Genomic DNA, 54,879 nt, shown 5'->3' with positions numbered 1-54,879 from the left:
CCCCGATCGTGGTGCGCATCCCTTTCAGCGACGGGGAGTGGCAGACACGGGCACAATTGTCCACGTGCGGCGAACCGACGACGTGACGGGTGAAATGCTGGAAAAGGTATGAGCTCTCGCAGCTCGTCCGCGCCCCTCCGATCGCTGCGAACGCGTGCGAACCGTACTGATCGGTAATGGCCCGCAGTTTCCGAGCGGCCAGCTCATAGGCGCTGTTGTAGCTGATTTCGTACCATTCTGTCCCGACGGGCTCGAGGTAATCCATATCCAGATCGGCAAACAGCGCGGCGTTTTTGGCGAGGAATGATTTGCGCACGCGTGCGTTCCGCAGCCGCTTTGAATGGGTCATGAAATCCCAGCCCTGTTTCCCTTTGATGCAAAGTCTTCCCTGGGAAACCGTCCCCTCTTCCTTGGCAAAAATCTTTTGGACCTTGTTGTCTTCGACTTCAGCGGAAATATCGCATCCCACACCGCAATAGGTACATACGCTGTCTATGACCATCGGATTCTTCTCCGCTTTAGCAGGCTTAAGCGCCCTTTTTAAAATTTGTGAAGTGTACTATTTTGTCTCTTAAGGGTTGCGGAAGCATCGAGACAATTCGTATCATTAAGTAAAACCTAAAAGGGAACGCGTATCGGTGTTTTTGTCGCCCGATCGCACGTACGATCCGCCTCACCCCTTCCTCGGTTGACATGAAAAACGGCATTTTAAACCGATTTTTCTGCGTCATCTCCGAATCGATGAATCCGGGCATGATCGTCATGACCTTTATCCCATGCGGCGAAAGCTGATAATGCAGCCCTTCGGCATAGGCGTTGAGGGCCCGTTTGGAACTGCTGTAAGCGATCGAGGTAGGCATACTCAGCAGCGATGCGAGCGAAGAGATGAAAACGATTTCCCCCTTTTTTTGCTCCGTCAATTTGGGAATTGTCGGTTCGAGCAGGGCATGGACGCTCAGAAAGTTCGTCGCAAACAGCCGCTCGAAATCCTCAAACGGTGTTACTCCGCCGCCGTGTCCGAGCGACATCCCGGCATTGAGAATGATCCGATCGATACGATCGTTTGCCAACATTTCGCCGATCTGGCGCATCCGCCCGAAATCGGTCACATCGGCTTCGATCGTCTCAACCTCCGCTCCTGCTCTGCGGCATTGTTCCGCAACCGCTTCGAGCCGATCGGCGCGACGGGCGATGAGTACCAGCGAATGCCCCTCTTTCGCATAATGGAGCGCAAGGGCTTCCCCCAATCCGCTGCTGGCTCCCGTAATCACTATCCGCATCGCTACTCCCGCAAGGTAATTGTCGATATAATTATACCCATGAATGAAACACTGCACATGGGGGAAATCAATACCCTCGTTATCGACCGTTCAACCGTTCCGGGCCTTTTTTTAAAAGCCCTCGACGGCAATGACGTCCTCTTGCCCAACCAGTACGTCACCGACGCCATGCACGTCGGCGACACCATCGACGTTTTCGTCTATACCGACAGCGAAGACCGCCCCGTCGCTACGACGCTCTCTCCCAAAGCGATGCTCGGCGAAATCGCCTTTTTGGAAGTCGTCGACACGACCCCTATCGGCGCCTTCGTCGACTGGGGGCTCATGAAAGACCTTTTTGTCCCCAAAGCGCTTCAGAAACGTCCGTTCTCCGTCGGCGAAAAACGGCTGGTGAGAGTCATCCGCGACGAACAGACCGGACGGCTGGTGGGAACCGAAAAAATCACCGGCGGCCTTGAGGCCCCGCCGAGGGATTTTTACCCCAACACTCCCGTCACTTTCATGATTATCGCCAAAACGCCCCTGGGATACAAGGCAATCGTCGATCACCGCTTTGAGGGGATGATCTACGCCAACGAAATTTTTGAGGAAGTGCGGATCGGACAGATCAAGGAAGGGTATGTCAAACAGCTGCGCCCCGACGGCAAGCTCGACCTATCGCTCCAGATGACCGGCAAAGCCAAAGCTTCGGGTGCTGCCGACAAGGTGTATGCGATGCTGCAAGCCAACGGCGGCATGCTCCCCTACAATTCCAAAACCGATCCCGAACTGATTCAAAAAACATTCGGCCTGAGCAAGAAAAATTTCAAAGCGGCCCTGACGCAGCTCGTCGGCGATCAAAAAATCATTGTCAAGGAGAACGGCATCTATGGGATTTAAACCGCGCCGACGCAATCCGATCGTTCAGCTCAGACCCCGCCAGATCAGCTACGAAGAAGGTGGACGCCACATCACGCTTCTCTCGCTCAACCGTGACACGATGGAGATCGAAGTCGAAATCAAAGAGGGGAACGTGAGCACTGTCGTCTCCGACTTCCCTTTCGCCCATCTTCCCAAAAAGATCAAGAAAGAGATCAACCCGCTATAATTCGCTTACGCAATTCAGAAAGGAACTTCATGTCACAATTCGCCAATGTCACCATCGACAAAAATGCCAACGTCTATTTCGACGGCAAAGTCACCAGCCGTACCGTCCGTTTCGACGACGGAAGCGTCAAAACGCTCGGCATCATGCTCCCGGGAGAGTACACGTTCAACACCGGCGATAAAGAGATCATGGAGATCATGACCGGAGAGATGGAGGTTCAGCTTCCCGGTTCGGACGCTTGGATTTCAGTCAAAGGACCGCAAAGCTTCGAAGTCCCCGCCAACAGCGCATTCCACCTCAAAGTGGCAACCATCAGCGACTACTGCTGCAGTTTCGTCAAATAATCATAAGCCCCCGTTCGGGCGGCTTATCCCTCCGGTTTAGCGTTTTAGAATCCCTTCGAGCGCCTGATGAAGCGCGTGCGTCGTCGTACGGGTCTCCAGCAGGTGATTGATATGGATTTTTTCGGCCTGTTCTTTCATCGACGCCGAAACCGTATCGACCAGCAGCACGATATCGACTTCATCGGCGTTCCCCATCATCCGCAAGACCTTGATCACCGATTTGAAATCGGCTTTCTGATCGATAAAAATATAGTCCGGAAGCTCTTTTTTGATTCGTGCCACCGCTTTTTCCGCCTCCAGCGTCATCGTCACATCCGAATGTTTGTCGGAGGAGAGAATCGCTTTTTTAATCCGATGCGCATGATGTTCCTCGCATCCCAGATAGACGATGCTGCGCCGCTGCAGCGATTCAAGATGCGGAATCAAATCGAACAGTGCCCGGTTTTCGTCTGAAAGCTTGTCGGTATTCAGCGAGTTGAGATAATATCTCAGATACGTGAGGCTCGAGAGCTGCCCGGTAATATTGGAACGCCGGAAATACTCACGGATCGCTTTTGAGGCGCGGGCTTTTTTCCAGAGGGTGAGGTCGAATGAATAAGCCAGCTTGTCAAGCAAACGGGTAATCTTTTCTTCGAAACGCCTCGCCTGAACGACGTATTTGGAACGGAAGCTCTCTTCGTTTTCGGTGATAATCATGTCGATGAACTGCGCCAGACGGAAATTCTCCTCTTCCAGCTCGCGCTTAAGATGGATGGCATCGACCGCTTTTGAACGTACACTTGTCATTTTGGCAACCGCCAGAGGGTATTTCTCGGAGGTTTCAGGAAGCTTTTTGAGGATATTTTCGAGTTTCGCCATCGCCCCCTCGGCGACGGCGATGTTGATGTCGTGTTTGGCGATCGATTCCTTGTTGGATTCAAGTTTATGCTGCGCTTTTTGAAACTCGTCGTTACGGTTCAAAAAGAGTTCGTAAAACGCTTTTTTGATGTGTCTGGAGCGCTGCGTGAACCCGTCATAGATCTCGCTCAGCCGCATCAAATCCCGCGTAATTCCCGCAATTTCGGTATGTTTGAGCTCCAAATCCATATCGACAAGGTTGTTGTACGTGGTCATTAAAAATCGGCGCAGCTTTAAAAAATCGATGCCGTGCGGAACTTTTTCGTACGACGCGTACTGCGATATCTCATGATGGATCCCGCTGAAATACTCGTGTATAACGCTTTCGGTGGTCACCGCTTCTTCAAACTCATCTCCCGGGGCGACGGCCTCTTTGCGTATTTGCACCTGCCCGCTCTCGTTACGGACGGCCCGTATAACCGTCGCGTCGCCGCCGCTTTCTTCGAACGTTACGGCAATATCGGCTTCGGGGAGAACGTCGATCTCTTCCCAGCCCGCAATCCGGAAAGGATAGACCTCTCCCGTATTCGTTACAACCGAACCTTCCCCTTTGCTTTCATCGTAACGGAGCACTTTTCCCCTGTATTTCACTGCCATTCGTACCGTAAGGCTCCCGCTTCCCGTTATAAAATCTTATTATATCTTTTTGTAAGAACTTTGTGATGGCTTTTAAGGGCGGACGTCCACATGCGCTTCGTCAATCCATCCCTCCAGGCCATAGGCTTTCCACCCTTTCTTGGTCGCGATACCGCTGATTTTATACGTATTTCCCCGCTTTGCGGTCGAGGTAAAAACCGTTTTGCTCCGATAAATCCGACATTCCCCGCTTGATGAACACACCTCTGCCCCCTCTTTGGTGACGATCGTCACCGGCCGGATCGTTTCGATCTCCCCTTCGGATACTTCCGTAACGGCTCCGGTCGATTCACCGGCTTTTTGCGGGCCGGGATCGTCGTGTTTTCCGTCAATGATCTCAAGCAGCAACTTTCGCGCTTCGCGATCCCCCTGTTTGGCCGCCTTGGAGAGCCACAGCATCGAATGATCGAGATTTTTGGGAACGCCCCGACCCGATGCGTACATCAGGGCCAGATTGTACTGCGCGTCGACATATCCCTGCAATGCCGCTTTTTCATACCAGGAAGCCGCGCGCGTCTCATTCTTGTCCACCGCGATTCCCCGTTCGTACATCACTCCCACCTGAAACTGGGCCGTTTTCTCTTCGCGCAGCGCATTGGTATAGATTTGCCAAAACGATTCGCGCACCTTTGCGTTCTCGGTGACGTTTTCGGCCGCCGACAATGTGATGAATAGGGCCATAACGATCATCGCCCCGATATTTCTATGCATCCGATTCCTTGTTAAAGTGTATTGTAAGCCCGGTCGCCCGCATCTCCGAGCCCGGGCACGATAAATTTATTCTCATCCAGTCCCCGGTCGATTTGGGCAATAAACATCTCGACATCGCCGTGTGCGGATTCTACCCGCGCTATCCCCTCGGGCGATCCGATGACGTGCAGGGTGATGATTTTTTCAGCCCCTTTTGCTTTTGCCATGGCGATCGCATCGCAAAGCGATCCACCGGTTGCGACCATCGTATCGACCAGAATCACCGTTTTCCCGCTGCACTCTCTCAAACGGTCGTAATACAGCCGGCTTTCGTGCGTCTCTTCATCGCGCTTGATCCCTAAAAAGCCCGATTCGGCACTCGTCAGCGTTTCGATAATCGCCTCGTGCATCGGGAGCGCGGCCCGTAATACCGAGACAATGACCAGCGACGATTCGTCGATAAACTCCATTTCCTCATCCCCTCTCCAGCTGTGAAGCGTTTTCCTCACCGTCGGGGTACTCCTAAGCGCTTCGTTCAAAAGGATTTTCGTAATCTCCTTGACCGTATGGCGGAAAACGAACGGTGTCAGGCTGACATCGCGCAGCGTATTGACCAGGGTGGTTAGTAGGGGGGTTTGAGGGTTGGTGCACATCGGTTCTCTTTTGGTTCGATATGCGTAATTATAGTGAAATCGGGAGAGTTACGCACCTGCGATGCAGGGCGTATTATTTGTAGCGGTAAGTGATGCGCCCTTTATCAAGACTGTAAGGGGTCAATTCGATTTTTACCGTGTCTCCCGGAAGAATCTTGATGTAGTGCATCCGCATTTTTCCGGCAATATGGCACAAAATCACATGCCCGTTCGCCAGTTCTACCCGAAACGTTGCGTTCGGTAGCGCCTCAATGATCTTTCCGTCTACTTCAATGACATCATCTTTTGCCATCTTATTTCCTTTACGCGATTGATAATATTTCAGCTCTACCGTTGATAATCGCAACCGTATGCTCATAATGGGAGCCTCTCAGCCCGTCCGTACTGACTACATCCCATCCGTTGGAAAGAATCTTGGAAGTCCCTTCCCTGTGACAGATCATCGGTTCGATGCAAAACACCATTCCGTTTTTGATCTTTGGGCCCGACTTTGGGTTGGGTCCGTCCAGGTAATTGGGGATTTCCGGTTCTTCATGGGGTTTTTTTCCGATCCCGTGTCCGCAAAATCCGCGCAAAGGGACGAATCCCCGCCCGAGAATGAATTTTTCGATCTCATGCGAGAGTTCTTTAAATCGCATCCCCTCACGGATAATGTCGATGGCGTGGTAGAGAGAATCTTTCGCGCACGCAATCAACGCTTCGTCTTCTTTGCTGATGGTTCCGACACCGACCGAAACGGCACCGTCTCCAAAGTATCCCTCTTTTTGGGTCCCCACGTCAAATCCTACGATATCCCCTTCTTTGAGGGTATAGTCGCTGGGAATTCCGTGGATAATCACTTCGTTGACAGAGATGCAGACGGCATTGGGGAAACCGTAAAGGCCCTTGAAAGAGGGGGTGGCACCCTGGCTGCGGATATACTCCTCCGCCATGGCATCCAGTTCTTTAAGGGTGACTCCGGGTTTGGTATGTTGGGCCAAAAGTTCCAAAGTCGCGCCGACGATTTGGTTCGCCGCACGCAATTTTATGAGTTCGTCGTTTTTTCGCAGCGCAATCGCCATGCTTAGAGGCCAACCGCGCTGAGTGTCTGATAACGGCTCATGTAGATCTGCGCTTCGATGCGACGCATCGTATCAAGTGCGACCTGAACAACGATGAGAACCGCCGTACCGCCGAAAAAGAACGGTACGCCCGCCCCCTTGAGGATGACCCACGGCAGTGTTGCCACGAGACCGAGATAGATCGCTCCCGTAAAGGTAAGACGGCTCGCCGTTTCGTTCAGAAATTCTTTGGTCGATTCACCCGGACGAACACCCGGAATGAACCCTCCCTGCCGTTTCAAGTTCTCGGAAATGTCTTTGGCGTTGAACACGATCGATGCGTAGAAAAACGCAAAGAAAACGACAAACAAGAACTGCAGGAAGTTAAAGAAATAATGGTTCGGATTCAGCAAATCCGCGATCCCCTGAACGGTCGGGTTGGTGCTGCTGGAGAGCACCGTCATCGGGAACATCAGAATCGCCGAAGCGAAAATGACCGGGATGACGCCCGAAAGGTTGACTTTGACCGGAATGTAGTTCATTACCCGTTTGTTCTGGTGGGCCAGCATCGTCTTTTTCGCATACGTCACCGGAATACGGCGTTCGCCAAGTTCGACATAGATAATGACGAGAACCGTCGCGAAAATCAGCGCGATGATCAACAGCAGCGTCAGGAAGCTCATCGCTCCCGTATTCACCATTGTCACCGCCTGGCCGATCCCGCTGGGAATGGCCGAAACGATACCCGCGAAAATAATCAGCGAAACACCGTTTCCGATCCCGTTTTGGGTAATCTGCTCACCGATCCACATCAAGAGCATGGTCCCCGCCAGCATCGAAACCGTAGCGAGGATCATAAAGGTCGTATGATCGACGAGAATGGCGCTGCTGCCGTCTTTGCCGGTCATGCTTTGCAGTCCGATGCTCACTCCGATCGCCTGAACGATCGTAATCGCGATAGTAGCATAACGGATGATCTGCATATACTTTACCATACCGTCACGCTCTTTTTTCATTTGAGCAAGGTTCGGGAAAGTCGCGGCAAGCAATTCCATAATGATCGATGCGGTAATGTAGGGCATAATGCCAAGGGAGATGATAGAGAGGCGTTCGACGGCATTTCCGCTGAACATGTTAAAGAGACCCAACGCGTCAGCCTGATGCTCGTCGAAAAACGATGCAATGACCGCTGTGTCAACACCCGGAACCGGCACATAGGCCAGTAACCGGAAAATGAAGAGAAAACCGATCGTTATCAAGATCTTGTTTACAAGCTGTTGGTTCATTATTTACCAGTTGTTGTAACGTTTTCGTCTTTGATTTTAGATGCCAGGTCTTTCGCGCTTGCACCGACAAGTTTTACGCTCGTGACCGATTTTTTCATGCGGTGTACGCCGCGGATCGTTTCCATCGTGATCTCTGCGAGTTCGGCTACTTCTTTCACTTTCTCGACATTGATGACGTATGGTTTGACGATTTTAGACGTAAACCCGATTTTTGGCAAACGGCGTGCAAGAGGCTGCTGTCCACCCTCGAAGTTACGTTTTTCATTGTAACCTTTACGCGCTTTTTGACCTTTGTGACCTTTACCGGCCGTTTTACCGTTTCCGCTGCCCTGGCCGCGTCCGATACGTTTTTTGCTGTGGGTAGACCCCGCAGCAGGTGTAAGATTTTCGAGTGCCATTACTTACCCTTTGATACGTGAAAGCGCATCAATCGTTGCGCGTACCACGGTGTTTGGATTGTTGGAGCCCAAAGACTTCGTAAGAATGTCCTGGATCCCTGCAAGCTCGAGTACCGGACGGGTCGCGCCACCGGCGATGACCCCAGTACCTTCAGATGCCGGTTTGAGCAAAATGCGGCTTGCATTGTATTTTACTTCGATATCGTGAGCGATAGTCGTCCCTTTGATCTTGACTTCCGTCAGATTTTTGAACGCTTCGTCTACCGCTTTACGGATCGCATCGGGAACCTCTTTGGCTTTACCGACTCCGTAGCCGACGGTACCTTTTTTGTTACCGACAACAACAAGAGCGGTAAAACGGAAACGACGTCCACCTTTTACAACTTTTGTTACACGACCGATGTTTACGATCGATTCTTCAAATTCTTCTCTGTTAATCGCTTGCATCATCAGCCCTTAAAACTTGATTTCGTTTGCGCGAAGCGATTCGGCAAACGCTTTAACCACACCGTGGTACAAGAAACCGTTACGATCGAACGTAATCTCGTTGATTCCGGCGTCTTTGAGGGTTTTAGCAAACGCTGCGGCCGCTTTTTCAGCCCCTTCTTTGTTTGCACGAAGACCCAAAGTTTTTGAATGTACGCTAGCCAGCGTTACACCCTGCTCATCATTGATCGCTTGCGCGCTGATGTAGCGGTTTGAGCGGAATACGGAAACACGTGGAAGTGTCGCGCATCCTGCGATTTTAGAGCGGATGCGGCGTTTGCGCTGTACGCGTTTTGCCGCTTTGATTTTAAGTATTTTACCTGTCATTTCATCGCCCCTTATTTCTTAGATGTCTTACCGGCTTTACGCAGGATAGTCTCATCAGCATATTTAACACCTTTACCTTTGTAAGGCTCAGGCGGACGGAATGAACGGATCTCAGCAGCGATCTGACCTACTTGCTGTTTATCGGCACCTTTGATGCTGATAACGTTTTTATCCACTGCGATCGTGATGCCCGCAGGAATTTCGTAGTTGATATCGTGGCTGAAGCCCAGTTGCAGGTTCAGGACGCTTCCGTTTACCGCAGCACGGTAACCGACACCGTTGATCTCGAGTTTTTTCTCGAAGCCGGCAGTCAAACCGGTAACGATGTTCGCAGCAAGCGCGCGGTAGGTTCCCCAGTACGCACGATCCTGACGATGGTCGGAGTTGGTGCTGAAAGAGAGCGCATTGTCTTCAAGTGCGACACCGCAGTTACCGCGAGTATCAAGAACTTGCGTAACGTTCCCTTTTGCAAAAGTGATAACAGTACCGTCGATACTTACTTTGACATCATTTGGGATAGAAATAGGATTTTTACCAATACGTGACATCTTATCTCCTTACCAAATTGTACAAAGGACTTCGCCGCCGACGCCAAGCTCATACGCTTTATCGTTAGGAAGTACCCCTTTTGAACTGCTGACGATGATCGTACCGTAACCGTTTTTGAAACGTTTCAACTCGTCTTTGCCTTTGTAAATACGGCGTCCCGGTTTAGAGACACGTTTTACTTCATTGATAACCGTGCGACCTTTTTCATCGTATTTGAGTACGACGTTGATCGTCTTTTTCACGCCGTCTTCGACAACGTTGAAGCTCTCGATGTAGCCTTTGTCTGCCAGAATGGCAACTACCGCTTCTACAACTTTAGAATGAACCAATGTTGTAGAATCCAAACGACGCATCGCCGCATTACGGATACGAGTCAACGAATCCGCGATCAAATCATTAATCATTTTTTTTCCTTATCTAATCATTAGGAGTATCAAGCCGGAATTACCAGCTTGACTTTCTAACGCCTGGGATCAACCCTTCGTTTGCCATTTTACGGAAGCAAACGCGACAAATTCCGAAATCGCTGATTACAGAGTGCGGACGACCGCAGATCTGGCAGCGAGTGTAAGCGCGAACCGCAAATTTAGGTGTGCGTTTCGCTTTAGCGATCATTGACTTTTTAGCCATTATTCTCTCCCTTTAGCAAACGGCATACCGAGCATTTCAAGAAGTTTGAAAGCGTCTTTGTCGTTTGTCGCAGTTGTCACGACGGTGATGTTCATCCCGTGGATCTGCATGATATCATCGTAATTTACTTCCGGGAAAATCAACTGCTCGTTAATACCGAAGTTGTAGTTTCCGCGACCGTCAAAGCCGTTGCGCGGGATACCGCGGAAGTCTTTAACACGGGGAAGAGATACAGAGATCAGTTTGTCCATGAAATCGTACATCTGGGCACCGCGGAGCGTTACTTTGACACCGACCGGCATCCCTTCACGTACTTTGAAACCCGCAACCGATTTGCGCGCATTGACGACCATCGCACGCTGACCGGCGATGTTGCTGATCGTGTCCTGGATGTTCTGGATCAGTTTGTTGTCTTTCATGGCGAAACCACAACCGACAGAAATGACCACTTTTTCCAGAGCAGGAACCTGCATTACGTTCGCAATCCCGAGATTGCTTTGAAGCTCAGGCTTAAGAGCCAGATATTTATCTTTCAAACGTGCCATGATTACGCCTCTACTTTGCGGACATTCGATGCATCGATCGGCATCTCTTTGCTGATAAATCCGCCTTGTGGATTTTGTTCGCTGGGTTTAACCGTTTTCTTAGCGACACGGACACCCTTGACGATCACTTTGTTTTTCTTAGGCATTACCTGAAGCACTTCGGCTTTCGTACCTTTGTCGTCACCGGCGATCACTTCAACAGTGTCGCCTTTTTTGAATTTAAATTTTGCCATCATACAACCTCCGGAGCCAAAGAAACGATTTTCATGAAACCGGCATAACGTACTTCACGGCTTACCGGTCCGAAAATACGTGTTCCGACCGGCTCACGTTTTTTATCCAGGATAACTGCGGCATTTTCGTCGAAACGGATCAGAGAACCGTTTTCACGGTGAACCTCTTTTTTCGTACGGACGACAACCGCGGTTACGACCTGACCTCTTTTGATCTTACCGGTCGGTGCCGCTTTTTTGACCGACGCGATGATAACATCGCCGACAGTCGCGTAACGGCGTTTTGAACCGCCAAGAACCTTGATACACATGAGCTCTTTAGCCCCTGTGTTGTCCGCTACAACGAGACGGGTAAAACTCTGGATCATGCTTCTACCCCTTTAACAAGAGATTTGAAACGGAATGATTTGCTTTTAGAGAGCGGACGGCACTCGATCGCGATCACTTCGTCACCAACGTTGAGCTGGTTGCTTTCATCGTGGATCATGTACTTTTTGAAACGTTTTACCGTTTTGTGGTAACGCGGGTGCATAACGCGGCGCTCAACAACGATAGTCGCTGTTTTATCGCCGGCTTTTTTCACTACGATACCTTGAATTTCACGTTTATGTGTCATAGCTTGGCCCTTACTTCACCGCGCTGAGCGCAGTGTTGATGCGTGCAATGTCTTTTTTCGCAGCACGAAGTTCGCTCGTGTTGGTCAATTGCATCATTTTTTGCTTGATTTTCAAAGTAAAGAGCTCAATTTTTTTCTCTTTGAGCATCCCTTGAAGTTCAACAGCTGTTTTACCGTTCAAATCAGTATACTTCATTGCTCATCTCCGCTGTAACAATTTTTGTTTTGAATGGGAGTTTCTGCATTGCAAGTGCCAACGCTTCACGCGCCAAGCCCTCTTCAACGCCGCCCATTTCAAAAATGATACGACCCGGTTCGATGTTCATGACCCACTGATCGACGCCACCTTTACCTTTACCCATCCGCACTTCGAGTGGTTTAGCAGTAAGAGGTTTCGCAGGGAAAACGCGAATCCAGATTTTACCGTTACGTTTAATGTGACGGGTAGCCGCGATACGAGCCGCTTCAATTTGGCGAGAGTTGATACGTCCCGCTTCCGTTGCTTTGAAACCGATGGTTCCGAAGTCAAGTTTGTTTCCGCGAGTAGCGTAACCGCGGTTACGCCCTTTCATTTGCTTACGATATTTCGTACGTTTAGGCATCAACATGATTATTTAGCCTTTCTGCGGGGACGGCGCTGTTCACCTTCGCCACGCTCTTCTTTAGATTCTTTTGCTTCTGGCTGAATCCCTTTGGTGAGAACCTCACCTTTGAAGATCCATACTTTGATACCGATTACACCGTATGTGGTGTGGGCTTCTGCGAAACCGTAATCGATTTTTGCACGGAGAGTATGAAGAGGTACGCGACCTTCAAGATACCACTCTGTACGTGCGATTTCAGCACCGCCCAAACGACCGGCAACTGAAACTTTGATCCCTTTTGCGCCTGAACGTTGTGCATTCTGCATAACTTTTTTCATCGCACGGCGGAACGCAACCCGTTTTTCAAGCTGAGTAGCGACGTTTTCCGCAACGAGCTGTGCGGAAGCCTGCGCTTTTTTCTCTTCTTTGATGTTGACGGCGACAGGTTTACCGATCAGGTTCTGGAGAGATTCTTTGATCTTTTCGATGTCAGAACCTTTTTTCCCGATGATGATACCCGGACGTGCCGCGATGATCGTAACGCGAAGGCGTTTCGCGGTACGCTCGATGACGATGTTGCTCACACCGGCATAGTAGAGTTCTTTTTTCAAGAATGTACGGATTTTATGGTCTTCGCCGAGGGAAACCGGAGCCGTTTTGAAGTTCGGGAACCAGCGAGATTCCCAGTTACGGTTGATACCCAGACGAAGTCCGATAGGATTAACTTTCTGACCCATAATTATTTACCTTCTACTTCTACCAAAATGTGCGACGTCGGTTTGCGGATACCAGAGGCGCTACCGCGAGCACGCTGCATAAAGCGTTTCAAAACCGGGCCTGCATCGACGCGGCATGATTTGATAACGCAATCTTCCGCTTCCTGTCCGCTGTTGGCAACCGCGGAAGCGATTACTTTGGCGATGATTTTAGCCGCTTTGTTCGGAGTAAACTCCAGCGCAGCCATTGCTTGTTCAGCATTCATTCCTTGAACTTCGCGAGCGATCAAACGAGATTTAGTCGGAGATACGCGAACGAATTTTAATAGTGCTCTTGCCATATCTCTTCCTTATTTCCCGATTTTCTTCTGTACAGAACCTTTGTGGCCCTTGAACGTACGTGTTGGTGCGAATTCACCAAGTTTGTAACCGATGTGGTTTTCCGTTACGAAAACCGGTACAAACTGACGGCCATTGTGGACGTTGAACGTCAAACCGATCATTTCCGGGAGGATCACGCTGCGGCGTGACCAGGTTTTGATAGGTTTAGTGTTTTTCGTCTCTTTGGCAGAAATCACTTTTTTCATAAGGTGTCCGTCGACAAACGGTCCTTTTTTTACCGATCTAGCCATTGATTAACCCTTTTTACGACGAGAGATAATAAGTCTATCGCTCGATTTTTTACGACGTGTTTTAGCACCTTTGGTCGGTTTACCCCAAGGAGTAACCGGGTGACGTCCTGAGTTTGTTTTACCTTCACCACCACCGTGCGGGTGGTCGATTGGGTTCATCGCAGAACCACGCGTTTGAGGGCGGATACCCATGTGGCGTGTACGTCCCGCTTTACCGAGAACGATATTGATGTATTCTTCGTTACCGACGATACCGATGGTTGCCATACATTCACCCAGAACGTAGCGCATTTCACCCGATGGAAGACGAAGAGATACATACTTGCCGTCACGTCCCATGATCTGGGCCGATGTTCCCGCTGAACGAACGATCTGTCCGCCTTTACCGGGTTTGAGCTCGACGTTGTGGACGGTCGTACCGACGGGAATGTTCATCAATTTCATGGCGTTGCCCGATTTGATGTCCAGTCCGCTTTCGGCTGCCATGATGACGTCACCGACATTCAAACCTTTCGGCTGGAGAATGTAGCGTTTTTCACCGTCGACGTAGTTGACAAGCGCGATGCGGCAGTTACGGTACGGATCGTACTCGATCGCGGCAACAGTACCGGCGATGCCGAATTTGTTACGCTTGAAATCGATGATACGGTAAAGCTTTTTCGCTCCCGCTTCTTTGTGGCGTGACGTGATACGACCGTTGTTGTTACGACCCGCAGCGGCAGGAAGTTTTTTCAACAATGAGCGAACCGACGCTTTTGCCGTGATGTCCGAGTTGTCGACGTTTGTATAGAAACGACGGCTCGGGGTGGTTGGTTTATACGTTTTGATCGCCATATTACACCGCCAGACTATCGATTTGTGCGCCTTCCGGCAGTTTTACATAGAACTTTTTAAAGTCGTTCTGTTTACCGGTAAGACCGCGGAAACGTTTTACTTTTCCGCTTTGGTTCAAAGAGTTAACACGAGCCGGAACGATTCCGAAGTACTCTCTGAACACCTCTTTAAGAGCGTTTTTAGTCATACGTGGAGACGTCTGAACTACGATTACGCCCTCTTCTTGAAGACCAAGAGTCTTCTCTGTATACAGGATCGATTTGATATCAGTAATATCTGCCATCTTAGCTCTCTTTAGTCAGATTTTCCCATACCGCTTTTTCGATTACTACCGAACGGTATGTCGCAGCCAAAAAGGCGTTGAGTTCATTCTCTTCCACGATGTACGTTTTAGAGAGGTTACGGAATGCCAAATAGGTTTTCTCGTCGAGAATCTTTTTAACCAGAAGAGCGTCACGAACGTTCAGGTTATTGAACAGCGTTACGGCGTCTTTTGTTTTCCCGCTTGGAACTTCGATGCTGTCAACGATGAACAGTTTCCCTTCGTTCGCCAATGCATCCAAAGCAAATTTCAACGCAAGTTTCTTTTGCTTTTTGTTTACTTTCTGATCGTAGTTACGACCGGTGTTCGGTCCGTGTACGACCGCACCGCCAACCCATACAGGTGAACGGCGTGAACCGGCACGCGCACCGCCACGGCCTTTCTGGGCCCATGGTTTTTTACCGCCGCCGCGAACTTCCGCACGCGTTTTGGCAGACGCAGTGTCCGCACGGAGGCTTGCTTGATACGATTTAACGTACAAGTAGAGATTGTGCGGGTTGATGCCGCTAAAGCTCTCAGGCAATGCCAGTTCAGAGGCTTTTTCGAATTTTTCGTTCAGTACAATCGCGCTCATTATTTCACTACCTTTACACGACCTAGTGCACCGTTAGCGCCCGGGATAGAACCCACGACAACCAATACACCGTTTTGTGCGTCATACGACATCACTTCATTTTTGACGGTTACTTGCTCGTTACCGTACTGACCTGACATTTTGCGCCCTTTCTGGACTTTACCAGGCCATTCGCGGTTACCGATCGAACCGCTGGTGCGGTGGAAACGGTGACCGTGCGCTGCAGGTCCGCCTCCGAAGTTCCAGCGTTTCATAACACCGGTGAAACCGCGACCTTTAGTATTGAATACGCTTTTGACGGTTTTCGCATCCGCCAAAGGAGCCATATCCAGATCGCCCGCTTCCGTGTTAGCCACAGCCAGCGTAGCGAATTTGTTGAACTCTGCAGAGAGGTTGTACTTCTTCTGCTGACCTTCAACCGATTTGTTTGATGATTTCCCTTCGCTGTACGCGACCAGGGCTTTACCGTCTTTCACTTCGCAAACTTTCGCCTCTTTTACTTTCAAAAGAGTGACAACTTTGCTCTGAGCACCGACGGTACGGCTCATGCCGATTTTTTCTACGATGTATTCCACGACCTACTCCTTACTTGTCCATAGAGCGAACTTCAACGTCCACTTCCGGAGCCAAGTCAAGCTTCATCAGCGAATCAACGGTATCCGGCGTAGCCGATACGATGTCGATAAGACGAGCGTGCATGCGGATCTCGAACTGCTCACGAGAACTCTTGTTAACGTGCGGTGAACGGAGAACCGTATACTTACGAATCTTGGTTGGCAAAGGGATTGGGCCGCGAATTTCCGCACCCGTTCGCTTTACAGCTTCAACAATAGAGGCAACAGAACGATCAAGTACGCGATGATCGTACGCTCTAAGTTTCAAACGAATCTTTTCCATAATGTTTTCCTTAATAAAGAACTCGTCAGGCAACCCCTGACTATAATAAGGCTCGAAATTATACCGACATACCCCCCTTGGGTCAAGGATTTCAGGGGTAAAAAACCGATATCTTTATAATTTCGTTTCCTTTTAAAAAGGAAGATGTTATAATACGGCAACCGTTTTTTCGATCCGAAAGGCTTCCCATGACGACTCTGCTCGAGGAATATTACCGCTACGACCTCAACAATTCCGGTTTCATCGAACGCAAAATCTCAATCGGCGAGGAGAGCGTCCTTCTCGTCGGTATCGCCCAGTCGGGCAAAACGTCGCTGCTCAAAAATCATCTTCTGGGTATGAAGAAATCTCACTATCTCTATCTCGACTGTCGTGATCTCCGATTGGATGTCGAAGAACTCAACGAGGTACTCGAGCCGTTCTGCCGCGAACACAAGATTTCAGTTCTCGCCCTCGACAATTACCGTGAAGGGATCAGAGTGTTCGATGTCGCACAGCTTATCCTCACTTCAGAGCGTCCCCTTGACGTTCCGGTCATGATGCTGGAGCTCAACCTGCTCGATTTCGAGGAGTTTCTCGCGTTCGAACCGAAATTCGATTCGACGGCGCTGAACCATTTTTTCCAGCTCGGTGGATTTCCCGCGATGCACCGCATCCATCCCTCAGAGCGGCTTTTATACCTGCAAAAGACGCTCACCCGTGCGCTGGAGCCCATCGAACTCGACATCCTGACCCAGGCGTCTAGAATGGTAACGCAGAAAGTTTCGGCCTATAATCTCTACGAACGGCTCAAAGGGGAGCGTAAAATCTCAAAAGACAAGCTCTATCTTCACGTCCAGTCGCTGATCGACAAACGCTATCTGCTGATGCTCTCCAAATACGACCATCCAAGCGCCGTCAAAAAACTCTATCTGTGCGATACGGCCATCAAACAGGCCCTCAACCTCCAAAAGCACTTCGGGCGGGTTTTTGAAAATCTGATTTACCTCGAACTGCTCAAACACAAGATCGAATGTTATTACGACGAGGGGATCGATTTTTATCTCCCCGAACGCTCCCAGATCGTCCTGGCCCTGCCGTTTGCGAACGAGCACGCCCTGTTCAAAAAAGTCGAAACGCTCGAAGGGTTCATCATCACCCACGGCGTCAGGGAAATCATCGCGGTGACGATGAACCTCGAAAGCACCCTCTCCCATCCCATCGCCCGGATCGAGATGGTCCCCTTCCCGCAATGGACTCTGGCGGAAGAGTGAGAAGCCTTAACCCTTTTTTACCCGATAATGTCCTACAATGCCACAAAACGAAAAGCGGAGCAACGTATGTATTTTTGCGGTATCGACGAAGCGGGTAGGGGTCCACTGGCGGGTCCTCTGTACATAGCGGGAGTCATCTTGAAGGCCCCGATAGAGGGGTTGGGGGATTCGAAAAAACTGAGTGAAAAAAAACGCGAGACGCTGTTTGAGGCGATTTGTGCCTCATCGACCTATCACATTGCCCGTTTCGATGCCACCCGAATCGACGAACTTGGGATTTCGGCCTGTCTGGCGCAGGGGCTGCGCGAAATCATGGCGGCATTAGGCGAAGCCGAATACCTTTACGACGGAAACTCGACGTTCGGGGTAGCAGGGCTGCGTACGATGGTCAAAGCCGATGCCGCGGTCCCGGAAGTGAGCGCGGCGTCGATCCTGGCGAAAGTCTCGCGGGACCGTGAAATGGTCGAACTCTCCTCCCATTATCCCGAATACGGGTTCGAGGGGCATAAAGGATACGGTAGCGCAGCGCACATCGAAGCGATTCGACAACACGGATACTGCGGAATCCACCGTAAAAGTTTCAAGTTAAAAGCGCTTCAGCCGACCCTTTTTTGACTGCGGCAGATAATGAGCATCAGAACGTAATATTTACCGTCGGGAAGTTGACGTAAATAACGTCCTGACCACCCGGATTATCGTATTTGAAAACTCCCCCGCCCAAATCAAAATCGACTCCTACGCTAAACGACGTCGTGTCCTGATTGACCACCAGCGGAGTGGGATGGGAATACACTACTTGCACCCCTCCCGTCGTCGCGATAGCGTTGGCGCCGGCCAAAACCCCGCTCAAACTTGCATCGCTGAAATCGATCGTGATGGCCGTATCAGCCCGCGCCGCGGAGGCAACGTTGGCAAGCGCCAGCAAAGCATTCTGAAATGCGCTACCAAGCGTAAACCGCGCTCCGCTGGTGCAACGTGCCCCGTCTATACAGGCGTTGATCGTGAAGGTATTGGAAATCGTCACCCGTGTCTGAGTGTAAGTACCGTAAGGAATCGTCGCATTGGCAACCATCGCCGCAATATCCGATCCGGCGGTCGCACTCGCGATATTCACCGTCGTCGGAGTTTCGGAGAGGGTAACATACATCCCTTTCTCACTATTATACGATTCGAGCTTTGTAATCGTCACGTTGTACTTGGTGATACTGGCTCCGCCTACGCCGTCGACCAACGAAGCCGGAGCGGCGTTTGCCAACCCAAACCCCAGCACCAACAATCCGACCGCTCTAAACAAAACTTTTTTCATCACGAACCCCTTCCGATTTTAATGTTTGCGTTAACCGATTTCTCGATGATCAGGTCATGTTCCCGTTTGACTGGGATCAAGAGCCGATCGTGCAGATCGCTTGATTGTTCCATATTCTTGCTTCCGGGTGTTTTCGAACCCAGTGAAATCGTCATTTCCCCCATCAGGCGATTTTGATCCATTGAACCTTGCTTGTTGTTATCATGGGTATATTTCATTCCGAGCGTCACGACGTCGTTTAAAAAATACTCCATCCGAAACGCTTTTTGCTTCAAATCCTCGGTTTGTTTCGCGTCCCACACGGTATACGAAGCGAATACTTTCAGCGGAACACCCGGAATGATCGTTCCGCCCAGTTCGGCATCCCATCCATCCAGTACCTCTTCGAAAACGCCGGTTGAAACCTCTTTTTTGTTCGTAATGGCCATGTAACGGTTGGCGCGGAATTCCGCGAGCTTCCCGATCGCTTCGAAACCGACGCTCCATCGTTCATGATTGTTTTTATTTTGATAATCGTAAAAGCTGTTAATCCCAAGCATCACTTCGGGATGGATAATATTGCGATAACCAAGCCCGATGTTATAGGTATCCACGTTACCGCGCAGTGAGGTATGAAACTGCCAAAAGAGCATATCATCCTCGTAAAACTGTGTCACCGGCTGAACAGTCTCCAGATTCCACGTCGGCTTGTAATTTTCTTCGACACCGATGTCGAACGTCGTCCTTTTCAACCAGTCGGGCGCGTTTTGAGGCATTTTTACCATTTGTAAAACGCTGTTGAGAGCCTGAGTCGTGTCTGAACTGCTTTCCGCCTGCGCGGATACGACAGACAAACAGGCAACCGCTACTACAGAGATTGTCATTCGTTTCATATCCATCTTTGCGATCCTCCTTTTTCCTTGCATACCCATACGATACATCTTTTCGAACAAAAATGTCAATATAAGTTTTTCTAAACATCACCGAAGCATTCGCTGCATCGGGCAAACGGTCTTTATAACTGACATCATTTGGGTCGGCTCTTGCTATAATTCTCGGAAAAAAAGGGATGCACATGGTTTCACTCACCCATCTCGAGGCCGCGATGGATGCCGTCGACAAAGAGGTCAAGGCGCTGCTGTACAACCAGTCGCTTTCACTGAATGAAAAAGACGAAAAAATGCTCCCGCTGCTGAGGGAAAGCAAAGTGCTCAAGCAGGCGTATGAAGATCTGTGCTACCTGCGGGACAATCCTCCAAGCGCTCCGGGCGGATGCAAAGCGGGGCAATACCGTAACGACGATGAAAAAAAAGGATCGGAAAATAACTGAAACCAAAAGATGTAGAAGGAAGAGGCTCTCCCAGATACCTGCGGCACAAAGCACGCACAGGTGTGCTGCTGTATTCCTACCCTGACACAGTGCCTTTACGCACCCTTGCACAGGTCTAGAAGAGTTGGCGAATTATAGCCGTTTGCACCTGTAATTGCAAGACATGCTGCTATAATATCCGTATGATTTACCTCATCGCCGCACTCGACGCCGAAGCCAGACCCCTCATCGAACATTACCGTCTCCGGCGCGACCGAAGCTTTCCCTACACCGCATATCGGGGAGAGCATGCGATGCTTCTCGTCACCCAGCCCGGAAAAAGCAATGCGATGATGGCGACCAGCGCATTACTGGGATGGCGCATCCCTTCAGATGACGATATTCTGATCAATGTAGGGGTGTGCGGGGCACCCGAATCGTATCCGATTGCTCAGACACTGCTCGCCCATCAGATCATCGACGGCTCGCGGCGCTACTATCCCGATATTCTCTATCCGCATACGTTTACCGAGACGCCGCTGGAATGTGTCGATCTCCCCGCAGACACCCCCGGGAATTTTCCCGTCGACATGGAAAGCGCGGGCGTGTTCGTCGCGGCATCGAAATTTTTCAAACTCCACCGGATGGCGTTTTTGAAAATCGTTTCAGACCACTTCCGTCCCGAAAACGTCACCAAAGAGGGGGTCATCGAGCTTGTAGGTTCGCGTCTCGGGGAACTCGATGCCCTTGCTGCCGCCATGTACGGCACCCTTGTCCCGGCCAGACTCTTCACCATCGACGAAGAACGGCGTATCGAAGAGTGGAAGGAGCTTTTTACCGCGGCGCAGGGGGGACGGCTCGACGATGCGCTCCGTTATTTCCGTCTACGCCGGCCAGAGTCTCCCATCCCATTTCCGCAGGTGGAAATCCCCGCGTCCAAACGCGAAAGGAGCGCATTGCTTGAAACATTCCTCGCCGTCTTGCACGCCTAGGCTCTTTTCGCATCTTTACATCGAAAAAGCGGTTCTCGACCACCCTCAGACGCGCCGTATCATCGAGAAATTCGATCGTTCGAACATTATCGTGATCGGACACTACAAAGAGGTTTTCAACCGTCCTTCGCAAAGCTTTGCGACCCAAAGCGGCGCCAAAAAACTGATCCTCGCCCGCCGAGAGGGGAAGTTTCTGCACGAAGGGAGCCGTTACAGCGACGGCTTCGGCCACCGCCGCTTTTTCTACGCTTCGAGTCTGATGGGGTGTCTTTACGATTGCGACTACTGTTATCTTCAGGGGCTCTATCCGAGCGCCAATACGGTCTTGTTCGTCAATCTCGAAGAGGCGTTTGAGCAACTTTTGCCCCATCTAAGCGAAGAGACCCTGGTCGCCACATCGTACGATACCGATACCCTGGCTGTCGAAGCGCTCAGCGGCCAAACGTCCCAGTGGCTAAATTTTGCATCCGCCCAACCGAACCTCCACCTGGAAATACGGACCAAAAGTGCCAATTTCAGGGCAATCGACGATCACCTTCCCAATCCGCGCGTGACGCTGGCCTGGACCCTCTCGCCGCAAGAAATCGTTGATCGTTACGAACACGGCACCCCGTCGCTTTCCCATCGGCTCAAAGCCGCAAATGAAGCGATCCGCGCCGGCTGGAAGGTGCGGCTGTGCATCGACCCCGTCATCTACACCGACGGATTCGAAACGCTCTACCCCGCCCTGATCGAAACGGTTTTTCAAACCGTCGATGCCGAGAAAATCGAGCACCTCACCCTCGGCAGTTTCCGGATGAGCCAAAGCCATCTGCGCGCCCTCAAAAAACTGGGCCGTAGCGATGTCGCGTTTTATCCTTACGACGTCCGCAGCGACACGGCGACCTATCCTGAAGCGATCGAGCGGCATATTCTCGAAACCCTCCGGCCCGAAGCGCTCCGCTATCTCCCTGAAGCAAAACTTCGGACGTGGGAACGCCTTTCGCTTGAACCGATTTCGTAACCGTTTCGAACGTGAAAAGAGGATTTCATCCCCTCTCGCCCACAGCGGGAGACAATCTGTGCTAATATACGGCATACCGATATCGGGCGACGCAGAGGCGGTTTTCGCCTCGCCCTCGCGCTACCAAAGGCTATCCCATGAACTTTACGTCGTTTATCGATGAGTACCTTGAACATTTGAACCGCGTTCTACGGGCACTGGACAAAAACGAACTCGAAAAACTCGAACACCTTCTCGGAAGCCTCGGAGAGGATCAACGCGTCTACATCATCGGAAACGGCGGAAGCGCGGCGACGGCATCCCATATGGTCAACGACTTCGGAGTCGGACTTAAACGGCGCGGGAAACTGAACATCACAGCCGTCGCGTTAGCCGACAATCTGGCCTCGTGCAGCGCCATTGCCAACGACACCGGCTACGACAACATCTTTTACCTGCAGCTCAAAAACGTCCTCCGTGCCCACGATGTTTTGATTGCCATATCGTGCAGCGGGACCTCCCCCAACATCATCAAAGCGGTTCGCTATGCCAAGGAAAAAGGTGCTACGGTCGTAGGTTTCAGCGGGTTTGACGGCGGAGAGCTCAACACTCTCAGCGACATCGTGTTGCATGCCAAAACCGAACCCGGGGAATACGGCATCGTCGAAGATGTCCACATGGTGATCAACCATCTCCTCTACTCCTGGTTTATTCAAAAGGGGCCCGTTCTATGAGCGCTGATTCCAACAACATCTACTTCTTCGACGCCGCTGCCGCCCTGAACGAAGCTAAAAAACGCAACCGCATCAAAACGTCCAATCCCCACATCGACGCTCTTCAGATTTGCTACTACGACGGGGCACCGATCGCTGATGCCCCCGAAAACTGTATCTGCGTTCCTTTGGAAAAGGTATACGACTATTTTCTGACGACGCGCAACCGCTTCCCCGAAGAGATCAGTTTCGGGGGGAAAGAATTTCCCGACACCGTCAAGCAGCAGCTCATCAGCGGCATGCAGCAGGTAATGCAAGCAGTTAATCAGGAGCGGAAAAAGCAATACGATGCGCTGGTCAGAGAAACGCGTGCACTCCGCCCCGATTTTTCCGAAGGGTTGCGTGTCTTTTTTCTCACGTCGCGCGAAACCGCCGTCATGCAGCACGTCTCCAAAAACATCGCCGATGCCCTCTCGAAACTGGGATGCCAGGTGTGCGTGTCGATCGAAGCGAACGAGATGGAATACCTGCACGGCGTTCACCATCTCGTCGAATACCTGAACTTCCGGCCCAACGTCACGTTCAACATCAACCATCTTAACAACGGCCATCTCCACGATGAAGTTTTTAACTTTATCTGGTTTCAGGATCCGATGGCGTCCATCAAGGACCCCAGTCCCGTGAACCTCCGCAAGCGCGATACCGTCTATTCCCTCGTCGGTATGATCGATGCCCTGCTCGAAGCCAAAGGAATCCCTTTCAGCCGGCAGTCGTTTTGCATCAACCAATCATTATTCCATACGGACGATACCGTTCACCGCGAGCGGAAAATCGTCTTTATCGGAAGTTCTTACGCCCATTTCATCAATGCAAACGTCATGAACAGCGGCATCGTTCAAGAAGCGGTCAAATTGCTCGACCGCGGTGAAGCGTTCACTCCGAAAACAATTGCCAAATTTGCCAAAAAATATGCCCTGGACACCCAATACCTTCACAATACTTTCATCCCGTTCATCGTCCGTGACGTCACGGTTCTATGGCTGCACAACGTTCACGAACAAACCGGAATCCCCGTCGAAATCTACGGCCAGGGGTGGGAACAGTACGAATCGCTCCGACCGTATTGCAAAGGCCCGCTCCCTTATGACCGGGTCGCGGACGCCTACAACCGGGCCGAGTACACACTCGTTCCCCACAGCCTCTACGTATTGCAGCAAAGGACGCTGGAAGCCGCCGCGTGCGGATGCCACCCCATCGTCTACGACTGCCGATATAACGATACTCCTCCTTATTACGAAGAAGCGCTGGAGTATTTTCGAACCGTTGGCGATATCGTCCGCATCATCCGACAAAACCAACCCAAAGAGCTCAATCGCCTGGTAGACGAAAACAGCTACGAGCATCTCGCCCGTCGGATCGTCCAAAGCGTCGAATCGGCCCTGGCCGAACCGACGGACGCAAGGGACTGATGCAGGGAAGCACAATGGACGGGTACGCTAAAAACACCTATTTTTTCGATGCACGAAAGGCTCTGGACGAAGCGCTCAAACGTAAGCGGGTGCGAACGTCGCACCCTGACATCGATGCTTTGCAGGTTTGCTATTACGACGGTGAGGTCCTGCCCGATGCTCCCGAGAACTGCATTAACGTCCCGGTCGGAAATCTCTACACCTATCTGCTCACGACACGAAACCGCCTGCCCGAAGACCTCAATTTCGAGGGAAAAGAGTTTTCCGACGATGTCAAAGTTCAGCTGGCACGGGCAATCGTAGAGGTTCTCGAAGCGGTTTATCGCGACCGTGCGGTCCTTCAGCAGCAATTGAGCGACGAAGCGCGGAATCTCAAACCCGATTTCGGGCGGGGATTGCGTTTTTTCCTCTCCGCTTCACGTCAGACCGCGGTAATGCGGCACGTTTCCAAAAACATTGCCGATACTCTCGCCAAACTGGGTTACGACGTATGTTTTTCGATCGAAGAAAACGAGATGGAACAGCTTTCGGCGCTTCATCATTTGCAGCGTTACCTCGATTTCAAACCCAACGTTACCATCAACATCAACCATATGAATAATGCCCATCTCCATGAGAACGTCTATAATTTCGTCTGGTTCCAGGACCCGATGCCCGTCCTCCTTGGAACCGAACCGATCTCGTTGCGGAAACGCGACTATGTCTATCACCTCGTCGAACATATCAAAGTGCTGCTGGACAATAAACATATTCCCTCGCATTATCAGCCTTTTTGCATCAACACCGATCTGTACCACCCGCGCCCCGAGATCGTACGCGAAAACAAAATCGTTTTCATAGGGTCCTCTTACCGCGATCGGCTCAGCGGAGATCCCCGTGACGAAGCCGTTTTACATGATCTGAAGCGTCTTTTGGAGGATGGAAACATCACCGATGAGGAAGTAGCAATGATCGCCTCGCGTCACGGCAGTACGACGGAGTTTGTCCATCTTCTGATCGGCTATCTTTTGCGCGATTACCTCGTACTGGAGCTCTGTCGGTGCAACACCCCCTATGCGATCGAACTTTACGGATGGGGCTGGGACGCGTACCCTGAATTCAAACCGTTCTACAAAGGGATGCTCTCCTATGGCGAGGAGATTTCAAAAATCTACAACAGCGCCGCGTTGGCCTTCGTCCCCGCACAGCACGTTATTCAGCAACGGACCCTCGAAGCGGCGGCCAGCGGGGCGATACCCCTCGTATACGACTATCGAAACGCCTCGGAATCCGAACCTGAAGAGGTCGCCGAAGGGGTAATCTATTTTCGGACGCTCGGCGAACTGCGGCAAATCCTCAACCGACCCGTACCGAACGATAAACATCCCGAAAAGCTGGTTTATCGCCACACCTACGAAGGGTTTGTCGAAACCATAATCCGGACCGTCCAACAAGGCCTCGCGCACTCATGAGATTCCATGCAGCCGTTGGTACCTTGAGCACCGAAGAGTTTTGACGATGCCCACAAGAGTTCTTTTGTACCTCCCCTTCGAAAGCCCTTTTTACAACGGCCTTTACCCTCAGATCAAAAAAGGGTTTGAACAAGCCGGATGCATCGTCGAGGGGGGATGCGGATATCTTGACGGGGACGACTTCCTCCGAAAAATAGATTCTTTCCGGCCCGATTTTGTTTTCGAGATGAACCGTTCCCGATCGGAAATCAAAGGGTTCCCCAAAGGGCTCAGGCATGTATGCTGGCTGGTCGATTACTGGGGACGTCGCTTCGAAACACTTGACGATGCCGATTTTCTTTATCTGTTTTCGCGAACGTGGCTCAAACTTCATCAAAAATTTCGGGGAAACCACCTCGACGTTCTCCATCCGGGCACCGATCCTGATCTTTATTGCCCTGTATCAAAAACAGCAGTAGATCCATCGGTTATTTTTTTAGGTCACATGACCAAACCCTGGCTGGAAACGGAACTCGACCGCATCGTCCCCACCTTAAACGGCGGGACGGTACGGTTCAAAGAGATCAGGCCGTGGATACATGAATACATTTCAAATCCCGGTGTCCTCCATGACGGGACGGAGCTGTGGAAAACTCTGAATATCGACGTCGAATCAATTGACGATCCGGCACTGTATTACGACGTTACGACACGCCTTTTTCGCGAAGGACGACGGTTAAGTGCAATCGACAGAGTACTGGAATCGGGTTTTGCCATCCATTTTTACGGCAATGAAAACTGGCTCCTCAGGGAACGGTACCAGACCCGCTACCGCGGGATGCTCTCATCTCCGCATGAAATGAACGATGCTTTCAACCAAAACACTATTCTGTTACACGACGGGGACATGCCTCATTTCAGGGTTTTTGACGGCATGGCCGCAGGTCTTTTAATTTTAAGGCCGGATATCGGCAGCGACGATTGGGCCGGACTGGATTTTGAAGAGGAGCAAGAATACTTGACTTATCGGCTCGATGCGAAAAATCTTTCATGTGCAGAACAGATGCACAACCTTGTGCAACGCGATCTTAGAATGCAGCGACGAGCACGAATTCTCGCGACCCACACCTGGGCCCACCGTGCAACAAAAGTATTAAACGATTTGAAAACTTCTTCAAAACGAAAGGATGTCGTTTGAAATCAGAAACAGCCCCGACGGGCGAAAACATCTTTTCGGCCGAGACACTCCCTTTTTGCAACCAGCCATGGTCCAATCTCTTTGTCCGTGCTACGGGAAGGATACAGGCTTGCTGTATGAACAGCACCTCTTTGGGCAACATCACGACCGACGCACCGGACGAAGTGTGGAACAGTATTGCCCTGCAACAAATGCGCAGCCGTATTCTGGCAAACGACTACAAAACAGCAGGCTGTTCACCCGACTGCAGCTACATCCGCCACATCACTCAGCACGGCGGAATTGATCGCACTCCGCCGGAATGGCGCGAAGCCGCAAAGCGGAGTACATCATTCCGGAATAACCTGGCCCGTTACGAAGAGAGCGTCGCCAATCGCGAGACGGTGGCGCGCAATACCCCGATCACTCTCGATATCCAGCCCAACGAATCGTGCAATATGGCATGTATCATGTGTCATCAAAAGCACGACAGCACCTACCGCGTATCCCCGCCTTCCCTGCGCAAACTGTTCGAATACGCTCCCCATTTCCATTCGGTCCGCTTTCAGGGGGGAGAAGTCTTTATCTACACCGATTTTACGGACTACCTCATCGAACTCAAAGAGAGTCTGTCGGAGTATCAGAAACTTAATGTCATCACCAACGCTTCAAAACTCGCCCCTGAACTTCTTGAGCGCCTTACGGAGGGAAACAATCCGGTCTTTTTCACCGTCTCGCTCGACACCGTGCACGAAGAGACGTACCGATACATCCGACAATCGAAATTTTTCGGCCGGGTGATCGAAACGATCCGTTATCTCGGACGCATACAACAAGAGAAAAAGGTCCCGCTGCTCAGCTGGAATTTCGTCGTCATGAAAAGTAATTTTTACCATATCCAAGAAGCGATAGAACTTGCCGCCGAACTCGACGTCGAAATTGCGTTTCAGCCCATCGTCGGAACGTATGCGGAGGAAAATATTTTTGCATACCGTGATCTCAGGGATCCTGAGTACGTTTCTTATCTGGGTCAATGCATCGAAACCGCCCGGGCACTGAACGCCAAAGCGGTCAATCTCGATACCATCAAAACAATGCTGGACTCATGAATACATTTTCTTCTCCGATACGCATTTTGGGTCTTGGACGCTGCGTCATCGGACATATGGCAAAATACCTGAACACCCACGAACCAGACCTCGTTTCATTCGACCACCGCTATTTGCTCAACTACGACGCATACCTGGAATCTGCCTCCCCGGTCGGCAGCATCGATGCCCTTGAAGCCGTCACGTGCATGCCGCCTCTTGCGGATCAATTTCGAGCTCTCGATGGTATTGAAACATACGATGTATGCGCGATCGAAATCTTTCCTCCCTCGGGCCTCTATCGCCACCGGAGCGAACCGCTGTTCGCCTGCTTCGAATCGTTTACCGACGAACTCGAAGCGGTGGGATTCGACCCGCTTCCCACACCGCCCCTCTCCCCGTCCGATGCTGCCGAACGCTTCGCGCGAACGCTGCAACGGCTCGTCGAAACGCTCCGCAAGCACAATCAAGCCCTCAAAATCATCCTTGTCAACGGTGAATTGACGCGCGACAGCGACCGGCCCGAAGTGGGTTCTGCGGCTATGGACGCGATTTTACGAAAACTCAGAACCCTTCCGTTGCTGCACGAAGAGGGGATTGCCCTGCTCGACATGAACCGCCTGATCAACCAACTTCAGCGGTGCAATGCGGCGTTTTTCGAAACCGCGTTTCCGTATCTGTACCTCAGCCATACCCCCGATCTTGAAATACGGGGCGTATTCCGCGACTGCAAACATACCACCGCTTCGATTCGTCTCCGATTCCTCGGCGAATTCTGCGCACTGATGGGGGGATTCGGTCTAAACGCGCCGAGGATTGCGCTCACAGAACCGGAAATCGCCGAAACGGCACCCGATTTTCTTGAAAGGGCCCGCCGTTTTTTTGCGGCGCCGACGGCTCTTGTACAGCCGGCACACGATTTTGAAGATCCCCGCAAATTCTCCGTGTTCGTCTCGTACGCCTTCTCAACCGCTCATCAGGAGGCTTACCGCATAATACGCGAATACCTTGCCGATTTTGCGAAATGCCACCCAGCAAACGGCGCGGATCTCAAAAACCGTTTTTACCATCTCCGTACGTTGTGCGCTTTTGTGTACTCGGTCCGTCCGCGGGCATTGGCCGATATGTGCCGAATCGGTTTGTCGATTCTGGCTTTACCCGAAAAGGAGCGGCAGCCCTATACCAATTTCGCATTGCTCTGGCTCACCGATCTCTACCTGGCATCCCGGGCCCTGCTTCCCGATGCCGATCACGAAGAGATGAATATTTACCACAAATGGATCGATGCGTTGCGCAGTGACAAGAACCTCCAAAATCACACCCCGGTACAAAAAATAGTCGTAGACGCTTTTGGGCGGGAGGAGCGATGAATATGAAAGTATTGCTTTATCTTCCGTTTGAAAGCCATTTCTATCACGGGCTGTATCTCCAGATGAAAAAAGGGTTTGAGCAAGCCGGCTGTACAGTCAGGGGGGGATGCGGATTCCTGGATGGAGAGGATCTTCTCCGTGTTATCGACGAATTCCGCCCCGATTTCGTATTGGAAATGAACCGGGTGAAAACGGATATCGAGAACTTCCCTTCCGATCTTCTTCATATATGCTGGCTCGTCGATTATTGGGAACGCACACCCGCCGAGTTGTGCGGCAGTGATTTTCTCTATCTTTTCAGCCATGTATGGCTCAAAGACCATCCGATGTTTACAGGAAAGCACATGGATGTTCTCCATCCGGGTACCGATCCGGACCTGTACCGTCCCCTGCACCCGAACAACAGCGGCAAAGCAACGATTTTCCTGGGACACATGCCCAAGCCCTGGCTCGAAACGGAACTCGAACGCAGGGTAACAGGCTCCGGCGGAGCCGTGTTTCGTTTCGAACAACTGAAGAAACTGGTTCACGAATTCACACTCAATCCACAGGATTTCAACGACGGAACGATTGCCACCGGAAAATATCTCCTGCACCGCCTGGGGGTTGATTTTCTAGACACTCTCAGCGACACCGTGCTTCATTATGACGTTTATGCCCGCTCTTTCCGCGAAGGCCGTCGGCAGGGAGTCGTTGAGAAAGTCCTAAACTCGCATCTTGACCTTCACCTCTACGGCAATGACAGCTGGGCCCTCCGTGAACGTTTCCGCCCCCATTACCGGGGCATGTTGGAAACCCCCGAAGAGATCAACCGCGCGTTCAACCAGAGCGCTTTTTTGCTACACGATGGGAACATGCCTCACTTCAGAGTCTTTGATGCTATGGCCGCAGGACTCCCCGTGCTCAAACCCGATACGAGCGGGTACGGAATCGAAGACGAATGGGACTTTCTCGATTTCGAGGAGGGGAGCGAAATCCTTACCTATTCTCTCGACAGCGAAGAACTCACCTCCATCAAACATCTCGATGCCCGCCGGATCGGCGACATGCATGCCCGCATCCGGGAAAAAATTGTGAAGGCACATACCTGGGCTCACCGGGCCGAAAAAATTCTCGGCGACATTGCCGCATACGCAAAAAGGGGTGACTGATGCGACTTGCCCTTTTCATGCCTTCGGACACCCCGTTTTACCGGGGGCTCTTCGGGTCCCTCCAAAAAGCGTTCGAACGACACGGATTCACGGTCAGGGGAAGATGCGGCTTTCTGGAAGGAAAACGGCTGAACGATTTCATTGCCGAATATTCTCCGAACGTTTTTTTCGAGATGAACCGCTGCAAAGCGGAAATCGACGGTTTCCCCGAAAAGATAACGCACGTCAGCTGGCTGGTCGACCTTTCGGGCAGAAAACTCGAAGCGATTCGCGGAAGTGAGCTCGTCTGCTTTTTCAGCAGCGAATGGATGGCCGATTATCTCCCGGAGAAAGGGTGTAAATCATTATGGCTCCCTCCAGCGTCCGACCCGGACAACTACTTTCCCGTTTCTATCCCCAAAACGTTTGAAAGCGTTTTTGTCGGCCACATCCCAAAACCATGGGATCAGAAGCTGCTGGAGAGGCCGATTTGCTTCCGAAACAGCGCGGCTGCGACATTCCGCGACGTCGTCGAAACATTCGAAACGCGCTGGGGAGAGCAAGATACGATCGTCAACAACGACCGTTATCTCCAAGAGGTGGAACTTTGGCTCGAATCCCGCGGAAGGGGGGAAACATTGCACGACGACGCAACGCTTCGCTATGATATCGGGTGCCGAATCATCCGTACCGCCCGGCGAAAATATTTTCTCGACTGGCTGCTGAGGAACGAATCGGTTGAGCCGATGGCTATTTTCGGCGGAGAGAACTGGAAACTCTGGGATGACTATGCACGTTTATACGGCGGGGAACTGGGAACCCCAACGGAACTCAACGAGGCTTTCAACCGTTCCAAAACGGTGATTCACGAAGGCGTCGGCCCTCATTTCAGAGTATTTGACGCCATGCTCTCGGGGGTTCCCGTCGTTGTACGGAAATCGGTACAGGATCGGGAATTCGGAGGACTTGGAACGATGGCCGCCGAAGGAGAAGAATACATCGCTCTCGACGTCGGCCAAGATCGTGGGCTTTTAAGCGAACTGTTGCGCCATCCGGAAACGTTACGCCGAATCGGGGAGAACGGACGGAATAAGGCACTCGCTCAGCACACCTGGTACCATAGACTCTCTGAAACTTCCGAGGAGATCAAAAAACGTGGATAACAAAGAGTTTTTCGCCGAGCACGTACACCGATACATCGTCTACCGCGACATTGAAAGCGCACTCCAAAAATACGAACGCCGTATTCTGAACGAACTCCGGTTCAGAGGGTTGGAAAACGATTTTTTCAAGGATAAAACAGTCATCGACATCGGTACCGGTTTTCAGGCACTCACCGTGGCGAAAATGGGGGCACGGCAGGTATACCATCTCGACCAAAGCGCTGCGCAGATAGCGTGGATGCATGCGTACTGCGCCGAGTCGGGAATCTCCAATGTCGTTTCAGTGGAATGCGATATCACCCGTGAAATACCTATCGACGCGAAAGCCGATACGGTCCTCGTATTCGGCATCTGGCATCATCTTGAAAACGGCAATGCTTTCATGCGCAACCTTTGTCCGCTTCTGAATGAAAAGGAAGCACAAATATGGATGAGGGTCTACCGCTCCGGGAGTTGGAGCCGATGGCTCGTGGGCCATTTGCGAAAACTCACCGGACACCTCGATCCCCGAACGGTTCGCCAAACGCTCGAAGCGCGATTTGCCGGCCACGGTATCGGCCAATGGATCGGCGACTTGCTGGATGATTTTTTCGCTCCCGTATGGAAAGCGTTCCATCCCGACCAGTTCGCCATCGAAGGAGTTTCACGGTTTGTTGACTACGAAGGATGGGACTACAATTTCAACGAGAAAGATGAGAACTTTCGGGTCGACTTCCATATCACGCCCCAAAACCGTGCCGATTTTGAAAACTTTGTCTTTCCCGCAACGGGAGTCGATCAGTACACCCTTCCGGTCGGGCAGAACGAATTTCCCGCCTCCGAAGCGCTAAAACGGTTTACGCGCGACTTCGGAAACGGCAGTGCGTACCTGCTGGGCGAGCGGCTCATCACTCTGTACGAACTTGTCAGAGCCAAACCGCCGTTCGACCCCTACACGCGGAAACACGCCCCGGCAGAACGCTGCGGCACTGCTTCCAAACGCCTTGAGGGGTTGACCGAAATACTCGAATCATTTGAAAAGGACGCTTGAATGCATATTCTTGGAATCAGTTGCGGAGGTGAAAGCGGCGTTGCCCTTTTCCATGACGAACGCTTGCTCTGCGCCGCGAACGAAGAGCGTTTCAGCCGAATCAAGCTGGACACCAATTTTCCCGAAAACGCGCTGAAGTGGTGCCTGGAGGACGCGCGCATCACCCCAGAAGACATTGACCTGATCGTTTACGGTTTTTCGAACGGATGTGAAACCGACAGTCAAAAAGCCGCATTCATGCAAACCCTGATCGACGTCGATCCAAAAAGCGAAGCGGGGGAAATCATCCGTTCGAGGATTACGACCGAAACGGAAGTGGATACCGAAAAATACGGTGAATTCATGGAGCGCGTCCGCATGTTTTTCGGCCGGGAAGTTCCGATCGAGCGGATTCATCACCATATGTCGCATGTCGCTTCGGCCTATGTCCCTTCGGGGATGGAAAAAGCCCTCGTCATCACCGCAGACGGACGGGGAGACTACCGTTCCCTGACAATCGGAATCGCAACTCCCGCGGGATTTCAAGAACTGTATACCTCACCCAGCTGGAACAGCTTGGGCTATTTTTACGGCAGGATGACGAAACTGTGCGGTTTCACCCCGAACCGACACGAAGGTAAAGTTACGGGCCTTGCGGCATACGGGAATGCGGACAAGGCTACGGCGTTCGTCGAAAAAATGGTGCAGGTCCAAGAAGACAGAATAGTCGCTAATCTGGGGGCTTATTACCGCCCTTTCTTTTCCAATTATTCCGATACACTCCTCGCCGAAGCCTCCGGATTTACCCCAGAAGATCTGGCCGCGGCGACCCAAAAACATTTTGAACGCATGGTCACCGAGCTCGTACACTATTATCTGCATCAAACCGATATCCGCAATATCGCCGTCGCCGGAGGGGTATTTTCAAACATCAGCCTTAATCAGGCACTGTACGAAATTGACGAAGCGATCGACCTTTTCGTCTATCCGAATATGGGAGATGCGGGCATCTGTGCCGGAGGCTGCTACGCATGGCTCTGGAAAAACGGTAAGACCCGACCCGGAAAACTGGAGTCGGTCTATCTCGGATACAAAATCGATCCTTCCGGCGCTGTTGAAACACTTCGTCGAAACGGTATCGTTGCCGAGTCTCCCGACAACCTGATCGATGCGGCCGTAGAGATGCTCGAAAGCGGGAACACACTGGGACTGATACAGGGACGGGCCGAATTCGGCCCCCGCGCGCTGGGCAACCGGAGTATTCTCGCTTCGCCGATGCAACGGCGCATTATCGCAAAGATCAATGCGCAGCTGGGCCGCGACACCTTTATGCCCCTCGCACCGATGATACCGCTTGAACTCGCCGGAGAGTGTGTCGTTTTTAAAAACGATCGCAGTGTCGAAAAAGGGTTTTTTATGACAATGACGTACGATGCCAAACCGTTGCTCAGGGAAAAAGCCGAAGCAGTGGTCCACATCGACGGAACCGTGCGCCCCCAGTTCGTCACGAAAGACAGCAACCCGTTCGTCCACGCGCTGCTGATGCGCTGGTACGCTAAAACGGGATGTCCCGCATTGATCAATACTTCTTTCAATGCCCACGAAGAACCGATCGTCAATACTGAGTACGACGCCCTTCGCGCATTCCGAAACAACGTGGTGGATGGATTACTCATCCCCCCTTACCTCTGTCGGTGACTCCCATGCACGAAACTTCCTGCGAACACTCGTTTCTCGAATCGCTCCAAACACCGGGCAAACCCTGCATCCACCCCTGGTTTTACTTATGGATCAACGCCGCCGGAGATGCCACCGTCTGCCCCCAGAACCGTATTCGGCTGGGCTCTTTGGAGCAGTTCTCGCTGCCGGAGCTATGGAACAATGAAACCATCCGTAACATCCGCCAATCTTTTCTCGAAGGCGATTACGAAAAGGGAGGATGCGAGAGGGAATGTCCCTATCTGCGAGGGGTTTACACTCACGCTGCCCAGCCCATCCCGCCCCGCGAGCTGATCTTTCCCGATATCGATCCCCGCCGTCTCGATCCTTCCGGAAAGGCTTCGTCCAACTTGCGGCAAGGGATTGAGGACTACCGTTCGCAACGCCTTTATGCCGAAGCGCTCCCCGCGGTTCTGGACTGCCAAAGCATCCTTGCGTGCAATGCGGGCTGCATCATGTGCGGACAGCCTCACGCGAGCAAACTGAAACATTCACCGAAAATCAAAGACGAAATCGAAAAAGCCGGGCAATATCTCAGTGCAATCCGCTGGCAGGGCGGCGAAGTGTTCCTCGATAAAAACTTTACGCACGATGTCCAAGTAATCGGAGAAGCCGGGGATGAGGCGATGCGGAAAATTATCATTACCAACGGTTCGCTGCTGGACGCCCAAAAAATCGATGCCATTCTGAACCTTCGCGGCGATACCCGCTTCATCGTCTCGATGGACGGCGCCGTTCCCGAAACGGTCAATACGATCCGCTACCATCTCGACCACGCCAAAATCTTCGGCACCATCACGGTGCTCGCCGACCGGCAAAAACAGGTCGGCCGAAACGATCTTGTTTTGTGGAACTATACGGTCATGCGCTCCAATATCGACGAAGTCACTCTTGCGATCACGATTGCGGACAGCCTAGGAGTCGATATTAATCTTGCCGCCATCCAGGGCAATTATCCGAATGAAAACTTTTTTGAATTTCCGCTCGTCGAACCGGAACAGTGGGAACGGTACCTGGTATCATGGGAAGCTTCCGCCGCACGTGCATCAATTACGGTAAGCGGTATTGAAGGGCTCCGCCACCGTTACCGTTGTTAACCCAAAGCTGCGTTGATCTTCTCTAAAACACGGCGGTGGGGCAACGTGAGCTTCTCAAGTACGCCATATTCCAGACTCATCGGATAGGGCGTTACCACTACGCTTCGACTTTGCGGATTAAGTTCACAGGCAAGATACGCCAGTTCCAAAAGGGAAAGTGCGTAATCGCCGTCCCAAACATGGATCAGTTCCGTTTGCGGCACCGGTGCAAGGGTCATACGACACACCTCCGCATAAATACGTTCCGCTACCTCGTTGACTTCGGTCAAATGAAGTTTCAGCTCGGGTGCGTCCACATAAATATCTTCGTTGGACTTCGCTTTGCGCAAAAACGTTTGCATCGCCTTGGAGGGATGATCCCCGGGTCCGAACAGATCGGATAGCCGAAAAATGGCGACCGGAATTCGCCAATGACTCTGAAACGATTCCGCAATCAGTTCGGTTCCCAGCTTCAATGCGGGGTAGATAAGCCGTTTTCCGCTAAGCCCCTCCTTGCCGTTAAGGAGCAAATCCACTTCGCGCGTGCTGGTCAGTGCCATCCATTCGGGAGGGGTTTCGTCGAGCATTTCCAGCAGCTTAAGATACGAAGTGATCGTGTCGTGCGATGACTGTGACGCATTTTGTGCCGCGATACCGCTGCGGGACACACCTCCGGCATTGATCAGGCCATATGAGCCCAAGGACGCGACAAAAGAGAGGTCTTCCGGGGTAAGATCGTGTATGTTTTTATGAATAAACCGGCGATACGTTCCCGCGTCGTCGCTGGCTTTGATATCGATCCCGATGACATCGTACCCGTGAAATTCAAGCAGCTTTTTCAGCGTCTTTCCCAAAAAACCTTCAGAACCGATGAGAAGAACGGAATGGGGAAGGTTACGCATAAAATTCGATAACTTTGTCGACCACGTAACGGGTCTGCGATTCATCGAGATAAGGATGGATCGGAAGCGAAAGGATTTCGGCCGAATAGCGTTCGGTCGTCTCCAGACCGAAACCATCGAGCCCCAGCTGCGCCTGGCGGTGGTTGGGAATCTTCCAGTGAATAGCGACTTCAACCCCGTTCTCCATCAGATAATCGAAGAGTCCGTCACGGTTCTCGGCCCGGATCACGTAACTTGAGAAAACGTCCCGACGGCCGTTCTCATGAAATGCCGGCAACCGAACATGCGGTATGCCGCCAAGGCCGTTCTGATAGTATCGTGCCACCCGCTCACGCTCCAGAAGTTCCTCTTCGAGATAAGGAAGTTTTTTGATGAGTACGGCGGCCTGAAGGTTATCCAGCCGGCTGTTGTATCCGAAAAGAACCAATTCGGATTTGCTCAACTGCCCATGGTTACGTAGCAACAATAGCTGCCGGTAGACCGCCTCGTCATCGGTCGTCACCAGCCCTCCGTCTCCCATGCAGCCGAGCACTTTCATCGGGTGGAAACTAAACGCCCCGCACACCCCGAAACTGCCGGCAAATCGTTCCTTGTAACGTGCCCCGAAAGCCTGTGCCGCGTCTTCAAGGATCAACAACCCGTGCCGCAGCGCTATGGGTTCGATCGTCTCCATGTCGCATACCTTCCCATTCATATGGACGACGACAATCGCTTTCGTACGGGGGGTGATCGCCCCTTCTATTTTTTCGGGATCGATATTGCCGTCCTCCGCGATATCGACCAGTACGGGTTTCGCACCGACATGAACAATTGCGGCGATCGTAGCGACAAACGTATGGGAAACGGTGATCACTTCATCTCCCTCGGCGATTCCCATCGCCCTCAGGCTCAGCCACAGCGCATCCGTACCACTGTTAACCCCGACAGCATACCGTACGCCGAGGTATCGTGCCGCTTCGGATTCGAACCGGGAAACTTCCTCCCGGAGGATAAATTGCCCCGATGAGGCGATCGTCTGGAGCGTTTCGAGAAGTTCGGTCCCGTATCGACGGTATTGCGAGGGGAGATCGACATAGGGGACGCGGAAAGAATTGGCCATACACTACACTTTATTCATAAAATTTCATTACTTTTAAGAAGGCTTGCGCCTTACGCACCATGCTTTGTTATAAGACTTTACAGATTGTCCGCTTCTTGAATATCGACATCGTCCGCATGCAACAGCATTATTTGTGATGTTATTGTATTATAATTTTGCATTAATGCCGAAATGGTCCCCGTTTTTCGCATACGCACCCTAAAACCCCGGCGAAACCGCCGACCCGAAAAAGATTGCCCTTAATGAACAAACAAAAAATTTTATTGGTAGCCCCGACATACGTGGATGAACCCAATACGATGTATTTTCCGATCGGAATGGCGTATCTGGCCTCTTACATCCGATCGCGGGGGCACACCGTACACGGTTTCAATATGAACAACGTCGGACGGGTCGAAGGGGAAAAATACCTCCGCGATCTCCTGTCGCGGGAACGTTACGACGTCATCGGGCTTGGCGCGCTCACGATCGCGTTCGAACAGCTCGAAAAGCTGATCCGCTTCCTGCGTCCGCTGAGCGATGCCGCGATTGTTCTCGGCGGCGGCATCACCGCATGCGAGAGCGAAATCGTCCTCACCGAGCTCCAGCCCGATTACATGGTGATCAGCGAAGGGGAGGTAATTTTCGAACAACTGCTCGATTACATCGCGAACCCCTCAGACACCCCTCTTCCCAAGGGGGTATGGACCCGCACACCTCAAGGTATTGTGTCAGGCAACGAAGGTGACACGATACCTCGCCTCGACGATCTCCCTTTTCCCGATTACGAACTGATGGGTATCGGGGAGTTCATTGAACTCCAAACCGGCCAGACATGGTCCCATCACAAGACCGATCCGTTCGGGGGGAAATACATTCCGATTTCGGCAAGCCGTTCATGCCCTTTCAAATGCACCTTCTGTTACCATGCCGGCATGGGAAAATACCGTCTCCATTCGATTCCCTACACGATCGCTTTTATCGAACGGATGAAAGAGACCTACGGCGTCACCCATTTTGCAATCTACGACGAACTCTTTTCAGCCAATATTGCCAGGGTGCTCGAATTTTGCGAAGCGGCCAAACGCCTCGACATAACGTTCGATTGTCAGCTTCGGGTCGATCAGGTCAGCGCCCCGATGCTCCGTGCGATGAAAGAAGCGGGGTGCACCGAAATCTCTTACGGATTCGAAAGCGCCAGTGACACCGTGATCGAAAGCATGCAGAAAAAAATCTTTGCGCATCAGATCGCCGAAGCGGTTCGACTGACCCGCGAAGCCAAAATCGGGATACAGGGCAACTTCCTTTTCGGAGATCCGGCGGAAACCAAAGAGACTCTCCAGACGACCCTCGATTTTCAGCAGCAGCACCGCCTCTATTTCGCCGACTGGTCGATGGTGCTTCCTTATCCGGGAACCGTCCTGCACGCTCAGGCCTTACGAAAAGGGATGATCCGCGACCGGGTACGTTTTATCAAAGACATTGCCGATACGTCCCGGTATCTGTGGAACTCTCCGGTCAATCTGACGGTCATGTCCGACGAAGAATATCTGCAGGTTTACGCCCAACTTCGCGAACTCAACGACATCAATCACCGTCAGGCCCTGAGCAGGGTCGTTGCATCCCGGCCCCTTGATGGCTTCCACTCCGCCATCACGGTCGAATGTCCCCACTGTCAAACATCCACATCGTACGAACGGTTCCCTTATCCTCTCGACGCCCGTACCGAAGTGAGCGAGGATCGGTCCTCTTTTTACGGCCTTCTTGGAATCAACCTCATCTGCCCGGAATGCCGTGACAAACACCATCTCCTTTCCAAAGCGATTCCTCATGTCACCCCGGTTTTCGAACGGTTTGATACGGTACTTTCCGAACTGGTCCGAAGCCATGGGGATGAGATCGTCGTACTCCCCGCAATGGACCGCTATTTTCATGCCCTCTGCGAAGATACGGCGATCCTCTCGGTCCGGCCGTTCGCCGTTCTCGATACCAGGGAGCACCGGATCGGGAAAACGTTTCTGGATACGACCGTTCAAAAATTTGATGACGAGACCGTCGATTCCCTCGCCGATAAACGTTTTTTAATTCTCCCCTGGGTCGAAGCGGCCGAAGTGTACCGCCGTCTGATCGCGCGGGGAATACCCGAAGAGCGGATCGTCAGCTGGAATTTTCCCGCCGACCGAAAATAGAGAACGCTTTTTGCTTTAATACGCCAATCGCCCCGAAAGAGAGCCCATGGACAAATATGCGATCGACAGCCATAAACTGATTTTTCACCCCGAAAGGGTCGCGCAGTGGAGCGAGGCCGGGAACGACTGGGAAAAACTCAAAAAAGTCTACCCCCTCTACGTCGAAATCTCCCCCTACGGGGGGTGCAACCACCGCTGTACTTTTTGCGCACTGGACTACATGGGTTACGAAAAAATCGCTCAGGAAGAGCAAGCCCTCAGGAACGCCCTGGATGAAATGGCTTCAGGAGGGGTACGCAGCGTCATGTTCGCCGGAGAAGGGGAGCCGCTGCTGTTCAATCCGCTCGCATCCATCGTCGAACACTGCAGCCGTATCGGGATCGACACCTCGATCACGACCAATTTCGTCCCCTGCAACACCAAAAGTATCGAAACGTTCGTCCGCCACTGTTCGTGGATCAAAGTGAGCTTCAATGCCGGGACGCCGGAACGCTATGCCCAGATCCACCAGACCAAAGAAGACGATTTTCACCGGGTTGTGGAGAACCTCCGCTATGCGGTCAAGCTCAAACGCGAGAAAGGGTATACCTGCACCCTCGGCGCCCAAATGCTCCTTTTGCCCGAAAACCGCGACAGTGCCGTCGCACTCGCACGCCTTTGCGCCGAAATCGGGCTGGACTATCTCGTCATCAAACCCTATTCGCAACACCTCTTCAGCGAAACGCACCTTTACGAACAGATCAATTACGACGAGTTCATGGACCTTGAAGCCGAACTCGCCGAGTGCAATACCGATCGTTTCAACGTCGTCTTCCGCGCCAATACGATGCGCAAATACACCGAAAAGCAGCACGCCTATAAAAAATGTCTCTCCACTCCGTTTTTCTGGGGCTATATCGCTTCCAACGGAGACGTTTACGGGTGCAGCGCCTACCTTGGGAAAGAAGAGTTTTGCTACGGAAACATCAACGAAACGGGCTTCCAGGATATCTGGGAAGGGGAAAAACGGCGTCTGAGCTACGAGTACGTCCAAAACGGGCTCGACATCAACGGATGCCGCGTCAACTGCCGGATGGACGAAATCAACCGGTACCTGTGGCGGCTGAAAAACCCGCAGGCCCACGACAATTTTATTTAAAGGCTCAGCGTGAAAGCAATCGTAACCGGAGGAGCCGGATTCATCGGCTCGCATATGTGTGACCTCCTCGTCCAAGAAGGATTTCGCGTCACTATCATCGACAACCTCGCCAACGGGAGGCTCGAAAACCTTTCCCACCACAAAGGCAATCCTGATGTCGCTTTCGTACAGGCCGACATCGGCGATTACGCAACCGATCTCGATCCCTTTTTCAGCGATGCCGATTACGTCTTCCACTTTGCTGCGCTCGCCGACATCGTCCCCTCGATCAACGACCCGCTCACCTACCACCGCGCCAACGTCGACGGAACGATCCGTGTCCTCGAAGCGGCCCGCAAAGCGAATATCAAAAAACTCGTCTACGCCGCATCCTCTTCGTGCTACGGTATCCCCGACGTCTATCCCACCCCCGAAACCGCACGAATCGATCCGCAATACCCCTACGCCCTGACCAAATACCTGGGCGAAGAATACGTCATGAACTGGGGGAAAATCTACGGTCTCCCCGTCGTGTCGATGCGTTTTTTCAACGTCTACGGCCCCCGCCACCGCACGGGCGGAACCTACGGGGCGGTGTTCGGCGTTTTCCTCGCCCAACTACTCGCCGGCAAACCACTCACGGTCGTAGGCGACGGCGAGCAGACACGGGACTTTACTTTTGTCACCGACGTCGCCTCGGCCTGCTACGCGGCGGCGAAGTCGGAAATAACTCAGGAGATTTTCAACGTCGGAAGCGACCATACCTATTCGGTCAACCGGCTCGTCGAACTCTTGGGAGCCGAGAAAATCCATATCCCCAAACGTCCGGGTGAACCGGACTGCACCTATGCCGACATTTCGAAGATCAAACGGCTCCTTGGATGGGAACCCAAAGTTTCGTTCGAAGAGGGGGTAAAAATCATGCTCGACAACATCGAGCTGTGGAGGGAAGCCCCCGTATGGGACGAAGAGAGTATCCAAGAAGCGACCAGAGACTGGTTCAAATACCTGGGATGAAGACGATGAAAAATCTCGACTCTGACCACATCCGCAAACGAACCATCGCCCTCTCGTGCCGATCCAAAGCGGGACACCTCGCCCCCTCGCTCTCGTGCGTCGAAATCCTGAGCGTATTGTTCCGCGATTTTCTCTCCTACGACACTTCCGATCCCCATAGCCCATCGCGCGACCGGCTGATCTTCAGCAAAGGGCACGGAGCGTACGCCTATTACGTCATCCTCAACGAACTGGGGTTCCTCCCCGATTTCGAGTTAGAGCGGTTCTACGGACCCGGGGCCTCCATCAAAGGATGCCTTACGCGCAATCCCGAATACATGATCGAAGCCTCGACGGGGTCATTGGGGCACGGTCTCCCGATTGCCGTCGGAATCGCCAAGGCGTTCAAACTGCAAGGGGTAAACAACAAAGTCGTCTGTATCGTCGGAGACGGCGAGATGCAGGAGGGGAGCAATTTCGAAGCGCTTGCCCTGGCATACCGGATGAAACTGGACAACCTGCTCATCATCGTCGACGCCAACGGTCTTCAGGCGATGGACAGGGTCGAAGACGTCGGGCTTGACAACCCCCGTCTGGCGAAGGTTCTTTCGTCATATACCGATCATTTCCACAATCTTGACGGTCACGACGAAGCGTCACTCCGACAGGCCTTCGAACCCTTTTTCCGCGCAGAAGGCGAAGGGATGTTCTCCGTCGTCTTCGCCAACACGATCAAAGGCAGGGGGATCAGTTTCATCGAAAACTCGATTACCCACCACTTCCGCTGCCCGACCGAAGACGGATACGTTCTGGAGGACGACCATGCGTGAGATTGCAACCAAAAAAGAGGTGATGGCGGAACTCTACCGTTCGTTTCATTCCGACCCGACCATGGTGCTGCTGGCGGGGGACATGGGGTTTGCGGTTCTTGATGACTTCCTGCTCAACCATCCCGAACGGGCGTTTAACATCGGGATCTGCGAGCAGGCGACGGTGAGTATGGCGATGGGACTCTACCTGGCGGGGATGCGGCCGATCGTCTATTCGCAGATTCCGTTTCTCGTAATGCGGGCCTACGAACAGATCCGCTACGACCTCAACGAACACGCCGCACGGGTCATCCTTGTGGGAGTCGGAGCCGACAACTATTTCGAAAAACTCGGAAGAAGCCACTGCATGGACGATGACGATCTTGCCATGATGCGTATTTTCAAAAACCTGCTGATCCTCGAGCCTTCAAAAACAACCCTCGAGGCCGATATAGCCAAAGCATTATCCTACGAAGGGCCGGTCTATCTACGATGCCAGTAAACACATCCTCCCTCGAACCTTACGCTCGCCGACTTGCACAAACGGGCCTCCCGCAACGGCATGAAACGCAATGTTCGCCTTCCGCCCTGAGATTGGAGCATTCAGCCCTCGGGATCACCCTCATCCTGTGCGTCGATCCCTCTTCCCATCGGATCGACACGGCTTTTTTCAAAGCGCAGGACACAATTGCCCAAGAGACCGCCGCAATTGCTTCGGCACTGTGCGGGATCCTGGAGGGGCTTCCGATCCTCGAAGCCCAAAACCATGCGGTATTGAAACTCGAAGAGAGCCTCCGCGATTCCTGGTACCGCCGAAACGTGCCGGGAATCGTCCAAACCGCAAACATGAGCGCCCCGTTCTCTCTCATGCAAAAAATGCTCGACGACGCACTGAATGCGTACCGCATCCAAACAGGATACGAGGGGGAAGTCAGCACCTTTTTCACTTCGGCCGACACGGAATGGCGTTCGCAGGATACCGAAGCCAAACTCGCCGCGATCACCGATGCCGTCCGCGATTTTCTTCAACAGGCCCAAGCCGATACCGAACCCGAGGTGGTCTTCATCAGCGATTCGCGCATCGAGATCGATTTGCCGAACGTCCCCGCAGATCGGCTTCCGGCATTGCTGTTTGCTCTCGAACTGCATCTGTATTCGGTTTTCGGGTTTTCGATCGAAGTGATGTACCATAACATGCAAGACCGCAATAAAAAACGGACATAGGAACCCCATGAAAGACGAAAAACTCATCCTCGACGCCACGAAACTCGCCTGGCACCGCGAACGGATCGAAGCCTGGGAACGGGGAGAACGGATCGCCCCGATCACCATCGATATGGCCCTCACCCGTGCCTGCAACTACGGATGCAGTTTCTGCTACGCCCGACTGCAGGAAAATGACCGCTTCGACATCACCCGCGAAGTTATCGACGCTTTTTTGGAAGACTGCGCCGAAATGGGGGTCAAAGCGATCAGCCTCGTATCCGACGGCGAGAGCTCGATCTCTCCGTATTTCGAACACACGATCATCCGCGGATCGGAACTGGGCATTTCGATGGCCGCCGCGACCCACGGCTACAATTCGACGCGCGAAAGCCTGGAAAAGATCCTTCCCCACCTCACCTACCTGCGTGTCAACATCTCCGCGGGCGAACCTGCCCGCTACGCGCAGATCATGGGGGTCAAAGAGGAGTGGTTCCACCAGGTCTGCCAGAATATCCGCGACATGGTGGACATCAAAAAACGCGACAACCTCGACGTCACGATCGGGATGCAGATGGTGTTGATGCCGCAGGACGCCGATCAGGTGATTCCTCTCGCCAAACTGGGCAAGGAGCTGCGCCCCGATTATCTCGTCATCAAACATACCAGCGACAGCGAAGACGGCCAGCTCGGGGTCGATTATTCCAAATATGCCGAACTCGACCACCTTCTGCACGAAGCCGAGTCGTACTCGGACGACGAATACCAGGTATCGGTCAAATGGTCCAAAATCAGCTCCGAGGGGAAACGGAGCTATCAGCGCTGCTACGGCCCCCCGTTCCAGATCCAGATCTCGGGTTCCGGGCTCGTCGCCCCTTGCGGAATGTTGTTCAACGAACGGTATAAAAAGTTCCATATCGGCAACATCGTTACGACCCGGTTCAAGGATATCGTCCAAAGCGACCGCTACTGGGATGTGATGAATTATCTCGCATCACCCCGTTTCAATGCGCAGAAAATGTGCGGTTCGCTGTGTTTGCAGCACAAACCCAACGAATTCCTCGACGCCTACAAAAAAGGGATGATCGACCTGCGCAAACCCCAAGGCAACCCGCCTCAGCATATCAACTTCATCTAAAGGCGACCCCATGCAGACCCAGGAGCATATCGACGCGATCCGAACAGTGGCCGGAAAACGAAAAATCGCTTTTGTCTACGGTAACTTCAATATTCTCCACCCGGGTCACCTGCGGCTGCTCAAATTTGCCAAAGACAACGGAAATTTCCTCGTCGTCGGGATCAACAACCGCCACTCCAGCGATACGCTCCTCGATGCCGACATCCGCCTTGAAGCCGTACAGCACTCGATGTACGTCGATTACGCCCTGATCATCGAAAGCGACGTACTCGATTTCATCCGCTCCCTGCGCCCCGACATCATGGTAAAAGGGAGCGAGCACAAAACCCTCAGCAACCCCGAAAAAGAGGTCCTTTCCGAATACGGCGGAAAGCTGATCTTCAGTTCCGGGGATATCGGTTTTTCCTCGATGCAGCTGTTACGCAGCGAGTTCGAAAATTTCGACGCCGCATCGATCGACAAACCCGATAGCTTTATGAAACGCCACCGGATCAAACCGCTCACGATCCGTTCCTATCTCCAGAAATTCCGGGATCTGCGGGTTGTCGTCATCGGCGATACCATCGTAGACGAATACATCACGTGCGATCCGATCGGAATGAGCCAGGAGGACCCTACCATCGTCGTCACGCCGATCTCGTCTGATAAATTCATCGGAGGAGCCGCCATTGTCGCTTCCCACGCGGCAGGACTGGGAGCGAAAGTACGGTTTTATTCGGTACTCGGCGACGACCTGTATTACGGTTTCGTCGAGGAAAAACTCCGCGACTACGGCGTCGAATGCAAACTTTTCGGCGACACCAGCCGTCCGACTACCCTCAAGCAGCGTTTTCGGGCCCACAATAAAACGCTCCTGAGGGTCAATCACCTCAAACAGCACCATATCGACATCGAACTACAGGATAAAATCTGCCGCGAAATCGAAAGCGCTATCGACGAAACGGACCTCATCGTTTTTTCCGATTTCAGCTACGGGTGCCTGCCGCAGCGCCTCATCGATAAAATCACCGGCATGGGACTCAAAAAAGGGATCATGATGGTCGCCGACAGCCAGTCTTCCTCCCAAATCGGGGACATCTCGAAGTTTCGCCATATGCGCCTCGTCACCCCCACCGAAAAAGAGGCTCGACTGGCGTTGAACGATTTTGAATCCGGACTCATCGTCCTGGCCGAAAAATTGCGCAAACAAAGCGACATCTCCAATGTTTTCATCACGCTGGGTTCCGAAGGGGTTCTGATCCACGCCGACAAAAACAAAAAATGGGTCACCGACCAGATCCCCGCACTCAACCGCTCCCCCAAAGACGTCGCCGGGGCGGGGGATTCACTCCTCATTTCGGCCTCGATGGCGATCGCCGTCGGGGCAAGCGTCATGGAAGGGGCCTATATCGGATCGATCGCCGCCGCATGCCAGGTCGGCCGCGTCGGCAATATCCCTCTTAATCTCGTCGAACTGGAACAGGAGATCGCCGAATGATCGCCGTTTTACTGGCTGCGGGGCTTGGCACCCGATTACGCCCCCTCACCGACCGCCTCCCCAAATGCCTGGTCCCTGTAAACGGAAAAGCGCTCATCGATTACTGGTTCGATCACCTCAGCGCAGTGGGAGTAGAACGCTTTATACTCAACACCCATTACATGGCTGATACCGTTGAAAAGCATGTCCGCAACTCTCCCTGGAACGATTCGGTGACCCTCCTGCATGAAGAAGAACTGCTGCTGACGGGGGGAACGCTGCTGGCGTGCAAGCCCTATCTCAAAAACGAAGCGTTCATGGTCGTTCATGCCGACAACCTGAGTTTCTGCGACTTTTCAGCCTTTATCGAAGCCCATCGCACCCGCCCGGCGGGATGTGAAATCACGATGATGACGTTTACTACCGACACACCCCAAAGCTGCGGGATCGTCGAACTCGACGAGCGCCGCGTCGTCAGTGCTTTTTTCGAAAAGCTCCCCGATCCTCCGGGTAACCTCGCCAATGCGGCGGTGTATATCCTCGAACCATCAGTCGTCGCTTTCATCGAAACACTCAACAAAGAACGGGTAGACTTCAGCACCGAAGTACTCCCCGCTTACGTCGGAAAAATTTTTACGTTTCACAACGACCGCTATCACAGGGATATCGGAACGATCGAGAGCTACGCACTCGCACAGATCGAAATTCTCGAATTGTAAAGGAGCACTATGGGTACGGCGATCGTCACGGGAAGCAGCTCGGGAATCGGAAAAGCATGCGCGCAAATGCTGCTGGAAGAGGGGTACCGCGTCATCGGCATCAGCCGAACCAGAGGCGACATCGAACATCCCCTGTTCACGCATCTAGCGTGCGATCTGGGTGATTTTACCTCTGTCGAAGCACTCAAAACTCCGCTGGCGCACTATGACGACCTGAATCTTCTGGTCAATGCCGCTGGATTCGGACGGTTCGAACCCCACGAGGAGATAACCCCCTCCGTGATCCGTGACATGGTAGCGGTCAATCTCACCGCCCCGATGCTGCTCTCCCGCTTCACTTTGCGTCTCCTCAAGCGCAACCGCGGCACAATCGTCAACATTACCAGTATCGAAGCAACCCGACATGCCAAATTTTCCGCCCTCTATACCGCGACCAAAACGGGCCTTAGATCGTTTGGGCACACCCTCTTTGAAGAGCTGCGCCCTTCGGGGGTTGCGGTTTTGACGATCAATCCCGACATGACCGATACGCCGTTTTTCGATACGCTCCGCTTCGGGGTCGGTGACGAAGACGACATGAAACTCTTCGCTTCCGATATCGCCGGAACCCTCAAAAATGCCCTGTCATTGCGCGCAGGGGTCAGCGTCACCGAGATCACGGTACGCCCGCGACGTTTCGGCATCTCTAAAAAAACCCGTTGAACCGATATTTGTGATTGCTAAAAGAAGGGGAGGCCTTCACAGGCCTCCAAAAAGAGGGGCGATGACGGTTAACTGTTCATCGTGTTGACAAGCTGCGACAGGTAGGAACTCTGCTGGCTCAGTTTGCTGATCATTGAATCGTATGCCGCCCACTGCTCCTGCATCATCGCATAACGGCGGTCAAGGCGGTCGATTTGTTTTTCGAGCTGTTCTTCCAACCGCGTTTTTTTCTCTTTCAATGCATTCTCATACGTATCGATCAACCCGTTGAATTTCGAATAATTCTCGACACCCGTTTGAAATGTATTGAAAAACCCGGTCAACGTGGTTGTCGACGAATCGGGATTTACGAACGTACCGCCTGAAAAAAATGCCTGGACGTTCGATGCATTGGCATCCATCTGCTCGTTAAACACGTCTTCGTCCAGGGACAAAACGCCGCTTTTGTCAAGCTCTAATCCATAATTGGCGATTGAACTTCCCGATTGCCCGATCATCATCGTCTGCAGATTGCGCAGCATCTCTTTGATCGTACTATCGGAACTGAAGATCCCACGCTCGCTCTCTTCGGTGCTGCTGTGGGTCAGCTTGGCGATTCCGCCTGCGGCCGCATTGAACTTGGAAACGAAATTGTTGAGCTTTTCCAAAATCGCTTCACGATTCTGCGTAATATCGATGTTTGCCGTTTCCCCTTCTGTTTCAAGAGTGATCGTGGCCCCTGTGACGAGATCATCGATAACGTTGCTTGAACGCGTGACTGCGATCCCGTTGAACTTGAACGAAGCGTCGATACCGTTTTGGATCACCGTCGCGCCGCTGGTGAGCTGCGTCCCGTTGAGAAGACCGCTGGTATCGGTGATCGTAATATCCTGAGTACTTCCTGTTCCTTTGGAACTCAAAAACAACCGGAAATCGCCTGTCCCGAGCTGAGCGATGGACGCACCGACTTTGTCTCCGGCGATCGTATTGATCGTATTTTTAAGACTTTCAAGCGTAGTCGTGGCATCGTAGTCGATCGTGTAGTCGGTGCCGTCGATATTGAGATTGAAACTTCCCGTTCCGCTTGCGATCAGATCCGTTTTCGATGCGAACTGACCCGATTCCTTGACTTCTTTCGTCGCAAGCGTCGTCACTTCAATCGAAAACGACTGGATATCGGTATTGGGATCGACGGTTACACTGACACCGCTCCCCGTTACGGTCGCACTACGTTCCGTATAGAGTGTGGAGGTCTGCAGATCGTACGCCGCATTGGCCAAATCGGACATCCACGTCCCGATTTGTGCCATCGACTTTACCTGATTTGAAGCGGAACTGATTTTGGTTTCCAGCGGCTTGACGAAACTGGCATCATCGACTTCCCGCAGCTGATCGAGAACATCTTGCGTCAGGATACCCGATCCTACCCCGAGCGAACTGATTGTACCGGCCATAGCAGCCTCCTTACTCTTGTCGAGAGAATATTATACGTTTATATCGACATAAAAAAAAAAATCTGAAACCGGGGTGAACGCCTACGTCTGACGGAATCCCCGGAAAGTGGCGTCTTTGCGCAAATAGAGGTCTTCAAGCTGTTGCCGCATTGCCGCTTCTTTTTTGGCGTGATAGTTGTCCAGCAAGATACGGTTGGCCTCCAGCAGCGCCGCATAAAACTCGTCGTCGCTCATATCGGTGAAATTGACTGACAAGAGATCCGAATTGGTATGCTTGTGCTCATAAAAATCCTCGATGTCCTTGAGCAAGCCGTGGCGAATCGCGTAATCATACAGCGGTGACCCGGGATAGGGGGTAACGGGGCGGATGGTCCGAAGCTGTGCACCGTCATCGTATTTGAGAAGAAAGTCAACCCCCTTCATCAGAATCTCGCGCGTTTCCCCGATATTCCCGAAAATGATGTTGAACCCGGGGCTGATCCCCTCGGCAAGCGTCGCTTCGATCCCCTTGACGATCTGTTTGGTGGTGAGGGCTTTGTTCATGTTCTTAAGCGCCTCGTCGTCGAACGATTCAATCCCGTAGTTGATAAAAACGCATCCCGCGCGCTTCATCAGTTTGAGAATTTCGGGGGTAGCGTAATTGAGCCGCCCGTTACAGTCCCATTTTATTTTCAGGTCGGCTTTAATCATATCCTCGCACAGACTGATCGTCCGTTGCTTGGACGACATCAGCAACTCGTCGGAAAAAGCGATGTAACTGATGCGGTAGTTTTTCTGAAGATACCGTATCTCTTCGATAATCGCTTCATTGCTTCGTCCCCGGAATCCCTTGTCCATCCGGTAACAGAAATTGCAGGTAAAGGTACATCCGCGTCCCGAAAGAACGGGCATGATGAAATCCGTTTTGGAACAATTGGGCATCCGCAGCAGACGGTAATGCTCGATATTGAATTTGTGATAGGCCGGCATCGGGATCGAATCGACGTCCTCGATCAACGGCCGGCCCGGATTGATCGTGCACTTATTCCCTTCACGGTAGGCGATCCCGAGCACGCCGGAAAGAGATTTTTTTTGTTCCAGATGGGCGATCAGGTCGATGACCGTATTTTCCCCTTCTCCCATTACGACGACGTCCGCAAGCAGCTTTTTAAGAAAATACGCCGGATCCGGGCTTGGGCCGAACCCTCCGATCACGTAAAACGGGCGTTGCCGGGAGGCGTTGATCGCTTCGGAAATTTTGATCGCTTTGCGATATTCGTAATACCCTCCGATAAAGCTGAGCCCGACCATATCGTAATGCTCGTTGTCGAGCGTTTGCGTCAGATGCTCTTCGGGGTAGTGGTGAATATCCTGTTCGTAAATATCGACTTCATGCCCGTGTTTCAGGAGCGTGGCGGTGATGTAGGCCACCCCTTGCGGAAACCACTGGATCAGCGATTCGTTGTCGTACGTAATCAATAAAATTCTCAAATGCTCAAACCTTTTTTTTTATTCCTCTGACCGCTGTTCCCGAAGCAAGCTCCGTTCCCGCTTAATGGTCCAGAAAAGACCTTAATCTTGTTTCGTATCGATCGACAATCTGCCCAAGATGCTCACACAACAATATTCGGATATTCGCTACATGGGCTTCCTGCCGGTTCACCCCTTTTGTATTGAACAGATCGAACACGTAGGTCAGTACAAGCTTGTAATACCGCAACATCACCTGTCCCAAATCGTCGCGTTCGGGGCTTCCGCCGCCGATGGTCCGTTTGAGCAGTTCAAACAGCGCCGCCTGATAAGTATCAAATCGCTGTTCATTCCCCTGTGCGTGACGACGGATCGCTTCGCGCACCTCGGCGGCATACGCGAGGCGACGGTCGAAAGCCTCTTTTTCGTTTGCGGTGAAGGCCGAACGCGAATGGGCTCTCAAAAACTCTCTCAGCGCTTCTTGCATCCGCGCTCTTTCTTCCGGGGATATCGCCGCTTCATGGACGGATTGGGCTTCTTTGGCCTCCGACCCCGGGAGATAGGCTCCCCTTGCGAGATTGTATATTTTCTCTTCCGTACCGATCCACTCGGGGGCAAACAGGTACAAATCGTCCAGGGACTGTTTGAAGTGGGGGGTTGTCATCACCGTTTCAGCAAAATTTCCCCGAACCGCCAAAAGCATCGTTCGTGCCGATGCTTCGGTTTCGATCCGATCGGCAGTCGCAAGATCGAGCGTTTTGTTGTGCATGTGACTATCGCTGTGCGTCGAACCGCTCTCCTGGTCCAGCGCCAGGTCCAGCCCTAAAACGTACAGCCGCCGCGTACCCAGACGGGACAACAGCAGATAACTGCTCGAGCCCACACACGGGGTCGCGAGAGACCCGATCCCTTCGTAGTACGACGACCCCATTTCAAACAAAACAACGTTCTCTTTCCGAAAATAGGGGAGGATGCCCTCGTAACTGTTTGCCCGGCCGATGAAGAGAGTATCGGCAAAATCCTCGGGCCCGAACCCTTCGTAATGGTGTTTGCTTGCTTCGAAGCCGTCGATATGTATCACCATATCAGGAGCGATCCCCAGTGCTCTGAGTGGGCGAAGCGACGCCGAAGCGGCCGCGATCAGGAACGATGCATGGTTTTTTTGCAGCCATTCGCTGTTTTTTTGCAGGGACGGCCCCGCACCCACGAACAACACGGGTTTTTCTCCGAACGGAGACGGGGAATGTTGCCGGGAAATATCCAAAAAAGGATACCCTTGCCGGATATAATCGAGCGGCTTGAGCGTCGACTCCAGGAAGTTGTTGAACGCAAACACAAAATGGCGCTGAGTGAGGATCGCATGCTGTATCCATTTGATTTTCTCCGCAGAATGCTGCGCCATGTAATGGTATTTGATCGTATGGTTAAAAAAGAATCCTTTGTTCAGAAACGACGAAACGGTACGGTCGAATTCGATGCCGTTTTCGAAAACCGAAAATTCCAAATCGCCCGTTTCGGCCAACTCGGCATAGCGGGTGGTAAACAACGAAAGCCGGAACAGTTCCAGATCGTCTTCGACGATCAGGTATGCCCCGGAGCGGACTTTACGATGAATCGCACTCAGATGCAACCCAAGCCCTACGCCGATGAAAATAAATTTTCGGATAGCCACCATTTCACCAAGCCCCCGGGTTGCCTCCGCCGCATAACGGGCAAACGCACACACCGCCTTCGTATGATTGGCCAGCACATCGGAAAAATCGTCTCCTTCGCACAGAGGCTTTGCGTGCGCTTCGAAAATTCCGGCATTTTTGTCACCGCTGATCGCTTCGGCGGCTTCTTCGGCATGGATCGAACTGTTACGGCCATAATAGGGTTCGTTCGTTGCGGTTCGGATAACCTCGAAATACCCCTGTTCAAAGGCCAGCTCGTACACGGGTGCGTAATACCCTTTGACCAATGCCGTCTCGAGCGCCATAAGCTTTTGATGGAGCGCGGGGTGGGCGCGTTCAAAGAAATTCAGATTGTCGTGAAAATTTCGTACTAACGCGTCCGTATCTGGCTGCATGAAGATCCCGTCGTTGAAAGATATGGTGATATGATACCCTAAACATAAACGGCATGGTATTTGCTTTATTCGGTAAAAGGAGATTCATGGAAGCCGTCGAAACCAAAGCGATACAGACCTATCAAACCAATATGTCCTATTTCTCGGAGCATCAACCCGAGCTCTACAAAAAACTTTCCCTCCTCGAGACGGCGATAGAACGGGGGCTCTATACCCCCAAATACGATCTGGAATACAAAAACGGGTATTTCGACGTCTACGTGCGGGAAACCGATTCGTTTCTCTACGGACGAGACACCAACACCTTCGCCGAAGAAACGGCGAAAACCGCCTCGCTGAAAAAAAATTATCAGGCGTACGAAACCGTCCCCTCTTACAGCAATTACAAAGGAGACCGGCTCAAGCACGTCTATCCCCTGATGCAGTATGTCAACGCCAATGCCGGCCTTGATACGCACATGAAAAAAGTACATAAATACATTTTCATCGGGTCGGGACTGGGATTGCATCTGAGTACGATCGACCGTTCGTTCCGCCCCGAAGAGTGCCTCCTCATCGAAGACGATCTGGAACTGTTCAAACTTTCCCTTTTCGTTACCGATTACACGGCTATCTCCAAACACACTTTCGTCCACTACGCCGTATCGCAGACAACCGACGAATTCGCCCAAACCGTTGCCAAGTTTTTGAACCGGATGTTTTTTTACAACCGTTTCATCAAATTCTTTTATCATCCCGGACACAGCACCGTTAAAATGAAATTCATCCAGCAAATGGTCGCGACGCAGTCGTTCATCGTTTTTTCCTACGACCTGCTGCTGAACAAATTCCTCTACCCGCTCGAGTACATCAACCACGGGTACCGGATACTCGATATTTCACGACCGTTGAACTCGCCGATCCTGGAGGAAAAACCGGTACTTCTCCTAGCCGCTGGGCCATCCCTGCAGAAAAATATCGAATGGCTCAAAAACAACCACGGCCGTTTTATCCTCGTCGCCGCTTCAGCAACGCTTAAAAAACTCTATGCCGAGGGGATCGCGCCCGATATCGTCACCCATATCGACGGCTTCGATGTAAGCATGGCCCATTACGAAGGGATCCCCGTCGAAACCTTTCTTAAAAACACCCTTTATCTCTTCGGGCCGTTCGTCCCTACGCAACTGCGCGAGATGCTTCCCAAAGAGAAAATGTTCTTTTTTGAATCGGGGACGTTTTACTTCGAAAACTTCGGCTCTCTCGCGACTCCGTGCGTCGGCTCGACGACGCTTGGACTCATGCTGATACTCGGAGTGCGACGCCTTTATCTGCTGGGGCTGGACCTTGCGTTCGACCAGGAAACCGGTTCGACCCACATCGACAGCCACCTCCAGGTGACCCGTTTTACCGACAAGGATATGGAGGTCCAGGAACGCACCAGTCTCAAAACAACCGTCCCGATCGAAGGGAATTTCCGCGACCACGTCTTTACGTCATCGGTATTGAACAAATCGGTGCAGATCATTTACTCGCTGATCCCCTCCTGGAAAAATGCCGAACAAACGGTGTACAATCTCAACGACGGAGCCAAACTCCGCGATGCGGTTCCCACCCGTGTCGAAGAGATCGATGTCGGCTCGCTGGACGTTCTGGAGAAAACCGAACTCTCTTCGGCTTTGCAAAGTCTCTTTGAAAGTCGTTCCGCCCTTTCCCTCTCCCGGGGCGATACCGATTCGATGCGGCGCAGACTCGAACACATCCGGACGATCCATCGCCACGTCAGAGCCTTCAAAAGCGCGCCGCACACGACCGTCGAATCTTTCGGAAGCGCGCTTAAAACCCTCGCGTCACAGCTCATTATGACCAAAGGGCGGGAAGCCGACAATGCGAGTCTTGTCTATCTGTATTATCTGCAATACACCCTGCCGCTTATTTTTGATCTGTTCAACACGCGCGAATTGTCCAATCCGAAAAAACACATCAAAAAAGTAAGCCAGTTATTTGGACAAGGGATAGAAGCGATTACCGAACAGTACGAAACGACACTGCAAAATTTTTTGGAAGAAAAAACAGAAGAGAAATAGAGTCTCCCGGGGCGGGAAAGCCCCGGAAAAAGAGATAAAACTACTGGAGAAGTCTGAGGACGTTCTGCTGAACGGCGTTGGCCTGAGACATAGCATACGATCCAGACTGGGCCATGATGTTATGTTTGTTGAAGCT

Annotated in this window: 66 protein-coding genes and 1 other RNA gene (1 of these 67 only partly in view); 30 read left to right on the top strand and 37 right to left on the bottom strand. The window is 52.2% G+C overall.

What is annotated here, in order from left to right; translation table 11 throughout:
• Together E0765_RS08940 and E0765_RS08935 are read right to left on the bottom strand one after the other, a co-directional pair.
• Positions 1-502, bottom strand: partial view of a molybdopterin oxidoreductase family protein gene (locus E0765_RS08940; protein ID WP_132812881.1) — the 5' portion only. It extends 1,574 nt beyond the left edge of the window; the window shows 502 of its 2,076 coding nt (coding positions 1-502); its start codon is at positions 500-502; its stop codon lies off the left edge, out of view.
• A gap of 25 nt (positions 503-527) precedes the next feature.
• Complete coding sequence (locus E0765_RS08935; RefSeq protein ID WP_132812880.1) at positions 528-1,280, bottom strand: SDR family NAD(P)-dependent oxidoreductase; 753 nt, start codon at positions 1,278-1,280, stop codon at positions 528-530.
• 39 nt (positions 1,281-1,319) lie between these two features.
• Between E0765_RS08935 and E0765_RS08930 the strand changes: the two genes are divergently transcribed.
• Genes E0765_RS08930 through E0765_RS08920 form a run of 3 tightly spaced genes read left to right on the top strand, consistent with a single transcriptional unit; the run spans position 1,320 to position 2,711 of the window.
• On the top strand, positions 1,320-2,159 hold the full coding sequence (locus E0765_RS08930) for a S1 RNA-binding domain-containing protein (protein ID WP_132812879.1): 840 nt from the start codon (positions 1,320-1,322) through the stop codon (positions 2,157-2,159).
• Complete coding sequence (locus E0765_RS08925; RefSeq protein WP_132812878.1) at positions 2,149-2,367, top strand: hypothetical protein; 219 nt, start codon at positions 2,149-2,151, stop codon at positions 2,365-2,367. Before E0765_RS08930 ends, E0765_RS08925 begins: the two co-directional genes overlap by 11 nt.
• 29 nt (positions 2,368-2,396) lie before the next feature.
• On the top strand, positions 2,397-2,711 hold the full coding sequence (locus E0765_RS08920; RefSeq protein ID WP_132812877.1) for a pyrimidine/purine nucleoside phosphorylase: 315 nt from the start codon (positions 2,397-2,399) through the stop codon (positions 2,709-2,711).
• Between the two features lie 36 nt (positions 2,712-2,747).
• On the opposite strand, the gene E0765_RS08915 is transcribed toward E0765_RS08920, so the two are convergent.
• From E0765_RS08915 to rpsJ, 26 genes are all read right to left on the bottom strand, one after another.
• Positions 2,748-4,205 (bottom strand): hypothetical protein, encoded by a 1,458-nt coding sequence (locus tag E0765_RS08915; protein ID WP_132812876.1) that lies wholly within the window; start codon positions 4,203-4,205, stop codon positions 2,748-2,750.
• 72 nt (positions 4,206-4,277) lie between these two features.
• A complete protein-coding gene (locus tag E0765_RS08910; RefSeq protein WP_132812875.1) occupies positions 4,278-4,955 on the bottom strand; it encodes a tetratricopeptide repeat protein in 678 nt (225 codons plus the stop codon).
• Between the two features lie 11 nt (positions 4,956-4,966).
• Positions 4,967-5,587, bottom strand: a complete 621-nt coding sequence (gene upp / locus E0765_RS08905) for a uracil phosphoribosyltransferase (RefSeq protein WP_132812874.1) — start codon at positions 5,585-5,587, stop codon at positions 4,967-4,969.
• Positions 5,588-5,660: 73 nt separating this feature from the next.
• Positions 5,661-5,879 carry a translation initiation factor IF-1 gene (infA, locus tag E0765_RS08900; protein WP_132812873.1) on the bottom strand — a complete coding sequence of 73 codons (219 nt, stop codon included), beginning with the start codon at positions 5,877-5,879 and terminating at the stop codon, positions 5,661-5,663.
• Positions 5,880-5,889: 10 nt separating this feature from the next.
• Positions 5,890-6,648, bottom strand: coding sequence for a type I methionyl aminopeptidase (gene map, locus E0765_RS08895; RefSeq protein ID WP_132812872.1), 759 nt, complete (start codon positions 6,646-6,648; stop codon positions 5,890-5,892).
• 2 nt (positions 6,649-6,650) lie between these two features.
• Positions 6,651-7,913, bottom strand: coding sequence for a preprotein translocase subunit SecY (gene secY, locus E0765_RS08890; protein ID WP_132812871.1), 1,263 nt, complete (start codon positions 7,911-7,913; stop codon positions 6,651-6,653).
• Positions 7,913-8,311 carry a 50S ribosomal protein L15 gene (gene rplO, locus E0765_RS08885; protein ID WP_132812870.1) on the bottom strand — a complete coding sequence of 133 codons (399 nt, stop codon included), beginning with the start codon at positions 8,309-8,311 and terminating at the stop codon, positions 7,913-7,915. Before rplO ends, secY begins: the two co-directional genes overlap by 1 nt.
• A gap of 3 nt (positions 8,312-8,314) precedes the next feature.
• Positions 8,315-8,758: a 30S ribosomal protein S5 gene (gene rpsE / locus E0765_RS08880; RefSeq protein WP_132812869.1), complete on the bottom strand. Its 444-nt coding sequence runs from the start codon at positions 8,756-8,758 to the stop codon at positions 8,315-8,317.
• 9 nt (positions 8,759-8,767) lie between these two features.
• Entirely contained in the window at positions 8,768-9,124 is a 357-nt protein-coding gene (rplR, locus tag E0765_RS08875) for a 50S ribosomal protein L18 (RefSeq protein WP_132812868.1), read from the bottom strand.
• A gap of 11 nt (positions 9,125-9,135) precedes the next feature.
• Positions 9,136-9,672: a 50S ribosomal protein L6 gene (rplF, locus tag E0765_RS08870; RefSeq protein ID WP_132812867.1), complete on the bottom strand. Its 537-nt coding sequence runs from the start codon at positions 9,670-9,672 to the stop codon at positions 9,136-9,138.
• Positions 9,673-9,681: 9 nt separating this feature from the next.
• Positions 9,682-10,077, bottom strand: a complete 396-nt coding sequence (gene rpsH, locus E0765_RS08865) for a 30S ribosomal protein S8 (RefSeq protein WP_132812866.1) — start codon at positions 10,075-10,077, stop codon at positions 9,682-9,684.
• Between the two features lie 40 nt (positions 10,078-10,117).
• Positions 10,118-10,303 carry a type Z 30S ribosomal protein S14 gene (locus E0765_RS08860; RefSeq protein ID WP_132812865.1) on the bottom strand — a complete coding sequence of 62 codons (186 nt, stop codon included), beginning with the start codon at positions 10,301-10,303 and terminating at the stop codon, positions 10,118-10,120.
• Positions 10,303-10,848 (bottom strand): 50S ribosomal protein L5, encoded by a 546-nt coding sequence (gene rplE, locus E0765_RS08855; protein WP_132812864.1) that lies wholly within the window; start codon positions 10,846-10,848, stop codon positions 10,303-10,305. Before rplE ends, E0765_RS08860 begins: the two co-directional genes overlap by 1 nt.
• A gap of 2 nt (positions 10,849-10,850) precedes the next feature.
• The gene (rplX, locus tag E0765_RS08850) at positions 10,851-11,081 is read right to left on the bottom strand and encodes a 50S ribosomal protein L24 (RefSeq protein ID WP_132812863.1); all 231 of its coding nucleotides are present in this window, start codon (positions 11,079-11,081) and stop codon (positions 10,851-10,853) included.
• Complete coding sequence (rplN, locus tag E0765_RS08845; protein ID WP_132812862.1) at positions 11,081-11,449, bottom strand: 50S ribosomal protein L14; 369 nt, start codon at positions 11,447-11,449, stop codon at positions 11,081-11,083. Before rplN ends, rplX begins: the two co-directional genes overlap by 1 nt.
• Entirely contained in the window at positions 11,446-11,697 is a 252-nt protein-coding gene (rpsQ, locus tag E0765_RS08840; protein ID WP_132812861.1) for a 30S ribosomal protein S17, read from the bottom strand. Before rpsQ ends, rplN begins: the two co-directional genes overlap by 4 nt.
• 10 nt (positions 11,698-11,707) lie before the next feature.
• The gene (gene rpmC, locus E0765_RS08835; protein ID WP_132812860.1) at positions 11,708-11,893 is read right to left on the bottom strand and encodes a 50S ribosomal protein L29; all 186 of its coding nucleotides are present in this window, start codon (positions 11,891-11,893) and stop codon (positions 11,708-11,710) included.
• Positions 11,880-12,305, bottom strand: a complete 426-nt coding sequence (rplP, locus tag E0765_RS08830; protein WP_132812859.1) for a 50S ribosomal protein L16 — start codon at positions 12,303-12,305, stop codon at positions 11,880-11,882. The genes rpmC and rplP overlap by 14 nt, the downstream gene beginning before the upstream one ends.
• Before the next feature lie 2 nt (positions 12,306-12,307).
• On the bottom strand, positions 12,308-13,018 hold the full coding sequence (gene rpsC / locus E0765_RS08825; protein WP_132812858.1) for a 30S ribosomal protein S3: 711 nt from the start codon (positions 13,016-13,018) through the stop codon (positions 12,308-12,310).
• A 2-nt stretch (positions 13,019-13,020) separates the two neighbouring features.
• Positions 13,021-13,338 (bottom strand): 50S ribosomal protein L22, encoded by a 318-nt coding sequence (gene rplV / locus E0765_RS08820; protein WP_132812857.1) that lies wholly within the window; start codon positions 13,336-13,338, stop codon positions 13,021-13,023.
• 9 nt (positions 13,339-13,347) lie between these two features.
• Positions 13,348-13,629 carry a 30S ribosomal protein S19 gene (rpsS, locus tag E0765_RS08815; RefSeq protein ID WP_132812856.1) on the bottom strand — a complete coding sequence of 94 codons (282 nt, stop codon included), beginning with the start codon at positions 13,627-13,629 and terminating at the stop codon, positions 13,348-13,350.
• Positions 13,630-13,632: 3 nt separating this feature from the next.
• Positions 13,633-14,463: a 50S ribosomal protein L2 gene (gene rplB / locus E0765_RS08810; RefSeq protein WP_132812855.1), complete on the bottom strand. Its 831-nt coding sequence runs from the start codon at positions 14,461-14,463 to the stop codon at positions 13,633-13,635.
• A 1-nt stretch (position 14,464) separates the two neighbouring features.
• A complete protein-coding gene (locus tag E0765_RS08805; protein WP_132812854.1) occupies positions 14,465-14,746 on the bottom strand; it encodes a 50S ribosomal protein L23 in 282 nt (93 codons plus the stop codon).
• 1 nt (position 14,747) lies between these two features.
• The gene (gene rplD, locus E0765_RS08800; RefSeq protein WP_132812853.1) at positions 14,748-15,359 is read right to left on the bottom strand and encodes a 50S ribosomal protein L4; all 612 of its coding nucleotides are present in this window, start codon (positions 15,357-15,359) and stop codon (positions 14,748-14,750) included.
• Entirely contained in the window at positions 15,359-15,934 is a 576-nt protein-coding gene (gene rplC / locus E0765_RS08795; RefSeq protein WP_132812852.1) for a 50S ribosomal protein L3, read from the bottom strand. The genes rplD and rplC overlap by 1 nt, the downstream gene beginning before the upstream one ends.
• 10 nt (positions 15,935-15,944) lie before the next feature.
• On the bottom strand, positions 15,945-16,256 hold the full coding sequence (rpsJ, locus tag E0765_RS08790) for a 30S ribosomal protein S10 (RefSeq protein ID WP_132812851.1): 312 nt from the start codon (positions 16,254-16,256) through the stop codon (positions 15,945-15,947).
• Between the two features lie 188 nt (positions 16,257-16,444).
• On the opposite strand from rpsJ, the gene E0765_RS08785 reads away from it, so the two are divergent.
• Together E0765_RS08785 and E0765_RS08780 are read left to right on the top strand one after the other, a co-directional pair.
• On the top strand, positions 16,445-17,509 hold the full coding sequence (locus E0765_RS08785) for an ATP-binding protein (RefSeq protein WP_132812850.1): 1,065 nt from the start codon (positions 16,445-16,447) through the stop codon (positions 17,507-17,509).
• Positions 17,510-17,575: 66 nt separating this feature from the next.
• Positions 17,576-18,124: a ribonuclease HII gene (locus tag E0765_RS08780; protein WP_132812849.1), complete on the top strand. Its 549-nt coding sequence runs from the start codon at positions 17,576-17,578 to the stop codon at positions 18,122-18,124.
• Positions 18,125-18,143: 19 nt separating this feature from the next.
• On the opposite strand, the gene E0765_RS08775 is transcribed toward E0765_RS08780, so the two are convergent.
• The gene (locus E0765_RS08775) at positions 18,144-18,815 is read right to left on the bottom strand and encodes a DUF4382 domain-containing protein (protein ID WP_132812848.1); all 672 of its coding nucleotides are present in this window, start codon (positions 18,813-18,815) and stop codon (positions 18,144-18,146) included.
• Positions 18,815-19,687: an inverse autotransporter beta domain-containing protein gene (locus tag E0765_RS08770; RefSeq protein ID WP_165921732.1), complete on the bottom strand. Its 873-nt coding sequence runs from the start codon at positions 19,685-19,687 to the stop codon at positions 18,815-18,817. Before E0765_RS08770 ends, E0765_RS08775 begins: the two co-directional genes overlap by 1 nt.
• A 182-nt stretch (positions 19,688-19,869) precedes the next feature.
• Between E0765_RS08770 and E0765_RS08765 the strand changes: the two genes are divergently transcribed.
• Entirely contained in the window at positions 19,870-20,124 is a 255-nt protein-coding gene (locus E0765_RS08765) for a hypothetical protein (protein ID WP_188109935.1), read from the top strand.
• Between the two features lie 24 nt (positions 20,125-20,148).
• Here E0765_RS08765 and ffs read toward each other — a convergent pair.
• An RNA gene (gene ffs / locus E0765_RS08760) (signal recognition particle sRNA small type) lies at positions 20,149-20,246 on the bottom strand.
• A gap of 60 nt (positions 20,247-20,306) precedes the next feature.
• On the opposite strand from ffs, the gene E0765_RS08755 reads away from it, so the two are divergent.
• The 13 genes from E0765_RS08755 (at position 20,307) to E0765_RS08695 (ending at position 35,442) form a co-directional block, all read left to right on the top strand.
• Positions 20,307-21,095, top strand: coding sequence for a hypothetical protein (locus tag E0765_RS08755; protein WP_132812846.1), 789 nt, complete (start codon positions 20,307-20,309; stop codon positions 21,093-21,095).
• Complete coding sequence (locus E0765_RS08750; RefSeq protein WP_132812845.1) at positions 21,064-22,098, top strand: spore photoproduct lyase family protein; 1,035 nt, start codon at positions 21,064-21,066, stop codon at positions 22,096-22,098. Before E0765_RS08755 ends, E0765_RS08750 begins: the two co-directional genes overlap by 32 nt.
• Positions 22,099-22,235: 137 nt before the next feature.
• Positions 22,236-22,811: an SIS domain-containing protein gene (locus E0765_RS08745; protein ID WP_132812844.1), complete on the top strand. Its 576-nt coding sequence runs from the start codon at positions 22,236-22,238 to the stop codon at positions 22,809-22,811.
• Positions 22,808-24,259 carry a glycosyltransferase gene (locus E0765_RS08740; RefSeq protein WP_132812843.1) on the top strand — a complete coding sequence of 484 codons (1,452 nt, stop codon included), beginning with the start codon at positions 22,808-22,810 and terminating at the stop codon, positions 24,257-24,259. The genes E0765_RS08745 and E0765_RS08740 overlap by 4 nt, the downstream gene beginning before the upstream one ends.
• Positions 24,259-25,710, top strand: a complete 1,452-nt coding sequence (locus tag E0765_RS08735) for a hypothetical protein (protein ID WP_132812842.1) — start codon at positions 24,259-24,261, stop codon at positions 25,708-25,710. The genes E0765_RS08740 and E0765_RS08735 overlap by 1 nt, the downstream gene beginning before the upstream one ends.
• Positions 25,711-25,756: 46 nt before the next feature.
• Positions 25,757-26,887 (top strand): glycosyltransferase, encoded by a 1,131-nt coding sequence (locus tag E0765_RS08730; RefSeq protein ID WP_132812841.1) that lies wholly within the window; start codon positions 25,757-25,759, stop codon positions 26,885-26,887.
• On the top strand, positions 26,884-27,975 hold the full coding sequence (locus E0765_RS08725) for a radical SAM protein (RefSeq protein WP_132812840.1): 1,092 nt from the start codon (positions 26,884-26,886) through the stop codon (positions 27,973-27,975). Before E0765_RS08730 ends, E0765_RS08725 begins: the two co-directional genes overlap by 4 nt.
• On the top strand, positions 27,972-29,324 hold the full coding sequence (locus E0765_RS08720) for a hypothetical protein (protein WP_132812839.1): 1,353 nt from the start codon (positions 27,972-27,974) through the stop codon (positions 29,322-29,324). The genes E0765_RS08725 and E0765_RS08720 overlap by 4 nt, the downstream gene beginning before the upstream one ends.
• 2 nt (positions 29,325-29,326) lie before the next feature.
• Positions 29,327-30,475: a glycosyltransferase gene (locus E0765_RS08715; protein WP_165921731.1), complete on the top strand. Its 1,149-nt coding sequence runs from the start codon at positions 29,327-29,329 to the stop codon at positions 30,473-30,475.
• The gene (locus E0765_RS08710) at positions 30,475-31,617 is read left to right on the top strand and encodes a glycosyltransferase (RefSeq protein ID WP_132812837.1); all 1,143 of its coding nucleotides are present in this window, start codon (positions 30,475-30,477) and stop codon (positions 31,615-31,617) included. The genes E0765_RS08715 and E0765_RS08710 overlap by 1 nt, the downstream gene beginning before the upstream one ends.
• Positions 31,610-32,647 carry a class I SAM-dependent methyltransferase gene (locus E0765_RS08705; protein ID WP_165921730.1) on the top strand — a complete coding sequence of 346 codons (1,038 nt, stop codon included), beginning with the start codon at positions 31,610-31,612 and terminating at the stop codon, positions 32,645-32,647. The genes E0765_RS08710 and E0765_RS08705 overlap by 8 nt, the downstream gene beginning before the upstream one ends.
• Entirely contained in the window at positions 32,648-34,324 is a 1,677-nt protein-coding gene (locus E0765_RS08700; protein ID WP_132812835.1) for a carbamoyltransferase C-terminal domain-containing protein, read from the top strand.
• A gap of 5 nt (positions 34,325-34,329) precedes the next feature.
• Complete coding sequence (locus tag E0765_RS08695; protein ID WP_132812834.1) at positions 34,330-35,442, top strand: radical SAM protein; 1,113 nt, start codon at positions 34,330-34,332, stop codon at positions 35,440-35,442.
• On the opposite strand, the gene E0765_RS08690 is transcribed toward E0765_RS08695, so the two are convergent.
• Together E0765_RS08690 and E0765_RS08685 are read right to left on the bottom strand one after the other, a co-directional pair.
• Positions 35,439-36,323 carry an NAD(P)-dependent oxidoreductase gene (locus E0765_RS08690; RefSeq protein ID WP_165921729.1) on the bottom strand — a complete coding sequence of 295 codons (885 nt, stop codon included), beginning with the start codon at positions 36,321-36,323 and terminating at the stop codon, positions 35,439-35,441. The genes E0765_RS08695 and E0765_RS08690 overlap by 4 nt on opposite strands.
• Positions 36,316-37,422: a DegT/DnrJ/EryC1/StrS aminotransferase family protein gene (locus E0765_RS08685; RefSeq protein WP_132812832.1), complete on the bottom strand. Its 1,107-nt coding sequence runs from the start codon at positions 37,420-37,422 to the stop codon at positions 36,316-36,318. Before E0765_RS08685 ends, E0765_RS08690 begins: the two co-directional genes overlap by 8 nt.
• Positions 37,423-37,664: 242 nt before the next feature.
• On the opposite strand from E0765_RS08685, the gene E0765_RS08680 reads away from it, so the two are divergent.
• The 10 genes from E0765_RS08680 to E0765_RS08635 all read left to right on the top strand — a co-directional run bounded on the left by E0765_RS08680 (position 37,665) and on the right by E0765_RS08635 (position 47,730).
• Positions 37,665-39,590 (top strand): radical SAM protein, encoded by a 1,926-nt coding sequence (locus tag E0765_RS08680; protein WP_132812831.1) that lies wholly within the window; start codon positions 37,665-37,667, stop codon positions 39,588-39,590.
• Positions 39,591-39,636: 46 nt separating this feature from the next.
• Positions 39,637-40,728 carry a radical SAM protein gene (locus tag E0765_RS08675; protein WP_132812830.1) on the top strand — a complete coding sequence of 364 codons (1,092 nt, stop codon included), beginning with the start codon at positions 39,637-39,639 and terminating at the stop codon, positions 40,726-40,728.
• Between the two features lie 9 nt (positions 40,729-40,737).
• On the top strand, positions 40,738-41,724 hold the full coding sequence (locus E0765_RS08670; protein ID WP_132812829.1) for an SDR family oxidoreductase: 987 nt from the start codon (positions 40,738-40,740) through the stop codon (positions 41,722-41,724).
• A gap of 5 nt (positions 41,725-41,729) precedes the next feature.
• On the top strand, positions 41,730-42,533 hold the full coding sequence (locus tag E0765_RS12740; protein WP_132812828.1) for a transketolase: 804 nt from the start codon (positions 41,730-41,732) through the stop codon (positions 42,531-42,533).
• A complete protein-coding gene (locus E0765_RS12735; protein ID WP_132812827.1) occupies positions 42,526-43,014 on the top strand; it encodes a transketolase in 489 nt (162 codons plus the stop codon). The genes E0765_RS12740 and E0765_RS12735 overlap by 8 nt, the downstream gene beginning before the upstream one ends.
• Before the next feature lie 92 nt (positions 43,015-43,106).
• On the top strand, positions 43,107-43,736 hold the full coding sequence (locus tag E0765_RS08655) for a hypothetical protein (protein WP_132812826.1): 630 nt from the start codon (positions 43,107-43,109) through the stop codon (positions 43,734-43,736).
• Between the two features lie 7 nt (positions 43,737-43,743).
• Positions 43,744-44,853: a radical SAM protein gene (locus E0765_RS08650; protein ID WP_132812825.1), complete on the top strand. Its 1,110-nt coding sequence runs from the start codon at positions 43,744-43,746 to the stop codon at positions 44,851-44,853.
• Between the two features lie 10 nt (positions 44,854-44,863).
• Positions 44,864-46,330: a PfkB family carbohydrate kinase gene (locus tag E0765_RS08645; RefSeq protein WP_132812824.1), complete on the top strand. Its 1,467-nt coding sequence runs from the start codon at positions 44,864-44,866 to the stop codon at positions 46,328-46,330.
• The gene (locus E0765_RS08640) at positions 46,327-47,028 is read left to right on the top strand and encodes a nucleotidyltransferase family protein (RefSeq protein ID WP_132812823.1); all 702 of its coding nucleotides are present in this window, start codon (positions 46,327-46,329) and stop codon (positions 47,026-47,028) included. Before E0765_RS08645 ends, E0765_RS08640 begins: the two co-directional genes overlap by 4 nt.
• A 9-nt stretch (positions 47,029-47,037) precedes the next feature.
• Positions 47,038-47,730 (top strand): SDR family oxidoreductase, encoded by a 693-nt coding sequence (locus tag E0765_RS08635; RefSeq protein WP_132812822.1) that lies wholly within the window; start codon positions 47,038-47,040, stop codon positions 47,728-47,730.
• 68 nt (positions 47,731-47,798) lie between these two features.
• Here the strand turns inward: E0765_RS08635 and fliD are convergent, their stop codons facing one another.
• The 3 genes from fliD to E0765_RS08620 all read right to left on the bottom strand — a co-directional run bounded on the left by fliD (position 47,799) and on the right by E0765_RS08620 (position 52,680).
• Positions 47,799-49,163: a flagellar filament capping protein FliD gene (gene fliD, locus E0765_RS08630; RefSeq protein ID WP_132812821.1), complete on the bottom strand. Its 1,365-nt coding sequence runs from the start codon at positions 49,161-49,163 to the stop codon at positions 47,799-47,801.
• 81 nt (positions 49,164-49,244) lie between these two features.
• Positions 49,245-50,633: a radical SAM protein gene (locus tag E0765_RS08625; protein WP_132812820.1), complete on the bottom strand. Its 1,389-nt coding sequence runs from the start codon at positions 50,631-50,633 to the stop codon at positions 49,245-49,247.
• Between the two features lie 61 nt (positions 50,634-50,694).
• Positions 50,695-52,680 (bottom strand): 6-hydroxymethylpterin diphosphokinase MptE-like protein, encoded by a 1,986-nt coding sequence (locus E0765_RS08620; protein ID WP_132812819.1) that lies wholly within the window; start codon positions 52,678-52,680, stop codon positions 50,695-50,697.
• Positions 52,681-52,766: 86 nt separating this feature from the next.
• Between E0765_RS08620 and E0765_RS08615 the strand changes: the two genes are divergently transcribed.
• Entirely contained in the window at positions 52,767-54,743 is a 1,977-nt protein-coding gene (locus tag E0765_RS08615) for a 6-hydroxymethylpterin diphosphokinase MptE-like protein (protein ID WP_165921728.1), read from the top strand.
• Between the two features lie 40 nt (positions 54,744-54,783).
• Here the strand turns inward: E0765_RS08615 and E0765_RS08610 are convergent.
• The coding region (locus tag E0765_RS08610) for a flagellin (protein ID WP_255417877.1) at positions 54,784-54,879 on the bottom strand (96 nt) is incomplete at its 5' end.

Origin of the sequence: Sulfuricurvum sp. IAE1 (genome assembly GCF_004347735.1) — a bacterium.
Taxonomy (GTDB): Bacteria; Campylobacterota; Campylobacteria; order Campylobacterales; family Sulfurimonadaceae; genus Sulfuricurvum.
Note: the sequence above shows the minus strand (reverse complement) of the source record. Positions and strands in the feature narration are given on the sequence as shown.

What these genes read in the sequence shown, in the direction of transcription:
- E0765_RS08770 (WP_165921732.1), bottom strand. Translation starts at nt 19,687, where the DNA reads ATGAAACGAATGACAATCTCTGTAGTAGCGGTTGCCTGTTTGTCTGTC.
- E0765_RS08775 (WP_132812848.1), bottom strand. Translation starts at nt 18,815, where the DNA reads ATGAAAAAAGTTTTGTTTAGAGCGGTCGGATTGTTGGTGCTGGGGTTT.
- E0765_RS08720 (WP_132812839.1), top strand. Translation starts at nt 27,972, where the DNA reads ATGAATACATTTTCTTCTCCGATACGCATTTTGGGTCTTGGACGCTGC.
- E0765_RS08735 (WP_132812842.1), top strand. Translation starts at nt 24,259, where the DNA reads ATGCAGGGAAGCACAATGGACGGGTACGCTAAAAACACCTATTTTTTC.
- E0765_RS08640 (WP_132812823.1), top strand. Translation starts at nt 46,327, where the DNA reads ATGATCGCCGTTTTACTGGCTGCGGGGCTTGGCACCCGATTACGCCCC.
- rplD (WP_132812853.1), bottom strand. Translation starts at nt 15,359, where the DNA reads ATGAGCGCGATTGTACTGAACGAAAAATTCGAAAAAGCCTCTGAACTG.
- E0765_RS08860 (WP_132812865.1), bottom strand. Translation starts at nt 10,303, where the DNA reads ATGGCTAAAAAGTCAATGATCGCTAAAGCGAAACGCACACCTAAATTT.
- E0765_RS08925 (WP_132812878.1), top strand. Translation starts at nt 2,149, where the DNA reads ATGGGATTTAAACCGCGCCGACGCAATCCGATCGTTCAGCTCAGACCC.
- map (WP_132812872.1), bottom strand. Translation starts at nt 6,648, where the DNA reads ATGGCGATTGCGCTGCGAAAAAACGACGAACTCATAAAATTGCGTGCG.
- E0765_RS08615 (WP_165921728.1), top strand. Translation starts at nt 52,767, where the DNA reads ATGGAAGCCGTCGAAACCAAAGCGATACAGACCTATCAAACCAATATG.
- E0765_RS08620 (WP_132812819.1), bottom strand. Translation starts at nt 52,680, where the DNA reads ATGCAGCCAGATACGGACGCGTTAGTACGAAATTTTCACGACAATCTG.
- rpsJ (WP_132812851.1), bottom strand. Translation starts at nt 16,256, where the DNA reads ATGGAAAAGATTCGTTTGAAACTTAGAGCGTACGATCATCGCGTACTT.
- E0765_RS08675 (WP_132812830.1), top strand. Translation starts at nt 39,637, where the DNA reads ATGGACAAATATGCGATCGACAGCCATAAACTGATTTTTCACCCCGAA.
- E0765_RS08805 (WP_132812854.1), bottom strand. Translation starts at nt 14,746, where the DNA reads ATGGCAGATATTACTGATATCAAATCGATCCTGTATACAGAGAAGACT.
- E0765_RS08650 (WP_132812825.1), top strand. Translation starts at nt 43,744, where the DNA reads ATGAAAGACGAAAAACTCATCCTCGACGCCACGAAACTCGCCTGGCAC.
- rplX (WP_132812863.1), bottom strand. Translation starts at nt 11,081, where the DNA reads ATGGCAAAATTTAAATTCAAAAAAGGCGACACTGTTGAAGTGATCGCC.
- E0765_RS08780 (WP_132812849.1), top strand. Translation starts at nt 17,576, where the DNA reads ATGTATTTTTGCGGTATCGACGAAGCGGGTAGGGGTCCACTGGCGGGT.
- E0765_RS08680 (WP_132812831.1), top strand. Translation starts at nt 37,665, where the DNA reads ATGAACAAACAAAAAATTTTATTGGTAGCCCCGACATACGTGGATGAA.
- E0765_RS08690 (WP_165921729.1), bottom strand. Translation starts at nt 36,323, where the DNA reads ATGCGTAACCTTCCCCATTCCGTTCTTCTCATCGGTTCTGAAGGTTTT.
- rpsC (WP_132812858.1), bottom strand. Translation starts at nt 13,018, where the DNA reads ATGGGTCAGAAAGTTAATCCTATCGGACTTCGTCTGGGTATCAACCGT.
- E0765_RS08740 (WP_132812843.1), top strand. Translation starts at nt 22,808, where the DNA reads ATGAGCGCTGATTCCAACAACATCTACTTCTTCGACGCCGCTGCCGCC.
- E0765_RS12735 (WP_132812827.1), top strand. Translation starts at nt 42,526, where the DNA reads ATGCGTGAGATTGCAACCAAAAAAGAGGTGATGGCGGAACTCTACCGT.
- E0765_RS08635 (WP_132812822.1), top strand. Translation starts at nt 47,038, where the DNA reads ATGGGTACGGCGATCGTCACGGGAAGCAGCTCGGGAATCGGAAAAGCA.
- rpsH (WP_132812866.1), bottom strand. Translation starts at nt 10,077, where the DNA reads ATGATTAATGATTTGATCGCGGATTCGTTGACTCGTATCCGTAATGCG.
- E0765_RS08765 (WP_188109935.1), top strand. Translation starts at nt 19,870, where the DNA reads ATGGTTTCACTCACCCATCTCGAGGCCGCGATGGATGCCGTCGACAAA.
- rpmC (WP_132812860.1), bottom strand. Translation starts at nt 11,893, where the DNA reads ATGAAGTATACTGATTTGAACGGTAAAACAGCTGTTGAACTTCAAGGG.
- rplB (WP_132812855.1), bottom strand. Translation starts at nt 14,463, where the DNA reads ATGGCGATCAAAACGTATAAACCAACCACCCCGAGCCGTCGTTTCTAT.
- E0765_RS08785 (WP_132812850.1), top strand. Translation starts at nt 16,445, where the DNA reads ATGACGACTCTGCTCGAGGAATATTACCGCTACGACCTCAACAATTCC.
- E0765_RS08730 (WP_132812841.1), top strand. Translation starts at nt 25,757, where the DNA reads ATGCCCACAAGAGTTCTTTTGTACCTCCCCTTCGAAAGCCCTTTTTAC.
- E0765_RS08745 (WP_132812844.1), top strand. Translation starts at nt 22,236, where the DNA reads ATGAACTTTACGTCGTTTATCGATGAGTACCTTGAACATTTGAACCGC.
- E0765_RS12740 (WP_132812828.1), top strand. Translation starts at nt 41,730, where the DNA reads ATGAAAAATCTCGACTCTGACCACATCCGCAAACGAACCATCGCCCTC.
- rplN (WP_132812862.1), bottom strand. Translation starts at nt 11,449, where the DNA reads ATGATCCAGAGTTTTACCCGTCTCGTTGTAGCGGACAACACAGGGGCT.
- E0765_RS08910 (WP_132812875.1), bottom strand. Translation starts at nt 4,955, where the DNA reads ATGCATAGAAATATCGGGGCGATGATCGTTATGGCCCTATTCATCACA.
- infA (WP_132812873.1), bottom strand. Translation starts at nt 5,879, where the DNA reads ATGGCAAAAGATGATGTCATTGAAGTAGACGGAAAGATCATTGAGGCG.
- E0765_RS08920 (WP_132812877.1), top strand. Translation starts at nt 2,397, where the DNA reads ATGTCACAATTCGCCAATGTCACCATCGACAAAAATGCCAACGTCTAT.
- rpsS (WP_132812856.1), bottom strand. Translation starts at nt 13,629, where the DNA reads ATGGCTAGATCGGTAAAAAAAGGACCGTTTGTCGACGGACACCTTATG.
- E0765_RS08715 (WP_165921731.1), top strand. Translation starts at nt 29,327, where the DNA reads ATGAAAGTATTGCTTTATCTTCCGTTTGAAAGCCATTTCTATCACGGG.
- E0765_RS08645 (WP_132812824.1), top strand. Translation starts at nt 44,864, where the DNA reads ATGCAGACCCAGGAGCATATCGACGCGATCCGAACAGTGGCCGGAAAA.
- rplP (WP_132812859.1), bottom strand. Translation starts at nt 12,305, where the DNA reads ATGTTGATGCCTAAACGTACGAAATATCGTAAGCAAATGAAAGGGCGT.
- fliD (WP_132812821.1), bottom strand. Translation starts at nt 49,163, where the DNA reads ATGGCCGGTACAATCAGTTCGCTCGGGGTAGGATCGGGTATCCTGACG.
- rplF (WP_132812867.1), bottom strand. Translation starts at nt 9,672, where the DNA reads ATGTCACGTATTGGTAAAAATCCTATTTCTATCCCAAATGATGTCAAA.
- E0765_RS08685 (WP_132812832.1), bottom strand. Translation starts at nt 37,422, where the DNA reads ATGGCCAATTCTTTCCGCGTCCCCTATGTCGATCTCCCCTCGCAATAC.
- rplV (WP_132812857.1), bottom strand. Translation starts at nt 13,338, where the DNA reads ATGGCAAGAGCACTATTAAAATTCGTTCGCGTATCTCCGACTAAATCT.
- E0765_RS08935 (WP_132812880.1), bottom strand. Translation starts at nt 1,280, where the DNA reads ATGCGGATAGTGATTACGGGAGCCAGCAGCGGATTGGGGGAAGCCCTT.
- upp (WP_132812874.1), bottom strand. Translation starts at nt 5,587, where the DNA reads ATGTGCACCAACCCTCAAACCCCCCTACTAACCACCCTGGTCAATACG.
- E0765_RS08710 (WP_132812837.1), top strand. Translation starts at nt 30,475, where the DNA reads ATGCGACTTGCCCTTTTCATGCCTTCGGACACCCCGTTTTACCGGGGG.
- E0765_RS08700 (WP_132812835.1), top strand. Translation starts at nt 32,648, where the DNA reads ATGCATATTCTTGGAATCAGTTGCGGAGGTGAAAGCGGCGTTGCCCTT.
- rpsE (WP_132812869.1), bottom strand. Translation starts at nt 8,758, where the DNA reads ATGCAAGCGATTAACAGAGAAGAATTTGAAGAATCGATCGTAAACATC.
- E0765_RS08755 (WP_132812846.1), top strand. Translation starts at nt 20,307, where the DNA reads ATGATTTACCTCATCGCCGCACTCGACGCCGAAGCCAGACCCCTCATC.
- E0765_RS08930 (WP_132812879.1), top strand. Translation starts at nt 1,320, where the DNA reads ATGAATGAAACACTGCACATGGGGGAAATCAATACCCTCGTTATCGAC.
- E0765_RS08915 (WP_132812876.1), bottom strand. Translation starts at nt 4,205, where the DNA reads ATGGCAGTGAAATACAGGGGAAAAGTGCTCCGTTACGATGAAAGCAAA.
- rpsQ (WP_132812861.1), bottom strand. Translation starts at nt 11,697, where the DNA reads ATGACACATAAACGTGAAATTCAAGGTATCGTAGTGAAAAAAGCCGGC.
- rplR (WP_132812868.1), bottom strand. Translation starts at nt 9,124, where the DNA reads ATGACAGGTAAAATACTTAAAATCAAAGCGGCAAAACGCGTACAGCGC.
- E0765_RS08695 (WP_132812834.1), top strand. Translation starts at nt 34,330, where the DNA reads ATGCACGAAACTTCCTGCGAACACTCGTTTCTCGAATCGCTCCAAACA.
- rplO (WP_132812870.1), bottom strand. Translation starts at nt 8,311, where the DNA reads ATGGCACTCGAAAATCTTACACCTGCTGCGGGGTCTACCCACAGCAAA.
- rplE (WP_132812864.1), bottom strand. Translation starts at nt 10,848, where the DNA reads ATGGCACGTTTGAAAGATAAATATCTGGCTCTTAAGCCTGAGCTTCAA.
- secY (WP_132812871.1), bottom strand. Translation starts at nt 7,913, where the DNA reads ATGAACCAACAGCTTGTAAACAAGATCTTGATAACGATCGGTTTTCTC.